Annotated in this window: 55 protein-coding genes and 1 pseudogene (2 of these 56 cut by a window edge); 25 read left to right on the forward strand and 31 right to left on the reverse strand. The window is 71.9% G+C overall.

Annotation, left to right across the window (positions count from 1 at the left end; genetic code table 11):
• On the forward strand, positions 1-504 hold the 3' portion of the coding sequence (locus tag MQE23_RS01910; RefSeq protein ID WP_243377982.1) for an aminoglycoside phosphotransferase family protein. 372 nt of this gene lie to the left of the window's left edge; the window shows 504 of its 876 coding nt (coding positions 373-876); its start codon lies beyond the left edge, outside the window; its stop codon occupies positions 502-504.
• A gap of 33 nt (positions 505-537) precedes the next feature.
• Here MQE23_RS01910 and MQE23_RS01915 read toward each other — a convergent pair whose 3' ends face one another.
• Complete coding sequence (locus MQE23_RS01915) at positions 538-1020, reverse strand: VOC family protein (protein WP_020269947.1); 483 nt, start codon at positions 1018-1020, stop codon at positions 538-540.
• Between the two features lie 318 nt (positions 1021-1338).
• On the opposite strand from MQE23_RS01915, the gene MQE23_RS01920 reads away from it, so the two are divergent.
• On the forward strand, positions 1339-1980 hold the full coding sequence (locus MQE23_RS01920; RefSeq protein ID WP_020269948.1) for an ATP-dependent Clp protease proteolytic subunit: 642 nt from the start codon (positions 1339-1341) through the stop codon (positions 1978-1980).
• Positions 1980-2582, forward strand: coding sequence for an ATP-dependent Clp protease proteolytic subunit (locus tag MQE23_RS01925; RefSeq protein WP_020269949.1), 603 nt, complete (start codon positions 1980-1982; stop codon positions 2580-2582). The genes MQE23_RS01920 and MQE23_RS01925 overlap by 1 nt, the downstream gene beginning before the upstream one ends.
• 22 nt (positions 2583-2604) lie before the next feature.
• On the opposite strand, the gene MQE23_RS01930 is transcribed toward MQE23_RS01925, so the two are convergent.
• Complete coding sequence (locus tag MQE23_RS01930; RefSeq protein ID WP_020269950.1) at positions 2605-3033, reverse strand: helix-turn-helix transcriptional regulator; 429 nt, start codon at positions 3031-3033, stop codon at positions 2605-2607.
• Positions 3034-3317: 284 nt separating this feature from the next.
• Between MQE23_RS01930 and MQE23_RS01935 the strand changes: the two genes are divergently transcribed.
• Positions 3318-4205, forward strand: a complete 888-nt coding sequence (locus tag MQE23_RS01935) for an RNA polymerase sigma factor SigF (RefSeq protein WP_059415587.1) — start codon at positions 3318-3320, stop codon at positions 4203-4205.
• A gap of 112 nt (positions 4206-4317) precedes the next feature.
• On the opposite strand, the gene MQE23_RS01940 is transcribed toward MQE23_RS01935, so the two are convergent.
• A complete protein-coding gene (locus MQE23_RS01940) occupies positions 4318-4782 on the reverse strand; it encodes an ATP-binding protein (protein WP_243377983.1) in 465 nt (154 codons plus the stop codon).
• 209 nt (positions 4783-4991) lie between these two features.
• Here MQE23_RS01940 and MQE23_RS01945 point away from each other — a divergent pair, with 209 nt between their 5' ends.
• Both MQE23_RS01945 and MQE23_RS01950 read left to right on the forward strand, forming a co-directional pair.
• Complete coding sequence (locus MQE23_RS01945) at positions 4992-5576, forward strand: PRC-barrel domain-containing protein (RefSeq protein ID WP_243377985.1); 585 nt, start codon at positions 4992-4994, stop codon at positions 5574-5576.
• Positions 5573-5986: a PRC-barrel domain-containing protein gene (locus MQE23_RS01950; protein ID WP_243377987.1), complete on the forward strand. Its 414-nt coding sequence runs from the start codon at positions 5573-5575 to the stop codon at positions 5984-5986. The genes MQE23_RS01945 and MQE23_RS01950 overlap by 4 nt, the downstream gene beginning before the upstream one ends.
• An 11-nt stretch (positions 5987-5997) precedes the next feature.
• Here the strand turns inward: MQE23_RS01950 and MQE23_RS01955 are convergent, their stop codons facing one another.
• Positions 5998-7131, reverse strand: coding sequence for a DUF6777 domain-containing protein (locus MQE23_RS01955; RefSeq protein WP_243377988.1), 1134 nt, complete (start codon positions 7129-7131; stop codon positions 5998-6000).
• 249 nt (positions 7132-7380) lie between these two features.
• Between MQE23_RS01955 and MQE23_RS01960 the strand changes: the two genes are divergently transcribed.
• Positions 7381-8610 carry a streptophobe family protein gene (locus tag MQE23_RS01960; protein WP_243382443.1) on the forward strand — a complete coding sequence of 410 codons (1230 nt, stop codon included), beginning with the start codon at positions 7381-7383 and terminating at the stop codon, positions 8608-8610.
• 33 nt (positions 8611-8643) lie between these two features.
• Here the strand turns inward: MQE23_RS01960 and MQE23_RS01965 are convergent, their stop codons facing one another.
• The 4 genes and pseudogenes from MQE23_RS01965 to MQE23_RS01980 form a co-directional block, all read right to left on the reverse strand.
• Positions 8644-9630, reverse strand: coding sequence for a serine/threonine-protein kinase (locus tag MQE23_RS01965; protein WP_243377989.1), 987 nt, complete (start codon positions 9628-9630; stop codon positions 8644-8646).
• 461 nt (positions 9631-10091) lie between these two features.
• Positions 10092-10589 (reverse strand): annotated as a pseudogene (locus MQE23_RS01970) (hypothetical protein); the annotation flags it as partial.
• A 9-nt stretch (positions 10590-10598) separates the two neighbouring features.
• Positions 10599-12929 carry an FHA domain-containing protein gene (locus MQE23_RS01975; RefSeq protein ID WP_243377991.1) on the reverse strand — a complete coding sequence of 777 codons (2331 nt, stop codon included), beginning with the start codon at positions 12927-12929 and terminating at the stop codon, positions 10599-10601.
• A gap of 46 nt (positions 12930-12975) precedes the next feature.
• The gene (locus tag MQE23_RS01980) at positions 12976-13386 is read right to left on the reverse strand and encodes a hypothetical protein (protein ID WP_020269962.1); all 411 of its coding nucleotides are present in this window, start codon (positions 13384-13386) and stop codon (positions 12976-12978) included.
• Between the two features lie 341 nt (positions 13387-13727).
• On the opposite strand from MQE23_RS01980, the gene MQE23_RS01985 reads away from it, so the two are divergent.
• Complete coding sequence (locus tag MQE23_RS01985) at positions 13728-14111, forward strand: nuclear transport factor 2 family protein (protein ID WP_243377993.1); 384 nt, start codon at positions 13728-13730, stop codon at positions 14109-14111.
• A 76-nt stretch (positions 14112-14187) separates the two neighbouring features.
• The gene (locus MQE23_RS01990) at positions 14188-14475 is read left to right on the forward strand and encodes a DUF1905 domain-containing protein (protein ID WP_020269964.1); all 288 of its coding nucleotides are present in this window, start codon (positions 14188-14190) and stop codon (positions 14473-14475) included.
• Between the two features lie 43 nt (positions 14476-14518).
• On the opposite strand, the gene mgrA is transcribed toward MQE23_RS01990, so the two are convergent.
• Entirely contained in the window at positions 14519-15511 is a 993-nt protein-coding gene (gene mgrA / locus MQE23_RS01995) for an L-glyceraldehyde 3-phosphate reductase (RefSeq protein WP_279345113.1), read from the reverse strand.
• Between the two features lie 117 nt (positions 15512-15628).
• On the opposite strand from mgrA, the gene MQE23_RS02000 reads away from it, so the two are divergent.
• Together MQE23_RS02000 and MQE23_RS02005 are read left to right on the forward strand one after the other, a co-directional pair.
• A complete protein-coding gene (locus MQE23_RS02000; RefSeq protein WP_243377994.1) occupies positions 15629-16597 on the forward strand; it encodes a LysR substrate-binding domain-containing protein in 969 nt (322 codons plus the stop codon).
• Positions 16598-16881: 284 nt separating this feature from the next.
• Positions 16882-17397 (forward strand): DUF664 domain-containing protein, encoded by a 516-nt coding sequence (locus MQE23_RS02005; protein WP_243377995.1) that lies wholly within the window; start codon positions 16882-16884, stop codon positions 17395-17397.
• On the opposite strand, the gene MQE23_RS02010 is transcribed toward MQE23_RS02005, so the two are convergent.
• Positions 17379-18458 carry an adenosine deaminase gene (locus MQE23_RS02010; RefSeq protein WP_243377997.1) on the reverse strand — a complete coding sequence of 360 codons (1080 nt, stop codon included), beginning with the start codon at positions 18456-18458 and terminating at the stop codon, positions 17379-17381. The genes MQE23_RS02005 and MQE23_RS02010 overlap by 19 nt on opposite strands.
• Before the next feature lie 46 nt (positions 18459-18504).
• On the reverse strand, positions 18505-18897 hold the full coding sequence (locus tag MQE23_RS02015; protein ID WP_243377998.1) for a VOC family protein: 393 nt from the start codon (positions 18895-18897) through the stop codon (positions 18505-18507).
• Positions 18898-19032: 135 nt separating this feature from the next.
• On the opposite strand from MQE23_RS02015, the gene MQE23_RS02020 reads away from it, so the two are divergent.
• Together MQE23_RS02020 and MQE23_RS02025 are read left to right on the forward strand one after the other, a co-directional pair.
• The gene (locus tag MQE23_RS02020) at positions 19033-19428 is read left to right on the forward strand and encodes a tautomerase family protein (protein ID WP_243378000.1); all 396 of its coding nucleotides are present in this window, start codon (positions 19033-19035) and stop codon (positions 19426-19428) included.
• Positions 19429-19488: 60 nt separating this feature from the next.
• Positions 19489-19947 carry a pyridoxamine 5'-phosphate oxidase family protein gene (locus tag MQE23_RS02025; protein ID WP_243378001.1) on the forward strand — a complete coding sequence of 153 codons (459 nt, stop codon included), beginning with the start codon at positions 19489-19491 and terminating at the stop codon, positions 19945-19947.
• Positions 19948-19951: 4 nt separating this feature from the next.
• On the opposite strand, the gene MQE23_RS02030 is transcribed toward MQE23_RS02025, so the two are convergent.
• The 3 genes from MQE23_RS02030 to MQE23_RS02040 form a co-directional block, all read right to left on the reverse strand.
• Positions 19952-20860 carry an oxidoreductase gene (locus MQE23_RS02030; RefSeq protein ID WP_020269973.1) on the reverse strand — a complete coding sequence of 303 codons (909 nt, stop codon included), beginning with the start codon at positions 20858-20860 and terminating at the stop codon, positions 19952-19954.
• A 27-nt stretch (positions 20861-20887) separates the two neighbouring features.
• Positions 20888-21778, reverse strand: coding sequence for a glycoside hydrolase family 19 protein (locus MQE23_RS02035; RefSeq protein ID WP_020269974.1), 891 nt, complete (start codon positions 21776-21778; stop codon positions 20888-20890).
• A 203-nt stretch (positions 21779-21981) separates the two neighbouring features.
• Positions 21982-22419 carry a MarR family transcriptional regulator gene (locus MQE23_RS02040; RefSeq protein ID WP_020269320.1) on the reverse strand — a complete coding sequence of 146 codons (438 nt, stop codon included), beginning with the start codon at positions 22417-22419 and terminating at the stop codon, positions 21982-21984.
• An 81-nt stretch (positions 22420-22500) separates the two neighbouring features.
• Here MQE23_RS02040 and MQE23_RS02045 point away from each other — a divergent pair, with 81 nt between their 5' ends.
• Positions 22501-23613: a substrate-binding domain-containing protein gene (locus MQE23_RS02045; RefSeq protein WP_020269321.1), complete on the forward strand. Its 1113-nt coding sequence runs from the start codon at positions 22501-22503 to the stop codon at positions 23611-23613.
• Between the two features lie 68 nt (positions 23614-23681).
• Positions 23682-24746 (forward strand): acyl-CoA dehydrogenase family protein, encoded by a 1065-nt coding sequence (locus MQE23_RS02050; protein WP_243378003.1) that lies wholly within the window; start codon positions 23682-23684, stop codon positions 24744-24746.
• Here MQE23_RS02050 and MQE23_RS02055 read toward each other — a convergent pair.
• From MQE23_RS02055 to MQE23_RS02070, 4 genes are all read right to left on the reverse strand, one after another.
• On the reverse strand, positions 24743-25945 hold the full coding sequence (locus MQE23_RS02055; protein WP_037666271.1) for a serine hydrolase domain-containing protein: 1203 nt from the start codon (positions 25943-25945) through the stop codon (positions 24743-24745). The genes MQE23_RS02050 and MQE23_RS02055 overlap by 4 nt on opposite strands.
• A gap of 102 nt (positions 25946-26047) precedes the next feature.
• Positions 26048-27208, reverse strand: a complete 1161-nt coding sequence (locus MQE23_RS02060; RefSeq protein ID WP_243378004.1) for an LLM class flavin-dependent oxidoreductase — start codon at positions 27206-27208, stop codon at positions 26048-26050.
• 52 nt (positions 27209-27260) lie between these two features.
• Positions 27261-27815 (reverse strand): NADPH-dependent FMN reductase, encoded by a 555-nt coding sequence (ssuE, locus tag MQE23_RS02065; protein WP_243378005.1) that lies wholly within the window; start codon positions 27813-27815, stop codon positions 27261-27263.
• Positions 27816-28240: 425 nt separating this feature from the next.
• A complete protein-coding gene (locus MQE23_RS02070) occupies positions 28241-28417 on the reverse strand; it encodes a hypothetical protein (protein ID WP_010033064.1) in 177 nt (58 codons plus the stop codon).
• Between the two features lie 225 nt (positions 28418-28642).
• Here MQE23_RS02070 and MQE23_RS02075 point away from each other — a divergent pair, with 225 nt between their 5' ends.
• Together MQE23_RS02075 and MQE23_RS02080 are read left to right on the forward strand one after the other, a co-directional pair.
• Complete coding sequence (locus MQE23_RS02075; protein ID WP_037666279.1) at positions 28643-29083, forward strand: SPW repeat protein; 441 nt, start codon at positions 28643-28645, stop codon at positions 29081-29083.
• Positions 29084-29211: 128 nt separating this feature from the next.
• A complete protein-coding gene (locus MQE23_RS02080; RefSeq protein ID WP_020269328.1) occupies positions 29212-29475 on the forward strand; it encodes a GlsB/YeaQ/YmgE family stress response membrane protein in 264 nt (87 codons plus the stop codon).
• 62 nt (positions 29476-29537) lie between these two features.
• Here MQE23_RS02080 and MQE23_RS02085 read toward each other — a convergent pair whose 3' ends face one another.
• Both MQE23_RS02085 and MQE23_RS02090 read right to left on the reverse strand, forming a co-directional pair.
• Positions 29538-30461, reverse strand: a complete 924-nt coding sequence (locus tag MQE23_RS02085; protein WP_037666284.1) for an NAD(P)-dependent oxidoreductase — start codon at positions 30459-30461, stop codon at positions 29538-29540.
• 70 nt (positions 30462-30531) lie between these two features.
• Positions 30532-31308 carry a GNAT family N-acetyltransferase gene (locus MQE23_RS02090; RefSeq protein ID WP_037666280.1) on the reverse strand — a complete coding sequence of 259 codons (777 nt, stop codon included), beginning with the start codon at positions 31306-31308 and terminating at the stop codon, positions 30532-30534.
• 125 nt (positions 31309-31433) lie between these two features.
• On the opposite strand from MQE23_RS02090, the gene MQE23_RS02095 reads away from it, so the two are divergent.
• The 3 genes from MQE23_RS02095 (at position 31434) to MQE23_RS02105 (ending at position 37115) form a co-directional block, all read left to right on the forward strand.
• Positions 31434-31919 carry a nucleoside deaminase gene (locus tag MQE23_RS02095; protein ID WP_020269331.1) on the forward strand — a complete coding sequence of 162 codons (486 nt, stop codon included), beginning with the start codon at positions 31434-31436 and terminating at the stop codon, positions 31917-31919.
• Positions 31920-32096: 177 nt separating this feature from the next.
• Positions 32097-36374 carry an aminotransferase class I/II-fold pyridoxal phosphate-dependent enzyme gene (locus MQE23_RS02100; protein WP_037666282.1) on the forward strand — a complete coding sequence of 1426 codons (4278 nt, stop codon included), beginning with the start codon at positions 32097-32099 and terminating at the stop codon, positions 36372-36374.
• 6 nt (positions 36375-36380) lie between these two features.
• On the forward strand, positions 36381-37115 hold the full coding sequence (locus MQE23_RS02105; protein WP_243378007.1) for a class I SAM-dependent methyltransferase: 735 nt from the start codon (positions 36381-36383) through the stop codon (positions 37113-37115).
• 50 nt (positions 37116-37165) lie between these two features.
• Here MQE23_RS02105 and MQE23_RS02110 read toward each other — a convergent pair whose 3' ends face one another.
• Complete coding sequence (locus MQE23_RS02110; protein ID WP_279345116.1) at positions 37166-37828, reverse strand: chaplin; 663 nt, start codon at positions 37826-37828, stop codon at positions 37166-37168.
• 276 nt (positions 37829-38104) lie between these two features.
• Here MQE23_RS02110 and MQE23_RS02115 point away from each other — a divergent pair, with 276 nt between their 5' ends.
• Positions 38105-39673 carry an alpha/beta hydrolase gene (locus MQE23_RS02115; RefSeq protein ID WP_243378010.1) on the forward strand — a complete coding sequence of 523 codons (1569 nt, stop codon included), beginning with the start codon at positions 38105-38107 and terminating at the stop codon, positions 39671-39673.
• A gap of 25 nt (positions 39674-39698) precedes the next feature.
• On the opposite strand, the gene asnB is transcribed toward MQE23_RS02115, so the two are convergent.
• Complete coding sequence (gene asnB / locus MQE23_RS02120; RefSeq protein ID WP_243378011.1) at positions 39699-41540, reverse strand: asparagine synthase (glutamine-hydrolyzing); 1842 nt, start codon at positions 41538-41540, stop codon at positions 39699-39701.
• Between the two features lie 285 nt (positions 41541-41825).
• Here asnB and MQE23_RS02125 point away from each other — a divergent pair, with 285 nt between their 5' ends.
• Both MQE23_RS02125 and MQE23_RS02130 read left to right on the forward strand, forming a co-directional pair.
• On the forward strand, positions 41826-42920 hold the full coding sequence (locus MQE23_RS02125; protein WP_243378013.1) for a chemotaxis protein: 1095 nt from the start codon (positions 41826-41828) through the stop codon (positions 42918-42920).
• 271 nt (positions 42921-43191) lie between these two features.
• Positions 43192-44595 carry a SpoIIE family protein phosphatase gene (locus MQE23_RS02130; protein WP_243378015.1) on the forward strand — a complete coding sequence of 468 codons (1404 nt, stop codon included), beginning with the start codon at positions 43192-43194 and terminating at the stop codon, positions 44593-44595.
• 5 nt (positions 44596-44600) lie between these two features.
• On the opposite strand, the gene MQE23_RS02135 is transcribed toward MQE23_RS02130, so the two are convergent.
• The gene (locus MQE23_RS02135; RefSeq protein ID WP_020269335.1) at positions 44601-46094 is read right to left on the reverse strand and encodes a hypothetical protein; all 1494 of its coding nucleotides are present in this window, start codon (positions 46092-46094) and stop codon (positions 44601-44603) included.
• Between the two features lie 234 nt (positions 46095-46328).
• On the opposite strand from MQE23_RS02135, the gene MQE23_RS02140 reads away from it, so the two are divergent.
• On the forward strand, positions 46329-47468 hold the full coding sequence (locus MQE23_RS02140) for an aminoglycoside phosphotransferase family protein (protein WP_037666293.1): 1140 nt from the start codon (positions 46329-46331) through the stop codon (positions 47466-47468).
• 78 nt (positions 47469-47546) lie between these two features.
• Here the strand turns inward: MQE23_RS02140 and MQE23_RS02145 are convergent, their stop codons facing one another.
• From MQE23_RS02145 to MQE23_RS02180, 8 genes are all read right to left on the reverse strand, one after another.
• Positions 47547-48044: a hypothetical protein gene (locus MQE23_RS02145; protein ID WP_020269337.1), complete on the reverse strand. Its 498-nt coding sequence runs from the start codon at positions 48042-48044 to the stop codon at positions 47547-47549.
• Between the two features lie 70 nt (positions 48045-48114).
• Positions 48115-48714 carry an ABATE domain-containing protein gene (locus MQE23_RS02150; RefSeq protein WP_020269338.1) on the reverse strand — a complete coding sequence of 200 codons (600 nt, stop codon included), beginning with the start codon at positions 48712-48714 and terminating at the stop codon, positions 48115-48117.
• Between the two features lie 40 nt (positions 48715-48754).
• Positions 48755-49657, reverse strand: a complete 903-nt coding sequence (locus tag MQE23_RS02155; protein WP_243378016.1) for a universal stress protein — start codon at positions 49655-49657, stop codon at positions 48755-48757.
• Between the two features lie 185 nt (positions 49658-49842).
• The gene (locus MQE23_RS02160; RefSeq protein WP_010033039.1) at positions 49843-50085 is read right to left on the reverse strand and encodes a DUF397 domain-containing protein; all 243 of its coding nucleotides are present in this window, start codon (positions 50083-50085) and stop codon (positions 49843-49845) included.
• 82 nt (positions 50086-50167) lie between these two features.
• On the reverse strand, positions 50168-51334 hold the full coding sequence (locus tag MQE23_RS02165; protein WP_243378017.1) for a thiolase domain-containing protein: 1167 nt from the start codon (positions 51332-51334) through the stop codon (positions 50168-50170).
• Complete coding sequence (locus tag MQE23_RS02170) at positions 51331-52395, reverse strand: thiolase domain-containing protein (RefSeq protein ID WP_243378018.1); 1065 nt, start codon at positions 52393-52395, stop codon at positions 51331-51333. Before MQE23_RS02170 ends, MQE23_RS02165 begins: the two co-directional genes overlap by 4 nt.
• On the reverse strand, positions 52392-53342 hold the full coding sequence (locus tag MQE23_RS02175; RefSeq protein WP_243378019.1) for an OB-fold domain-containing protein: 951 nt from the start codon (positions 53340-53342) through the stop codon (positions 52392-52394). Before MQE23_RS02175 ends, MQE23_RS02170 begins: the two co-directional genes overlap by 4 nt.
• Positions 53343-53459: 117 nt before the next feature.
• Positions 53460-54260, reverse strand: coding sequence for a crotonase/enoyl-CoA hydratase family protein (locus MQE23_RS02180; RefSeq protein WP_243378021.1), 801 nt, complete (start codon positions 54258-54260; stop codon positions 53460-53462).
• 176 nt (positions 54261-54436) lie between these two features.
• On the opposite strand from MQE23_RS02180, the gene MQE23_RS02185 reads away from it, so the two are divergent.
• Positions 54437-54814 carry the 5' end (the start) of an acyl-CoA synthetase gene (locus tag MQE23_RS02185; protein ID WP_243378022.1) on the forward strand. Its footprint extends 1242 nt past the window's final position, so only the first 378 of its 1620 coding nucleotides appear in the window; it begins with the start codon at positions 54437-54439; the stop codon falls past the right edge of the window.

The following is a 54814-nucleotide window of genomic DNA, read 5'->3' on the forward strand; positions in this document are numbered from 1 at the left end:
GCGTACGTCGCCGCCCTGCGCCGGATCGACGCTGCGGAGGGCCCGATCGGGTACCGGGGTGTGCCTCTGGCGGCCCGGGACCGGTTCATGCGTGAGGCGCTCGCGCAGCTGGCGGGGCGGATCGACACCGCGGCGGTGACGGACCTGTGGGAGCAGGCCCTGCGCGCCCCGGAGTACACCGGGCCGCCGGTGTGGGCGCACGGTGATCTGATGGCCGGGAACCTGCTGGTCAGCGGCGGGCGGCTGACCGCCGTGATCGACTACGGCACGGTGGGCGTGGGCGATCCCGCCGTCGACCTCATCGGCGCCTGGTGTCTGCTGCCCGCCGAGGTCCGCGGCGTCTTCCGCGAGGCCGTGGGCGCTGACGATGCCGAGTGGGCGCGAGGCCGGGGCTGGGCCCTGTCGATCGCGGTCATCGCACTGCCGTACTACTGGGAGACCAACCCGCCGGTCGCGGAGAACTCGCGGCATGTGATCAGGGAGATCCTGGCCGAGTCCCGGTAGGGGCAGGGGTTCCCGCCCCTGTCCGGGAGCGCGTCACTCGCCGGCGTACGCCTTGTCCAGGGCCGCGATGTCGAACTTGCCCATCGCCATGAACGCCTGGGTCACCCGGGCCGCCTTCGCCGGGTCGGGGTCGGTGATCATGTCGTCGAGCCGGTCGGGGATGACTTGCCAGGACACGCCGTACCGGTCCTTGAGCCAGCCGCAGGGGCCGGGCTCGCCGCCGTTCTCGGTGAGCTTGGTCCAGTAGTAGTCGATCTCCTCCTGGTTCTCGCAGAAGATCATGAAGGAGACCGCCTCGGTGAACTTGAACTGGGGGCCGCCGTTGAGTGCGAGGAACCGCTGGCCGTTGGCCGTGAACTCGACGGTCATCACGCTGCCGGCGGGCTGGGGCGCTCCCTCGGGGTAGCGGGCGGTCTTTCCGATGCTGGAGTTCTTGAAGACCGAGACGTAGAAGTGGGCGGCCTCCTCGGCCTGGCCGTCGAACCAGAGACACGTGGTGAAACCGTCGGATGCCATGAGTACCTCCTGGGGCGTGGATCGCTGTCATCTGTGTCGACCGGTCCACACCGGGAAACTCATCGGCCGCGCGGGCGATATTTCTCCGGCCGCACGAGCTGCCCGGTACGGGACGGGCGTACGGCGGGGTGATGTGCCGGCGTTCTTCCGGAAGTTGGGCGAGAAGGGCTGAGTCCGGCGGTACGGGCGCGGGCTCTGCCGGGAGCGGATCTGCCGAGGGCAGAGAAACCGCCTGCGGGCGTCGTCCGAGGCCAAGAGTGGAGTCGACGGCACCTCCGCGGCATGTCCGCGGCCCTTCTGCCACGACGAGGAGAACCGATGACCCCACTCACGACACTCGCCCCGCGGGCGGAGGAGGGCGACACCCCTCCGACCCGGTTCGACGACCATCTGGCCGCCCAGCTGCTCGCGCAGCGCATCGTGCTGCTGGGCACGCAGGTCGACGAGGTCTCCGCGAACCGGGTCTGCGCGCAGCTGCTGGTCCTGTCCGCGGAGGACCCGCGCACCGACATCAGCCTGTACATCAACAGCCCCGGTGGGGCGGTGCACGCGGGGCTCGCCATCTACGACACGATGCGGCTCATCCCGAACGACGTCTCCACGCTGGCGATGGGCTTCGCCGCCAGCATGGGCCAGTTCCTGCTCAGCGTCGGCACGCCGGGCAAGCGCTACGCCCTGCCGAACGCGCGGATCATGATGCACCAGCCGTCGGCGGGCATCGGCGGCACCACCGCCGACATCGAGATCCAGGCGGAGAACCTGGAGTTCACCAAGCGGACCATCGAGCGGATCACCGCCGAGCACACCGGCCAGAGCCCGGAGACGATCTCCCGGGACGGCGACCGGGACCGCTGGTTCACGGCCGAGGAGGCCAGGGAGTACGGCATGGTGGACCGGGTCGTGGAATCCCTCGATGACGTCCGCCCGGCCACGACGCGACGCAGGATGGGGCTGCAGTGATGGGGAGCTACACGATTCCGAACGTCATCGAGCGCACCGCGCAGGGCGAGCGGTCCTTCGACGTCTTCAGCCGGCTGCTCAACGAGCGGATCATCTTCCTCGGCACCGAGATCGACGACGGGGTCGCCAATGTCGTCATCGCACAGCTCCTCCATCTGGAGTCGTCGGCGCCGGAGAGCGAGATCTCGGTCTACATCAACTCCCCCGGCGGCTCGTTCACCTCCCTGATGGCCATTTACGACACGATGTCGTACGTACGGGCCCCGATCTCGACGTGCTGCGTCGGGCAGGCGGCCTCCACCGCAGCGGTGCTGCTGGCCGGCGGTGACCCCGGGCGGCGGTTCGTCCTGGAGCACGCGCGCGTGCTGCTCGGCCAGCCGGCGACCGGCGGGCAGCGCGGCATGGTCTCCGACCTGGCGCTCCAGGCCAAGGAGATGGTGCGGATCCGCTCCCAGGTGGAGGAGGTGCTGGCCCGGCACACCCACCACGACGTGGCGGCCCTGCGGGCCGACATGGACCGCGACAAGGTGTTCACCGCGCAGGAGGCGGTGAGTTACGGGCTGGCCGACGAGGTGCTCAGCCGGCGTCTCGTGCGGGTCTGAGGCGCCGGCCGGCCCACCGGGCTCAGGCTGCCATGCACAGTCCATCGTGCGACGGGGTGGACGCCCCGCGGCGGCTGCCGCCCGGGTACCGCGCGGTGACGCGGGTCAGTTCGCCCTGCGCCCTCGACAGCAGGTCGCCGAGGCTCAGTCCGAGGGCGTGGGCGGCGGCCGCGAGGACCTCCGAGGAGGCCTCCTTGCGGCCGCGCTCCACCTCGGACAGGTACGGCATGGAGATCCGCGCCTCGTCGGCGACGTCCTTCAACGTGCGCTCCTGCGCAAGACGTTCGCGCCGCAGCACGTCACCGACCAGGTCGCGCCACAGGGGCTCCTTCGCGGCGGGAGGCGGCGGTCCGTGGCGTGGCGGAGCGGTGGCCGGACGGGCGGCCTGGGGGCGCGCGCCGGACGGGCGCAGGGGGATGACGCGGGCTTCGTTCGGCACGTGGTTGCTCACTTCTCCAGCCTAGGAGTCGTGGTCGCCGGCGGAAGGGGGCGGCGTTCCGCTCTCGGTGGAATCGCCGAACCGGCCGGTCACCGGGCGGCGTTGGGAGCCCTGGCTCCGCCCGGACCCGCCTGCTCGGTGCCGGTCACGCGGGTGGCGTGCGACGGCCCGGACCGTCGCACGGCACCTGTTTTCCGCCGCCCCGCCGATTGCCGGGCATGTGTAGCACGGAACCGGGTACCCGCAACCCGGAAGGACCTAGGCAGATGTCCGCCGTGACGCTCAGGGGAGAGGCAATGGAGACCGCCGTGATCCGGTCGCAGGCACAGGTCGTCGAAGAGAACGCGGAGGCCGGCACGGGTGACGGAGCACTGCCGGGAGTCGTGGACCCGCGGTCCGTGGCCCCACGGGACGCCCGGGAGCTGTCCCGTCAGTTCTTCCAGCGCCTGACGGAAGTCGAAGAGGGCACGCACGAGTACCAGTACGCGCGCAACACGCTGATCGAGATGAACATGTCGCTCGTGCGGTTCGCGGCCGGCCGGTTCCGGGGCCGCGGCGACGACATGGAGGACATCGTCCAGACCGGCATGATCGGTCTGATCAAGGCCATCGACCGGTTCGAGCTGTCGCGCGAGGTCGAGTTCACCTCCTTCGCGCTGCCGTACATCGTCGGTGAGATCAAGCGGTTCTTCCGGGACACGACGTGGGCGGTGCACGTGCCGCGGCGGCTTCAGGAACTGCGGGTGGAGCTGGCCAAGGCCCGCGAGGAACTCGCCAGCCGGCTGGACCGCGAACCCACGGTGACCGAGCTGGCCACCCTGATGAACATCTCCGAGAAGGAGGTCGTCGAGGGACAGATCGCCGCCAACGGGTACAACTCGTCGTCACTGGACGCCGCGCTCACCGGAGACGGCCCGGAGGGCGGCGAGGCGGTCCTGGCCGACTTCATCGGCGTGGAGGAGGACGGGCTGCGGCTCGTCGAGGACTTCCACTCGCTCGCCCCGCTGATGGCGGAGCTCAGCGAGCGCGACCGGCAGATCCTCCACATGCGGTTCGTGGAGGAGGCCACACAGGCGGAGATCGGTGAGCGGCTGGGCTGCTCGCAGATGCATGTCTCCCGCCTGATCAAGCGGATCATCACACGGCTGCGCGAGGGAATGCTGGGCGAGCTGGGCTGCGCCTGACGCGGCCGGCGACCAGCGGGTGCCGTCCCCCACGTGCGGGAGTGGGACGGCACCCGCCTCTGTGTCGGCTCCGGGGGCGTCTGTGTCGGCTCCGGAGGCGTCGCTGGACGGCTCAGTGATCGGTTTCGCCGACGAGCGGCAGCACGGCGCGTACCCGCTTGCCCACCGGCACCCGCTCGACGCTGACCTGCTCCGCGAGCGCGTGGACGATCTCCAGGCCGTGGCGCCCGACGCGCTCGGGGTTGCGGGGGAAGATGCGGGGCAGTGCGGAGCTGCTGTCGTAGACCGACACCGTCACCGCCGTGTCGGTGCCGACGAGCTCCAGGATGTACGGCCCGTTGCTGTGCCGGTCGGCGTTGGTGACCAGCTCGCTCACGACGAGCTGCACCGCTCCGCCGGCCCGGTCGTCGATGCGCGCGCACCACTCGGTCCTGAGCTGGTCGAGGAAGAGCGCGGCGAAGGACCGCGCCTCGGCGATGCAGCCCTGCTCGCCGGTGTAGTGTGCCGCCCGCCTCAGCGGTTCCACGGGCACGTCGAAACCAGTCGGTATCACTGCCCCGTCCAGGTGGTCGATCATTCGTTTCTCTCTGGGAAGCCGGACTGGCCGGACGCTCTGCACAGTGCTCGTACCCCGAGCCTGGCTTCGCAGTCCTGACAGGTGTTCGGCCCGTCCGGTGCCCCGGGCATTGTCCCCTGTCCGCGGGGCACCCGGTAGGAACCGGGTCCGGCGGCCGACGGCCGGGGACGGTCATCGCGGTACGGGCCCGCCCGCGGGGAGGTCGCGCGATGAACGAGCTGAGGGCGGCACGGAGCCTGACGACCCTGCCGGTGGTCACCCTGGGCGGCGACGCCGTCGCCCAGGTCAAGGACACCCTCTTCGACACCGCCGCCGGGCGGGTCGACGGCTTCACGCTCAGCGGCCGGGGACTGCTGTCGGGCCCGCTGAAGCAGAGCCTGCCGTGGACGGCCGTGCACTCGCTGGGCCATGACGCGGTCATGATCGTCGACGCCGGTGCCCTTGCGGACACACCCGTCGCGGTGGCACGCCGCGCTGTCCAGCAGGGCCGGGTGCTGCACGCGAGGGTGCTGACCGACGAGGGCGCCGAGGTGGGCACGGTGCTCGACGTGATCGTCGAGGGCGGCACCAGCGGCCGGGTCGTGGGCTTCCGGATCGCCGCGGGCAAGGCGCTGGCGCAGGGCTCCAGGGGGCGCCGGCACCGGGTGTACGTGCCGCGCGGCGAGACGCTCACGGTCTCCGGCCGGGCGCTGGTGATCCCGGCGGACGCCACCCGCTACGTGGCCGACGACCTGCCGGCCTTCGCCGCCCGGGTCGGTGCCTTCGACGAGGGGCACGAGGGGACATCGCCATGATGCTGTTCTCGCAGGCCCGGGGGCTGCCGGTGCTGACGACCGAGGCGGAAGAGATCGGAGTCCTGAAATCCCTGACGGTCGACGCCCCGGCCGGTGTGGTCACCCACGTCCGGGTGCGCCGCAGGCACTCCCGCAGGGAGTCCGTGCTGGCCTGGGGCGCCCTGCACGCCGTCGGCCCGGACGCCGTGCTCGTCCGCTCGGCCGCCGCCCCGTCCGAGGTGCCGCAGCACCACGAGCTGCCGGGGCTGAGGATCCTCACCGAGACGGGCGACGGGCTCGGCACGGTCCAGGACGTCGTGTTCGAACCGGAGACCGGCCGTCTCGAGGCGATCCGCACCGCCCACGGCGACCTGCCGGCCGATCGTCTGCTCGGTCTCGGCGATTACGCCCTGGTGGTCCGTGCCGGGTGAACCGGGCCGGGTCAGGAGGACGGGGCCTGGTCCGTCGTGTCGCTCCCGGTGCCGTCCCCGGGCGGCGGCGGCGGCTGGGACGACGTCCCCGGGTCCGAGGTGGGCGGCTCCGACGACGTCCCCGGGTCCGAGGTCGGCGGTTCGCTCGTGGGCGGCTCCGACGAGGCCGTGTCGGTGGTCCCCGTCGGCGTCGTGATGCTCACCGAGGGGGAGGGCTTGTCGGGCTTCTCGGTCTTGCGGTCCCTCGTGCCCGTGTCGCCCTTGTGGCGCTCGAACCACTCGCCGTCGGGCTCGCACATGACGAAGACGTCGACCGGCTCCGGGGCGGGCGTGACCGCGACGACGTTCGACTGCTTGAACCCCGGCCACGCGTCGCCGGTCGTCTTCGGCGCGCTCTGCTGGGCGACCGGCGCGGACAGCGGGTTGCCGCACGCGCAGCGCACCCGGGGCATGCCGCGGTCGTCGACCAGGACGGCCGTGCCGGCCTGGAGGACGGCCTGGTAGCCGGTCGCACGGCCGTTGCTGTAGCCGTGGTTGGTGACGCGCGTGTCGATGCGCAGCACGACGGGAGTGAGCGAGCGCAGGTAGGCGGGGACGTCGGGCGGGTCCACCCGGGCGACGGAGGCGAACGCCCGCTGCTTGTCCGGAGCCCCCTTGAAGAACGTGATCTGCTTCTCCACGTCACAGCTGGCGACGTTGCGCGTGCCGCCGTACAGACCGGGCGCTCCGCCCTGGACGCCCTGGACGGCGTTCCGCGTGGCCAGCTCGGTGGGCGAGGGCGAGACCGGTGAGGCCGAGCTCTCCTTCGCCGTGGACTCGGTGAACGGGTCCGGGCCGGAGTCGGCCGCGGGCTGGAGGAAGACCTCGCCCTCGGCCGTGCTGGTACCGCCGTCGGACGCGCCGGTGCCGCCGCCGTCGGGCCGGGTGAGCACCACGGCCAGGATCACGGCGGCCACGACGGCGGTGGCGATCAGCGCCACGCGAGGTACCGACCCCCACCAGGGGCGGCGGGGCTCCGGTGCCTGCCCTCCCCCGCTCGGCGGCTCGGAGGGCGGCCCGCCTCCCGACGGCGGCTGGGAGGGACCCGACAGCGGCCCCGAGGGAGGTCCTGTCGGGCGGCCGGACGACGGCGGTTCGACGCTCACGTGCTCTTCTTCCCGCGTGGGTTCCCTGCGGCCTGCTCACACCGGGAGGTGGTTAGTCCTGGTGTATACCGCTTTTTCCACTACGAGTTCATTGTGTGCCCCGGTCCCGTACGGCTCGCAAGCCGACGCGGACGGACCTCCCGGCGGGCGTCCGGCGCGGGTGCTGCTTAGCGTGGCAGCGTGAGTTCGCGCACCTCCTCCGGCCAGGCACGTACCTCCGGCGAGCGGGCCGTCGCCCGCCACGGGTGGATGCATGCCCTCGTCACGGTGGTCGGCGCGCTGCTCGCCATGGCGGCGGTGTCCGCGCTGGGCCTGTGGGCGGCCGGGGCGGCGGACCTTCCGGACGGCGCGTTCGCACCGGTCGTCGCGGCGACCGTGGTCACCGCCGTCGGGGGCACCGTGAAGCTCTCCGGAAGCGCCGGAGACCTCGCCGACACGCAGGCGGGCCTGACCGTCATCCCCCTGTCCGTCACGCTCACCGGGGCGCTGGTGATCGCCTGGGGATTCCTGCGGCCCCTGCGGCACCGCGCGGTCGCCGGTACGGCGGAGCTGGCCGGCTGGGCCGCCAGGATCGCGGTGCTGTGGCTGCTCGGGCTGATCGGTCTCGCCCTCGCCGCCCGCCACACGTTCGACATCTCCCTCGGGAACGACGCGCTGGGCGAACTGGGCGACCTGTTCGGCGCCTCGCCGAGGATCGGTTTCACCACCGACGTTCCGCTGTCCGTGTTCGTCGGCGTGGTGTGGCTGGCCGGTGTGCTGGTGCTGGCCCTGCTGGTGTCGCGCGGGGCCCCGTTGCCGGCCGGGCTGCTGCGCTTCCAGGCGCCGGTGCGGCCGGCCGCGTACGCGATGGTCGCGCTGCTGCTCGCGTGCGTCGTCATCGGCGTGGTCGTCGCCCTGGTCGTCGCGGCGACGCGGGGGCACGTGGCGGAGACGTTCGCCGTGATCCTGCTCGGCATGCCCAATCTGGTGTGGCTGGCGCTGACGATCGGACTCGGTGCCACCTGGAACGGCCGGGTGGAGGGGCCGTTCGGGCTGCCCATGCCGCATGTGCTCGACGAGGTGCTGCGCACCCCGGACATCTCCGAGCTGAACCTGCGGACACTCGCCGAGCACGACGGCAGGGTGTGGTGGCTGCTGGTCGTCGACGTGGTGCTGCTGCTCGCCGCCGCGTTCGTGATGGCGGCCCGGTCGCCGGCGCGGGTACGGGCCTGGCAGCACGCGGTGCACATGGCGTTGGCGCTCGCGCTCACGGTGTTCATGATCTGCCTGGTCGGGCGCGTCTCCGCGCACTACGGCCTGTCCGTGCTCGGCATCGGCGACCTGGGCGGCGGCCTCGCGGGTGAGCTGTTCCTCAGACCCCGGCTGTGGGGAGCCGTGGGCCTGGCCGTCCCGTGGGGGCTGCTGACCGGGTTCGCCGGCGCGCTGTCGGCGCGGCACGTGCGGCGGCGGGGTGAGGTGCGCGCCGAGCAGACGGGCTGACGCCGGGCACACCGGCTGCCCCGCAGCCGTGCTCTACGCCCGCTCCACGAAGACCGGTTCCGCCCAGCGCGGCGGCGGCTTCGGCCCCTCCTCCCCCGGCGGCCGGCCCATCCGGGCTGGCGCGGGCCCGGCGCCGGCTCCGCCACCGGTCGTCGCGGCGCGCAGGGCTGCGACGAAGGTGAGACAGGAGGGGTAGCGCTCGTCGGGGTTCTTGGCGAGGGCCTTGGCGAACACCGGGTCCACCTGGGGTGGAAGGCCGGGCTGGGACTCGGTCAATGGCGGCGGGTCGTCGTACTGGTGAGCCCACAGCAGGGCCATGTCGTCGTCCCGGAGGAAGGGCGGGTGGCCGGCGAGGACCTCGAAGACGACGCAGGCGAAGCCGTACACGTCACAGCGGGCGTCGACGGGTTTGCCGGAGATCTGCTCGGGCGCGACGTAGTCGAGGGTTCCGACGAACTGGCCGACCGTGGTGAAGCCGGTCAGCGACAGCGACTTCTTGGTCAGGCCGAAGTCGGTGAGGTAGACGTGCTCGGGGTGGTCGCTGTCGGTGCCGCGGGAGACCAGGATGTTGCCGGGCTTGACGTCCCGGTGCACCAGGCCGTGGTCGTGGGCGGCGTCGAGCGCGGAGGCGACCTGGGCGGCGACGCGTACGGCGGTGGCGGGCGGCAACGGGCCCTCCCGGTCCAGGAGATGACGCAGGTCGCTGCCGGCGACGAACCGCATCGCGATGTACAGCACGCCATCCGTCTCGCCTGCCTCGAAGACCGGCACGATGTGCGGGTGGTCGATCGCGGCGGCGGCCCGGGACTCGTGGGTGAAGCGGCGCCGGAAGGTGTCGTTGCGGGCGAGCTCCGGGGCGAGCAGCTTGAGCGCGACGGTGCGCTCCAGACGCAGGTCCCGGGCCCGGTAGACCACGGCCATGCCGCCGCGCCCGATCTCCTGCTCGATCCGGTACCCGGCGATCTGCTGCCCGACCAGCTCGGAGGGCCGCCCCGAGAACAGACTCGTCTCGCGGGTCAACGGACGTCACCCTCGGGCGACACGATCCGGGTGGGCTCGGACCCCACGACCCGCGTGGGCGACGCCTCGCCGGAACCGGCGGCCTCCTCGTCCGAGGCCGGCTCGCCGTCCCCCTCGGGGGACACGACCCGCGTGGGCGGCGCCTCGGGCGTTTGTGGTGACACCACCCGGGTGGGCTCGGGAGCCTCCGGAGGCACGAACCGCGTCGGCTCGCCGGCGTCGGCAGACCCGGCCCGAGAGGACTCGGCAGCCTCGGGCGACACCACCCGAGTCGGCTCCGGCGGCACACGAGGCGCGGCCCGAGGGGGTTCCGGTGGTACGACCCGGGTGGGTGGTGCCTCGGTCGGCGGGGTCGGCCGCACCGGCCGGCCCGGCTGCTCCGCCCCGGGTACCTCCTCGATGGCCTCCGCCGGTACGACCCGGGTCGGCGTGCGCGTCGGGACCGGGGGCTCGGCCGGCTGGGATTCCGGGTCGGACCGGGGTGTCTCGTCCGTCGCGTACGTGGTCGCCCGGGTGCCGTCGGCGTACACCCAGTGCCCGTGCGCGGCGTCGTAGAGCCACACGGACTCGCCGTCGACGACGACGCCGATCCGCAGCCCGTGGGTGCGGGCGTGGAAGGACTCCCGGTCCGAACCGGCCGCGAGGTCCTCGACCGCGGACCGGTAGCGCGCCAGGGCCTCCTGCGCCCGGCTCAGCAGCGGACGCGGATCGGCGCTGCGGGTGAGCGGCCCGTCCGCGGCGGGCGGATCCTGCGGTACGGCGACCAGGCGGCGGCCGTCGACCCAGGCCGACCAGCCGTTGAAGCACAGCACGTGCCCCCAGTCCCCCTGCCGCTCCAGCAGCTGCACCGGCAGCAGGGGGTCCAGGTCCACCGTGGACCGGGACGGGTCGGGGGCTTCCCAGGCGGGCATCCCGTTCTGCGGGACCACGTGCGTGGGCCGGAATCCAGGAGTCGTCACAGGCGCTGCCTACTTCCGCATCACGGCCGGTTCGTGGCGGCGCAGCAGCCGGGACACCAGGAAGCCGAAGAGCGCCGACAGCACGAGCAGCATCCCGACGTCGAGCAGCCACGTGCCCGCCGAGTGCTCGAAGAGCGGATCCTTGGTCAGCTCGTCGGGCACGATCCGCTCCAGCCCGACGGTGCCGGCCATCGCGGCGAGCGCCCAGCGCGCGGGCACCAGCCAGCCCAGTTGCTCGAGCCCGGGCACACCGTCCAGCTTCAGCAGGGCACCGCAGAAGACGACCTGGACGATGGCGATCAGCACGAGCAGCGGCATCGTCACCTCCTCCTTGCGCACCAGCGCGGAGATGAACAGGCCGAGCATCATCGCCGTGAACGCCAGCAGGGCGACGGCGACCGCGATCTCCACCAGGGGCGGCATCAGGACGCCTTCGCCACCGGGCGCGTTGAGGTCCACGCCGAGCAGGGCGACCAGGGTCAGCACCACCGCCTGGAGCACGGTGATGACGCCCAGGACGACGACCTTGGACATCAGGTACGCCGATCTGGACAGGCCCACCGCCCGCTCCCGCTGGTAGATCACCCGTTCCTTGACGAGTTCCCGCACGGCGTTGGCGGCCCCGGTGAGCACCGCGCCGACACACAGGATGAGCAGGGCGTTCATCGCCGTCTCCTGCGTCAGCTTGCCGCCCGCCAGGGCCCGCGCCATCACGCCCATCACGAACGGCAGGGCGATCATGATGATCAGGAACGTACGGTCGGCGCTGAGGGCGGCCGCGTACCGCCGTACGAGCGTGCCGAGCTGGGCGGCCCGGCTGCGCGGCCGGGGCGGCGGAGTGATGACGACGGGTCCGGACCGGGGCTGCCGGGGCTGGGCGGTGGCGTCGGCGACGTACCGGCCGTGGAAGGGCGAGGCGCTGTAGTCACCGGCCCAGTCCCGGTCCGCGTCCCGGTCGAAGGCCTCGAAGGCCTCCGGCCACTGCTCGAAACCGAAGTACGCCAGGGCGTCCTCGGGAGGCCCGTAGTAGGCGATCTTCCCGCCGGGCGCGAGCACGAGGAGCCGGTCGCACACGTCCAGGCTGAGCACGCTGTGGGTGACCACGATGACGGTCCGGCCGTCGTCGGCGAGGCCGCGCAGCATGTGCATCACCGAGCGGTCCATGCCGGGGTCGAGTCCGGACGTCGGTTCGTCGAGGAACAGCAGCGACGGCTTGGTCAGCAGCTCCAGAGCCACGCTGACGCGCTTGCGCTGGCCCCCGGACAGGCTGTGCACGGGCTGGCCGGCGCGCTGTTCCAGGCCCAGTTCGCGGATCACCTCGTCGACCCGGGCGCGTCGTTCGGCCTTGGCGGTGTCCTGCGGGAAGCGCAGCTCGGCGGCGTAGGACAGGGCTTTGCGGACGGTCAGCTGGGCGTGCAGGATGTCGTCCTGCGGGACGAGGCCGATGCGCTGGCGCAGCTCGGCGTAGTCGCGGTAGAGGTCGCGGCCGTCGTAGAGGACGGTGCCGTGGCCGGCGGGCCGCTGGCCGGTGAGGGCGTTGAGGAGCGTGGACTTCCCGGCGCCGCTCGGGCCGACGACGGCGAGCAGGCACTTCTCCCCCACCGGGAACGACACGTGGTCGAGCAGCGTCTTGCGGCCCCGGTCGACGGTGACCGCGAGGTCCTGCACGTCGAGGGAGATCTCACCGGTGTCGACGTACTCCTGGAGCTGGTCGCCGACGAGGCAGAACGCCGAGTGGCCGATGCCGACGATGTCGCCCTGGCCGACCGGGGCGCTGGTGACGCGGCTGCCGTTGAGGTACGTGCCGTTGTGGCTGCCGAGGTCGGTGATCTCGTACGTCCCGTCGGGCAGGGCGCGCAGTTCGGCGTGCCGGCGGGAGACCACCAGGTCGTCGATGACCAGGTCGTTGTCGGCGGCGCGGCCGATGCGGACGGTGCGGGAAGGCAGCGGCCGTACGGTCGTGGGCCGCCGGTAGGTGCCCGTCATGGCCGGCATCGAGACGGCGGAGGGGCGTTCCGGGGCCGGAGGGGGGCGGCCCGTCAGGACCACGCGCGGTCCGTCGGCCGGATCGCCGAGGCGGATGACGCTGCCGGGTCCGACGTCCCAGTCGTGGATGCGGCGGCCGTCGGCGTAGGTGCCGTTGGTGCTGTTCTCGTCCTCGATGGTCCAGTGCCCGTCGTCGGGTCTCAGTACCGCGTGGTGCCAGGAGACCCGGTCGTCGTCGATGACGATGTCGCTCAACGGGTCGCGCCCGACGTGGTAATCGCGCCCCGGAATCATCACTGTCGAGCCCGTCTCGGTCTCCAGGACGAGTTCTGGTGTCACCGACGACTGCGCCATGACCAAGATTCTACCGATTTGCCTGATGTATGACTCGGCGAGCCGCTCAGGCCACGGGTACGCCCAGGGAGGGAGCCGCACGCTGCATCCGCAGGGCGTCCACGGACTCGGCGAGCAGTTCGTACTCGGTGGTGTCGTCGCTGGTGGCGATGCGTACCAGCCGTCCGGCCGCCAACTCCTCGGCGACCCTCTCCTGCTGACCGGGGTCGGCGCACCAGGCGCGCAGCAGGGTGGGCACGTCGGGCACGGTCTCGGCGACCGGCACGAGCGCACCCGGCGGTAAGTGCTCGGCGTCGGGCTGGGGGTCGAGGCGCTGGGCGATCCAGGAGGCGCGGTCGCGCAGCCACCACAGGGCGAGGGCGAGGGTCGGCGCCCGGTAGGTGCCCAGCGGGACCCCGATGCGGCGGCCGTCGCAGACTCCGTAGGCCGTGACATGGCACAGAAACTCGTCGTGCACGTGACCCTCCCCCGTTGCCCTGCCCGCCTGCCTGCCTGCCCGGCCTTGCCTGTCCTGCGGCTCGCGTGCTGTGCGTGAGGGCGCCGTCGCTGGATGTGAAAGCGCTCTCGCTGGTCAGTATGTTCACTACTGAAACACTGTCACCATGTCTTTCCGGCCAGTCTCCTGGCATATTCACACCCCGAGTTGGCCGAAACGCTGCGGGCGGTCGCCAGGGGGTGATGACTCCGGAGGTAATCGACGGTCCCGCCGGACGCGGGCAGGGTGGTCCGTGCCGGTTCGCCGCGAGCGGTGATCCGGGGTCTGACCAGCACACACGACCTTTCGGAGGCTGATCGCCCATGTCCGCACCCGCCCACCGTTACGGGGACGCCGTCGCCCGCTACTTCGAGGCCTGGAACGCCGAGGACCCGGCGGCCCGGGCGAAGGCGGTCGCCGCCGCGTGGACCGAGGACGGCGGCTACACCGACCCTCTGGCCGACGTCCACGGCCACGAGCAGATCGCCGCGTTGATCGCCGCGGCCCGCGAGCAGTTCCCGGGGCTGGAGTTCCGGCTCGCCGGCGCCGTCGACGGGCACCACCACATCGCGCGCTTCTCGTGGGAGCTGGTCAGCGAGACCGACGGCTCGGCGCCGGTGGCCGGGTCGGATGTGATCACGCTGGACGGGCAGGGCCGGATCAGGGCCGTCCTCGGATTCCTCGACCGGGTGCCCGCCGGGGCGTGAGACCGGCTCCGGCGATGAGTTCTCCGGTGTCCGGCGGTCTGTGTGGGTGAGAGGCCGCCGAACATCGGAGGACATCATGGCCACGACCGGAAAACTGGACACGGAATTCACCGCGGTCCTGCGCAAGAGCCCCGCCGAGGGCGGCTGGACCTACCTGGTCTGGCCAGGGTCGGCCGAGTTCTTCGGTACCCGCGGCCTGGTCAAGGTCCGCGGGACGATCGACGGGCACCCGTTCCGCAGCTCGTTCATGGCACTGGGCGACGGCACGCACAAGCTGCCCGTGAAGGCCGACGTCCGCAAGTCCATCGGCAAGGAGGAGGGCGACACGGTGACGGTGCGCCTGGAGGAGCGGATCGGTTCCTGATCCGCTCGACCGGGGGCGGCCGCCCCCGGTCGAGCAGACCCGGTTACTGCTTGACGACCGCGTCGATGCGGGCCAGCTCGTCCGCGTCGAAGTCCAGGTTGGCGATGGCTCCGACGCTGTCCTCCAGCTGCTGCGGGCTGCTCGCGCCGACCAGCGCGGAGGTCACCCGGCCGCCGCGCAGCACCCAGGCCAGCGCCATCTGGGCCAGCGTCTGTCCGCGCGACTTGGCGATGTCGTTCAGGTCGCGCAGCCGGCCCACCAGCTCCTCGGTGACCGCGTCGGAGTTCAGGAACGGGCTGTCGCTCGCGGCCCGGGAGCCCTCCGGGATGCCGTCGAGGTAGCGGGCGGAGAGCAGGCCCTGCTCCAGCGGGGAGAAGACGATGGAGCCGACCTGGAGCTCGTCGAGGGCGTCCAGCAGGCCCTCGTCCTCGGGGCGGCGGTCCAGCATCGAGTAGCGCGGCTGGTGAATCAGGAGCGGGGTGCCCAGCTCGCCCAGGATGCGGGCGGCCTCGCGGGTCTGCTCCGCGGAGTAGTTGGAGATACCGACGTACAGCGCCTTGCCCTGCTGCACCGCCGAGTGCAGGGCGCCCATCGTCTCCTCCAGCGGAGTCTCCGGGTCGGGGCGGTGCGAGTAGAAGATGTCGACATAGTCCAGGCCCATCCGCGCAAGGCTCTGGTCCAGGGACGACAGCACGTACTTGCGCGAGCCCCACTCGCCGTACGGCCCCGGCCACATCAGATAGCCGGCCTTGGTGGAGATGACCAGCTCGTCGCGGTAGGTGGCGAAGTCCGACTTCAGGAACTCGCCCAGCGCGGACTCGGCGGCACCGGGCGGCGGGCCGTAGTTGTTGGCGAGGTCGAAGTGGGTGACGCCGAGGTCGAAGGCGCGGCGCAGGATGGCTCGCTGGGTCTCGACCGGCCGGTCCGGGCCGAAGTTGTGCCACAGGCCGAGCGAGAGCGCGGGGAGCTTCAGGCCGCTGCGTCCGGTGCGCCGGTAGGGCATGTCCGCGTAGCGGTCGGGGTGTGCGGTGTACAACGCGACTCCAGAGGGGTTGGCTCGGTCGGGAAGAAACCGGTGTCCACTCTGTCGTGACCTGCTCCCATGCGTCCAACAGAAGAATCCGATGGAATTCAGCGGCTACGCTTCTCAGTCATGGAACTGCGCCACTTGCAGCACTTCGTCGCGGTCGCCGAGGACCAGCACTTCACCCGGGCGGCGGAGCGGCTCCTGGTGTCCCAGTCCGGCCTGTCGGCCTCGATCCGGGCGCTGGAGCGGGAGCTGCAGACGCCGCTGTTCGTGCGCACGACCCGCCGGGTGACGCTCACCCCGGCCGGGCGGGCGCTGCTCGGCGAGGCGGAGCGGATCCTGGCGCAGGTGCGCGCGGCCCACGAGGCGGTGGCGGCGGTGCAGGGCGTCCTGCGCGGCATGCTCGCGCTCGGCAGTGAGCAGTGCATCGCCGGGGTGCATGTCGCGGGGCTGCTCGCCACCTTCCGGCACCAGCATCCGGACGTGGAGATCTGTCTGCGGCAGGCGGGGTCGGGCGCGCTCGCGGAGGAGGTCGCGGCCGGGCGGCTCGACCTGGCGTTCGCCGTCCGGACGCAGGCGGACAGCGACCAGCTGCGGTCGGTGCCGTTGAGCAGCGAGCCGATGACGCTGCTGTGCCATTCCAGCCACCGGCTCGCCGCCGCCGGTGCGGCCGTCACGCCGGAGGAACTGGGCGGGGAGGTGTTCGTCGACTTCCACCCGGACTGGGGTCCGCGCCGGACCACCGACACGGTGTTCGCCGCCGCGGGCGTACGGCGGACCGTGGCCCTGGAGGTGAACGACGTGCACACCCTGCTCGACCTGGTCGACGAGAACCTCGGCGTCGCCGTCGTGCCGCGGCACTTCGCGCACAAACGCGCCTCCCTGACCGCGCTGCCCGTGAAGGGAACGGGCGAGGCGGTCTACGAGACGGTGGCCCTGCTGCCGCCCCGGCAGGCCACGAGCCCGGCGGCCCGGGCGCTGATGGCGCTGCTGGAGGCCACGGGCACATCGACGGGGAGCACGGGCACATCGCTGGGGGCCAGGGGCGGGTCGCCCGGGGCCACAGGCGCGACACCGGAGACCATGGGCGCGTAAGGCGCAGACCACAGGCCGCCGCACCGGAGATCACGAGCGCGCAAGCGCAGACCACAGGCGCGACACCGGAGACGGTGGGCGCGCCACGCGACACGGCGAGCGCATCAAGGGATCAAGGGATACAGCGAGCCCGCCACAGGACACGGCGAGCGCGTCACGAGACACGGCGGGCGCGCACCACGGGAGACCACAGGCGCGCAAGCGTGGGCCACCGGCGCAACACCGGATGCCACCGGCGTGTGAACCGGGGCGCACGGGGCGCGGCGATGCGCGATGGTGGAGGCATGCATGCGAAGGACATCCTCATCGACGGCTACAACCGCATCCGGGAAGAAGTCCACGCCACCGTCGAGGGCCTCGCGCCCGACGAACTGAGCGCCCGCCCCTCCCCCGACACCAACTCCATCGCCTGGCTGGTCTGGCACCTCACCCGCGTCCAGGACGACCACGTCGCCGACGCGTTCGACCTCGACCAGGTGTGGCTGTCCCAGGACTGGGAGAAGCGCTTCGGCCTCGGTCTGCCCCGGCACGACACGGGCTACGGCCACAGTCCCGCCAAGGTCGCCAAGGTCCGGGTCGACTCGGGCGAGATGCTGACCGGCTACTACGACGCCGTGCACGACCAGACCCTCGAAGCCCTGCGCGGTCTGGCGGCCAAGGACCTGGAGCGCGTCGTCGACGAGCGCTGGGACCCGCCGGTCACCCTGGGCGTCCGGCTGGTCAGCGTCCTGTCCGACGATCTCCAGCACATCGGACAGGCCGCCTACCTGCGGGGGCTCCTTCAGAGCGCGGCCTCGTAGCCGGGCAGGACCACGTCCCGGATCAGCGCGTTCCGCTCGTCGAACGGGAGGAACGCGCTCTTCAGGGCGTTCACCGTGACCGTGCGCAGGTCCTCGACGGTCCAGCCCGCCTGCTCGACCAGCAGGGACATCTCGCGGGTCATCGTGGTACCCGACACGAGCCGGTTGTCGGTGTTCAGGGTGACGCGGAAGCCGAGGTCCTTCAGCGCGGTGATCGGGTGCTCGGCGATGGAGGTCGCGGCGCCGGTCTGGAGGTTGGAGGTCGGGCACATCTCCAGGGCGACACGCCGGTCGCGCACCCAGCCCGCGAGACGGCCGAGCTTGCCCGACGCGAGGTCGGGGATGTCGTCGGTGATGCGCACGCCGTGTCCGATGCGCTGGGCGCCGCACACCTGAAGGGCCTGGTGGATGCTGGGCAGGCCGTGCGCCTCCCCGGCGTGGATGGTGAACGGCACGTTCTCGCGGCGCAGGTGCTCGAAGGCAGCGAGGTGGTCGGCGGGCGGGAAGCCGTCCTCGGCGCCGGCGATGTCGAAGCCGACGACACCGGCGTCCCGGAACGCCACGACCAGATCGGCGATCTCCCGGCTCCGGTCGAACATCCGCATCCCGCACAGCAGCGTCCCGACCCGCACGGGCGTCCCGGCGGCCGCCGCCTTCGCCATACCGGCCGCGAGTCCCTCCTGCACGGTCTCGACGACCTCGGGCAGGGTCAGCCCGCCCCGGACCATCAGCTCCGGGGCGTAGCGCACCTCACCGTAGACGACACCGTCCGCGGCGAGGTCGAGCACGTACTCCTCGGCCGTGCGCAGCAGGCCCTCGCGGGTCTGCATGACGGCCAGGGTGTGCTCGAAGGTGGCTATGTAGCGCACCAGGTCGCCGGAGTTGGCGGCCTCGTAGTACCAGGCGGCGAGTCCGGCGGGGTCGGTGGTGGGCAGGGTGTGGCCGACCGCGTCCGCGAGCTCCACCACGGTCGCGGGGCGCAGGCCGCCGTCGAGGTGGTCGTGCAGCACGGCCTTGGGGAGGCGACGGATCACATCGGCGTCTACGCGCGTAGCAGTCATGGCGAGTCTTTCCTTGAGCGAGTGGTTCACAGGGGTGGGGACAGGGTCAGCCGGCGGGCTGGAGCAGGTCCCAGCGGTTGCCGTACAGGTCCTGGAAGACGGCGACGGTTCCGTACGGCTCGTGCCGCGGCTCCTCCAGGAACGTGACGCCCGCGGCGGCCATGCGGGCGTGGTCCCGGGCGAAGTCGTCGGTGTGCAGAAAGAACCCGACCCGCCCGCCGGTCTGATCCCCGACCCGGCCGGCCTGCGCCGCCCCTTCGGCACGGGCGAGCAGCAGACCGCCGCCCGTTCCGGGACTCCCGGGTTCGACGACGACCCAGCGCGACCCGTCGGGCCGGGGAGCGTCCTCGGCGATCCGGAATCCGAGAGCCTCGGTGTAGAAGCGGATCGCCTCGTCGTAGTCGTCGACGACGAGGGTGACCAGGGCGATACGTCGCATCAGAGCCTCTCGGAGCGCGTGGTTGACGAGAGAGGTTATACGTAACACCCATGGGATGCAAAACAGCCGTGCAAACTCTGTACCTACTAGTATGTACGATCAAGGCAACGCCCCTACGGCTCCGAGGAGACCTCCGTGCCCTTCGTCCGCATAGACACGCTCCGGGCCGGCCCCGAGCGACTCGCCGCACTCGGTCGCGCCGTTCACGACGCCCTCGTCGAAACGATCGACATTCCACCCGACGACCGCTTCCAGGTCCTGGTGGACCACGACGGCGCGAGCAGCACCCTCCGGTACGACGACTACCTCGGAGTGCACCGCGACGACGGCATCGTCTACGTCGCGATCACGCTGCGCTCGGGTCGCCCGCCCGCGCGGAAGCAGGCGCTGTACGGGAGGATCGCCGAGCTCGCGCATGCCTACGCGGGGACGGAACCGAGGAACGTGTTCGTCGTCCTGACGGAGAACGGACCGGCCGACTGGTCGCTCGGAGAGGGACGGGCGCAGTACCTCGACCTCCCGAGGACCTAGGTCTCGGCCTACGCCGCCGGCCCGAGGCGGTATGCCCGGCCACCCACTAGCGTCCCGGCCATGAAGATCACCGAACCGCCCCGCACCCCCGAGCAGCGCAAGGCCGACCTCCTGAACCGTATGGAGCGGGAGATCGACATCTGGGTCGCCACGGCGGACACCGAAGGCGTGCCGTGTCTGGTGCCACTCTGGTTCGTGTGGCACGACGAGGCCGTGTGGCTGTGCACACGGCTGACCAATCCCACGGGCCGCAATCTGCGGGACGGCCGGCGGGCCCGGCTGGCCTTCGGGGACACCCGGGACGTCGTGCTCGTCGACGGTGAGGCGGAGACCTTCACGATCCCCGAGGTGCCGCCGGCGGCGGCCGAGGCGTTCCGCGCGAAGACCGGCTGGGATCCTCGCGAGGACCATGCGTCGTACGCGTTCTTCCGGGTGCGGCCGCGCGCGGTGCAAGCCTGGTGCGAGGTGCACGAGCTGCCGCGCCGGCATCTCATGCGGGACGGGGCATGGGTGGTCTGACCGGTCAACCAGCCGCTGGGCGCAGCGAGTTCAGCCGGTCCAGTTCCCCGTCCGTGAGACGGATCGCGCCGGCCGCCACATTTTCCACGAGGTGGTCGGGGTTGCCCGTGCCGGGGATGGCGAGCACATGTGCGCCTTGGTGCAGGGTCCAGGCGATGCGGATCTGCGCGGGGCTCGCGCCGTGGGCGCGGGCCACGGCTCGTAGTTCCTCGTCGTGTGGGGTGGCGGCGCCACGCTCGCCGCCCTCGCCGGCGACCGCGTAGAACGGCACGAAGGCGACGCCCTGTTCGCCGCAGATCTCCAGCAGTTCGTCGGTGGCGGGGTCGGGACGGTCGAGGGCGTACCGGTTCTGCACGCAGACCACGGGGGCGATGGCCTGTGCCTCGGCGAGGTGGCGCGGCGTGACGTTGGAGATGCCGAGGTGCCGGATCAGACCTGCCTCGCGCAGTTCCGCGAGGGCGCCGAAGTGCTCGGCGATCGAGTCGTACTTCGGCATCCGGCGCAGATTGACCACGTCGAGGTGGTCGCGGCCGAGCTGGCGCAGGTTCTCCTCGACGTGCCCGCGCAGGTCCTCGGGGCGGGCCGAGGTGCCCCACTCCCCGTCGTAGGTCCGGTGAGGGCCCACTTTGGTGACGATGACCAGGTCGTCGGGATACGGCGCCAGCGCGCTGTTGATGAGCTCGTTGGCGGAGCGCAGCGACGAGAAGTAGAAGGCGGCCGTGTCGATGTGGTTGACGCCGAGGTCGATCGCGTTGCGCAGGACGGCGATCGACCGGTCGCGGTCACTCGGAGTGCCGAGGTGGAAGGCGGCACTGCCCGTCAGCCGCATCGCGCCGAAGCCGATGCGGTGGACGGGCAGGTCGCCGAGTTTCCAGGTGCCCGAGGCGTCCGCTGTGATCGTCTGTGAGGTCATCGACGGAGTCTCACACACGGCCCGCCGTCAGCAGTAGAGATTGCCGCCCGGTGACGTCCCGAGGATCTGCGTGAACCGCTGGTAGTTGGTCACGCGGCTCTGCACCTGCGCCGGGTTCTTGCCGTCGCACTCCAGGGAGCCGTTGATGCTGCGGATCGTCTGGCCGAAGCCGGCGCCGTTCACCATGGCGTTGTGCGGGGTCATGGTGCCGGGGCCGGTCTGGGTGTTCCAGTACCACAGGGCGGTCTTCCAGGCGACGGCCGCGTCGTTCTGCACCAGCCACGGGTTGTTGAGCAGGTCGATGCCGAGCGCGTCGCCCGCGGCCTTGTAGTTGAAGTTCCAGCTCAGCTGGATCGGGCCACGCCCGTAGTAGGCGGCCTGGCCGGCCGGGCAGCCGTAGGGGCGGCTCCAGTCGCAGTAGTGCGGGTAGTTGGCGGTGTTCTGCTCCACCACGTGCACCAGGCCGCCGGTCTCGTGGCTGACGTTGGCGAGGAAGGCGGCGGCCTCCTGCTTCTTCACCGTGTCGCTGCCGGTGTTGGCGAAGCCGGGGTAGGCGCTCAGGGCCGCCGTCAGCCCGCTGTAGGTGTAGAAGGGGTTCCGGTTCGGGAACATCTGGTTGAACTGCGCCTCGCTCACGACGAAGCGCGCGTCGGGCGTGCCCGGACCGCTGTCGCAGGCGTAGGGCTCCCAGTACCAGGTGCTGATGGTCGGGTCGTAGCCCGGGTTGGCGTGCTCGGCTCTGTACGCCTTGCCGTCGGTGTAGCGGACGATGTCGCCGGCGGCGTACGGCTTGCCCGCCACCCAGTTGGGATAGCTGGAGCACGCGGCGGCGGAGGCGCTGGTGGCCGGCAGGAGTACCGGCGCGGTGCCCGCGAGGGCGAGGGCGGCCAGGACGGCGGAGACACGGCGTCTCGACACGGGATCAACTCCTTTGCGGGGCACGGCCGCACACGGCAGGGCAGGGTGAAGCACAGCCCTGGCGCGGCCGTGGTGGGGGGTGTCGGAGGCACACTCAACCGCGTTGGTCTGTACCAGTCAAGGGTGTAGACCAGTCATCGTGCGCAGGGGCGCCGCTCGGCGGCTCGAAGGTGTCCGCGGGGGCCTGCATACGCCCCGGACGCTCACACGCGTGCCGACTCCGCCAGCGTCGCGGCCAGCCGGTCCAGCAGGGACCGCAGCAGTTCGTCCTCGCCCTCGCCGAGCGGCTGCCAGCCGGCGCGCACCGCGCGGTCGAGCCGCTGCCAGTACTCCCGGCCGCGAGGAGTGAGGTGGGCGAGGACGCGACGGCGATCGAACGGGTCAACCCGGCGGTGCACGAGGTTCTGGTCGACGAGTTGGTCGACCAGCTTGGTCAGCGTCGGAGGCGGCAGAAAGGCGGCCTCCGCGATCGCCGTCATGTGGTGCCCCTCGCCGTCGGACAGCAGCGCCAGCACCCGCCACGCGTCGAGCGAGCAGCCCTCCTTCTCCAGCACGGCCTGCAACCGCCGCGCCGCCAGCCGCTCGGCCCGCGTCAGCAGTTGCACGAGGTCGTCGGGCCGGCGCGGGGTTGGGGTGGGCATCCTGCTCCTAGTTCGACCAGAGGTGCGTCCATCCTAGGAGACGCACTGGAGTTCGTCCGGCGCAGCCGGAATCATGACGCCATGGTCCGGCACGATCTCCCCGCGCCCGAGTGGTTCACGGCCGACGACTCCGTCCTCGGCGTGGCGCTCGTCTTCCCCATGCAGGGGCCGGCCGGGATCTTCGGACCCACCTGTGAGCTGTGCGCGCGGCTGGCGGCCGAGGAGGTCAACCGGGACGGCGGCGTGCTCGGCAGGGAGCTCCGGCTGGTGCCGGTCGACGGCTCGGGCGCGCCCCGCGAGGTCGCCGGCCATGTCGAGGCGCTGGTGGACCTGGGTGTCGTGCAGGGCGTCACGGGCTGGCACATCTCCTCGGTGCGCCGGGCGCTGGCGCCGCGGATCGCGCACCGGGTCCCGTACGTGTACACGGCGCTGTACGAGGGCGGTGAGGACACGGCCGGGGTGTTCCTGACGAGCGAGACGCCGCGGGACCAACTGCGGCCCGCGATGGACCTGCTGGCGCACGAGCGCGGGGTGCGGCGGTGGTTCGTCGTCGGCAACGACTACGTGTGGCCGCGGCGGACGGCACGGGCGGCCCGCGGGTACGCGCACGCCTCCGGCGGGACCGTCGCCGACGAGGTCTATCTCCCGCTCGGCACCCACGACTTCGAACCGGTGCTGCGCGGCATCGAGCGCTCGGACGCCGACGGGGTGCTGATGCTGCTCGTCGGCAGCGACGCGGTGCGCTTCAACCGGGCGTTCGCGGCGCACGGCCTGCACGCGCGCTGTCTGCGGCTGAGCACGCTGATGGACGAGAACATGCTGGTGGCGAGCGGCCCGGCGGCCACCGAGGACCTGTACAGCACGGCCGGGTTCTTCGCCTCGCTGGCCAACCGGGACACCCTCGACTTCCACGGGCAGTACGCGGCCCGCTACGGCGTCGAGGCACCCGCCCTGGGCAGCCTCGGCGAGTCCTGCTACGAGGGCGTGCTGTTGCTGTCCGCGCTGCTGAGGCGGGCCGGGACGCTTGACGTCTCGGCGATCGGGGCCGCGGCGGGCGCGGTGTCGTACGAGGGGCCGCGCGGACTGCTGCACCTGCGGGACAGCCATGTGCGCCAGCGCATCTACCTGGCCCGCGCCGACGGGCTCGACTTCGATGTGCTGACGGAACTGGATCTGCGCGGCGCCCATCCCTGACGTGCTGGGGCGAACGACACACCCCGGAGGTGGCACCCCTGGGCCGCCCGACCGCGAGAATCAGTCCCATGAGCTCCACGCCCCTCGCCTCTCCGCCCCACCCCCTCGTCACCCGCGCACAGCGACTCGCGCGCGATCTCCTCCTCCCGCACGCCGAGCGCGTCGACCAGGAGGGGGTGCCGGCGAGCCACATCGAGGCGGTGAGGCGGTCGGGGCTGCCCGGGCTGGGCGCGCCGAAGGAGTACGGCGGGGCGGACGCGCCCGTCGCCGTGGCGCGGGAGATCGCGGAGATCCTGGCCGGGGCGTGCTGCTCCACATGGTTCGTGCAGACACAGCACCACACACCGGTGAAGCTGCTCGCCACATACGACTCTCCGGTCCGGGAGAGGCTGCTGCGCCCGCTGGCGACCGGCGAGTCGCTGGCCGGCATCGCGTTCGCGCACGTCCGTGCCTTCCCCCGCGTGCCCGTGCGGGCGATTCCCGAGCGGGGCGGCTGGCGCTTCGAGGGCACGGTGCCCTGGTACACGGGCTGGGGTCTGAACGACGTGATGCTGCTGGCGGGTGTGACGGACACGGCCGAAGTGGTGTTCGTCGTCGCCGAGGCCCGCGAACAGCCGGGGATGCGTCCGTCGGCGCCGATGCGGCTCGCGGCCCTCACCGCGGCCCGTACGGTCTCCCTGGAGCTGGACGGCCTGTGGGTGCCGGAGGACGCCGTTGTGCTGCGTATCTCACAGGAGCGGTTCGCCCTGGTCGACCTGCCCAGGGCCGCCAACACCAGTCCGGCCGTGTTCGGGGTGGCGAGCGCGGCCCTGGACCTGGTGGCGGACGCCCCGGACGGCCGGGAGCCGGCCCGGGCGCTGCGGGCCCGGCTCGACGAGGTCCGGCAAGAGGCCTATGCACTGGCCGACCACCCCGTCCCGCACGAGTGCGTCCCGGAACGGCTGGCGCTGAAGACACGGGCGTACGACGTGCTGCGGGCGGCCACGACCGCGGCGATCGTGGCCGGGGGCGGCCGGTCCATGACCCTGGACAGCCGGGCTCAGCGGCTGGCACGCGAGGGGATGTTCCTGCTGGTGCAGGCCCAGACGGCCGAGGCACGCCGGACGCACCTCGGCGCACTGGCGTCCGGCTAGCCGAGGCCGGGCAGCGCGGACGGCTTTTCCGTGCGGGACGGGGCCCTGCCGCAGAACTCCGCTTCGATGACGTCGATGTAGAGCGACGGGTCCGGGAGCCAGTCACCGTTGATGTTGAACGTCAGCTGGTGCTTCCCGTCCTGCGTGCCGAACATCGCGGACAGGGAGCCGTTCGTCCGGCCGCTCTTGCCCACGACCTTCACGCCGCAGGACAGCTGCGCGAACTCGACTCCGAGTCCGTACCCGAGCCCGCCCCCCGCCGGCACCTCGTCGAGCATCTTCTCCATCTGCTTCCGGGGCAGCAAATCGCCCCTGATCAGAGCCCGTTGGAAGCGATTGAGGTCGCCGCTGGTGGAGATGACGTCACCGGCCGCGCCCAGCCAGGTCATGTTCTGTTCGGTGGCGTCGTGGACCGGGGCGTCCGGGGCCTCCTGGTGCAGCCGGGAGTAGCCGACGGGGTGGGGCTTCGGCATGTGGGGTGACGTGCCGGGGAACGACGTGCCGCGCAGCTTCAGCGGCCGGATGATGCGGCGGGTGATCTCCTGCGCGTAGGAGCGGCCCGTCACCTTCTCGACGACCATCCCGGCGATGACGAAGTTGGTGTTCGAGTACACCGGCTTCGTCTCCGGGTCGGGCAGCGGCGGGTGCTTCAGTGCGATCGCCACGAGTTCCTCGGGCGTGTACGTGTCGTACCGGTGCTCCGGAAAGCCGGGACCGGCGGCGTCGTGGACGAACGCGGGGTCGTCGGTGTAGTTGGCGATGCCGCTGGTGTGGTCGAGGAGCCGGCGCAGAGTGATCTGGTCGCCGTCGTAGCCGTTGCCCTGCACCAGGCCAGGCAGCCATCGCTCGACGGTGTCGTCGAGGCTCAGTCGGCCTTCCGCCTCCAGCTGGAGCAGGACGGTCGCGACGAAGGTCTTGGTGATGCTGGCCCCGCGGAAGTGGTCGCCGGGGGAACGCTCACGGCCCGTTGCGGTGTCGGCGTGGCCGGCCGCCGCGAACCAACCTCCCTTGCCGTCCTGGACCTTGGCAACCGCTCCGGGCAGGCCGCCCTTCTCCACGAGATCACGCAATGCGGTCCGGGTCGCCTCGTGGTCGCGCGTCGGCTGTGCCGCGTGTGCGGACGGGGCGAGAGCCGCCGTTCCGGCGGATAACGCCACGGCCAGGGCGAATGAGACGGTGCGTGAAGCCCGCTGCTTCATGGTGTGTGCCTCCCGTTCACCGAGGGGCTGGGCTGCCCCTCGGTGCGGATGACGCCCAACGCCGGTCCCAGGGTTGATCGTTGGGGCGGGAGCCGACGGGGCCTAGCTCGCGAAGGGCGCGAGCACAGCCGGCGTGGCGGGTGCGGCGGGCACGGCCTCGTTGTCCGCGGGATGCCGCCACAGCCCTTGCGCGGCGAGCCTCGGCAGCACGCCCTCGCCGAACCAGTACGCCTCCTCCAGGTGCGGATAACCGGAGAGGATGAACTCGTCGATGCCGAGGGCGTGGTACTCCTTGATCCGTTCGGCGACCTCCTCGTGGCTGCCGACCAGGGCGGTGCCCGCGCCGCCGCGCACCAGGCCGATGCCGGCCCACAGGTTGGGGTGGATCTCCAGACGGTCGCGCCGGCCGCCGTGCAGGGCGAGCATCCGCCGCTGCCCCTCGGACTCGCTGCGGGCGAGCCCGGCCTGCACCGACGCCACGGTCTCCGGGTCGAAGCCGTCCAGCAGCCGGTTCGCCTCGGCCCAGGCCTGCTCGGCGGTGTCGCGGGTGATGACGTGCAGCCGGATGCCGAAGCGGAGGGTGCGCCCCTCGGCGGCGGCCAGCGACCGGAGCCGGTCGAGCTTCCCGGCGACCTGGGCGGGCGGTTCGCCCCAGGTGAGATAGACATCGGCGTGCCGGGCGGCGATCTCACCGGCGATGGGCGAGGAGCCGCCGAAGTACACCTGGGGAACGGGGTCGGGCACACGGGCGAGCTTCGCGTCCTGCACGCGGAGGTGCTCACCGTGCAGGTCGACGGTACGGCCCTGCCACAACTCCCTCACGGTGTGCAGGAATTCACCGGTCCGGCGATACCGGCTGTCCTTGTCGAGGAAGTCGCCGAAGGCCCGCTGTTCCCGGTTGTCGCCGCCGGTGACGACGTTGAGCAGCAGCCGTCCTCCGGTCTGCCGCTGGAACGTGGACGCCATCTGCGCGGCGAGGGTGGGCGAGATCAGCCCGGGCCGGAAGGCGACGAGGAACTTCAGGCGTTCGGTGTTCTGGCTGACCATCGCGGTGGTGAGCCACGCGTCCTCGCACCAGGTGCCGGTGGGGGTGAGGGCACCGGCGAAGCCCACCTCCTCGGCGGCGCGGGCGATCTGGCTCAGGTAGGCGACCGTCGGCGGCCGGTCGCGCCCGGACGCCGTGGCGGGAGTGCCTTGGCCGCCCCCGACGACATGGCGGCTGTCGCCGTTGGTGGGCAGGAACCAGTGGAAGGTGAGGGACACGGGAAGTCTCCGATCGAGGTGGAACGTCCGGCGGCGCGGCGGTGAGTGGGTGTCAGCCCGCCACGGCCAGCAACGGGGTGCGGCCGAGCGCCGTGGAGAACTGGTCGACCACCTGGGTGAGCGCCTCGTTGGCGCCCGGTGCGACGGCCAGGGACCCGTCGTCGTGCACGGTGATGTCCTTGTCGAGGGTGAACCAGCCCTGCACGATGTGCGCCGCACCCATGGAGGTCAGCACCGGACGCAGGGCGTAGTCGATGGCCAGGACATGGGCGATGCTGCCGCCGGTGGCGAGCGGCAGCACGGTCTTGCCGGTGAGTGCGTACTGCGGGAGCAGATCCAGCAGTGCCTTGAGGACACCGGAGTAGGACGCCTTGTAGACGGGCGTGCCGACGACGACGCCGTCGGCTCGTGCGAACAGGTCGGTGGCCTCGACGATCGCGGGGTGCCGGAAGTCCGCGCCGAGCAGGGCCTCGGCGGGAATGGTGCGGACGTCGAGCGGGATCACGTCATGGCCCTGTGCGGTCAGCCGCTCGTCCAGGTGGCGCAGCAGTCGGCTGGTGCGGGAGGAGGCGGAGGGGCTGCCGGAGACGGAGAGGACGGTGGCCATGGGGTCTCTTTCCGGGAGAGGGCGCGAACGCGCGTGGCAGGCCGGATTCGGGGACGCCGCGTTCAACGGGCGTGGCTGAGCGCCGAATTCAGGCGTGAGGGGAATGCACCGCGCATGACGTACCGTCGGCGCGAAGATGTTCGGCCGGCGGCGAATACGGCGGTGGGGAGAAGCGGCGAGCCGGGAGACTCAGGCTGCGGCGCGACAGGAAGCGCTGGAGACGCGTGCGAGGTCGACGTGGCGTCGCCGCGTGAGGTCCAGTCGCATGGTCATGCCATGGATCGTGGCAGCGGGAGACGACGGCCGTCAAGGAAACCGCGGCTCATCTCGTATCCCGGACCGTGGATTCCGGGACTGTGGATTTCGGACCGCGGGTTCGGGACTGTGGATTCAGGGATTTCAGGGATTTCGGACTTCGATGCCGTTCAGTCCTCGTCCGACGGAACCACCACGAGGAAGGCGTCCGACTCCAGGTCCATCACGACGGTGGCCGGTTCCCCCTCGGCCCGGCGGCGTGCCGCGTACTCCTCCGCCGGCCATGATCCGCGCGGAGCTCCCGCCGGGAACCGCTCCAACACCTTCGCGCCGATGGCCGCAGACACGTCCGCTGCCCTCCCTGTCCCGCGCCGCCCGCCGGCGACGTCGATCGGTCACTGTCGTACACATCCGCTTGCCCCCGATCCCCCCGGACATGTACCGCCCAGTAGAAGTTCACACCTCCACCAACCTCTACACATAAAGGAAAAATAAGCGCAGAATGTGCTTACGCGGCGCTTACCGCACACCCCACCAGACGCGGTCGCCCTGCAAGACGAAGGAGACGAGTCATGGCCAACGTCTCGCCCGCCAGAGGTGACATAACCAGCCACCCTGATGCATCCGAGATGCGGGATCGGTACGCCCGTGTGCTCGGCGGTCGCGATGTGGCGCTCGTGGACGGACCGGTGTTCCTGCTCGGTCTGTACTGCGCGGCCTCCCCGTGGATAGTCCACTACACGACCAGCCAGCCGCCGCTCGTGACACACAACCTGATCATGGGTATCGCGATCGGTCTGCTGGCGCTCGGGTTCACTCGCGCTCCGGAGCGTATGTACGGCCTGAGCTGGGCCATGTGCGCACTCGGGGTGTGGATGATCATCTCGCCGTGGGTCGTCGGCGACAGCCCGGACGCCGGCGTCGTGTGGAACAACATCATCATCGGCGCCTTGGCCCTGATCCTGGGTCTGGCGTGCGCCGGCACCGCGGCGAAGGCCTCCACGAGGCCCTAGACCCACCGGAAGGGAATCCGAAGGCCGGTCCGCGCCCCGGACCGGCCTCTTCATGTCCGCACCCGGAGTGTCCCGGCCGTCGGGGGGCACAAGCACTTCAGCGGGGGACCGGAAGAAAAGGGGCGGAGATGGAGATCGACGGCATCATCAGTGCCATCGTGATCGGCATCGTCATCGGCGTCCTGGGCCGGCTCGTGGTCCCGGGCCGTCAGCGGATCGGAATCCTGTGGACGATCCTCGTCGGCATCCTCGCCGCGTTGGTCGGCTCCGCGATCGCCGCCGCGTTCGACGTCGCCGACACCAAGGGCGTCGACTGGGTCGAGTGGCTCATCCAGATCGGCCTCGCCGCACTCGGCGTCGCCGCACTGGACCGCTCGAAGGCACGCCGCTGAGAGCGGCACCCCGGCGTGCCGCGGCCCGCGCCCGGCACGCCGGAGCCGTGTGTCGACCGGGATCAGCGGCCCGCCGACCGCATCGCGGCGAGCCCCGCACGGCTGGACGGGTACAGCGGCGCCCAGCCCAGCTCCCGTTCCGCCTTGGCGCAGGACACCACCAGCCGCGACGACATCACCGTGTGCGCGTACGACATGGGTTTCATCAGCCACAGCGGTACGGTCATCGGCTTCGGCAGTCCGAACGTCACGGCCACGGTCTCGGCGTGGGCGCGGAAGCCGAGCGGGGTGCGGTCGGCGATGTTGTACGCCTGCCCGGGCCGGCCGCGTTCCACGGCGGCGACCACCGCGCGGGCCGCGTCGGTGAGCTCCACCCACGGCAGCACCCGGCCGCGGTCGGCGGGCAGGGGCAGTTGCCGCCTGCGCAGCAGGGGGAGCAGCGCGTCGGTGCCGCCGGGGCCGTAGAACAGGCCGAACCGGAGGGCGATACCCTCCAGCACCTCCGTCTCGAAGGCGAGTCGCTCCTTGGTCCGCATGGCCGCGATGTGCCGCTCCAGTTGCGGTGTCCGGCCGCGTGGGCCGAAGGGGTCGTCCTCGGTGACCGGGCGGTCGCCGTGGTCCCCGTAGCCGTAGCCGAAGACCATCGACTCCACGACGAAGCGGCGGGCCCCGGTGACGCGGGCGGCTTCGACGAGGTGGGCCGTGCCCTCGGTGCGCAGCGCGTCGGTGGCGAACATGTCGCGGTCGCGCATGGGGGGCTTGCGCAGGGCGGTCGCGGCGTGGATCACGGTGTCGAAGTGGTGTCCGTCGACGGCGCGCAGCAGCGCGTCGCGGTCCATGAGGTCGGCGCGGACGCCGTTGTCCGGGCTCCGCCCGAGTCCGGTGACCTTGTGGCCCGCCTCGGTCAGGGCGCGGGTGACGTGCCGGCCGAGGACGCCGCTCGCGCCGGCGAGGAGGATGCTCTGGTTCTTCTGGATCGTCGTCATGACCATGCGACGGATCGGACGGGCACGGATGTGACATCCAGGCGGATGTGACATCGAGAGGGACGGCCGGCTAGGCGGTGTACACGTAGGGCGTCGTCGTGGTCAGCGGTGTGAAGCCCAGGCGTTCCAGGATGGGGCGGCTCTGGCTGGAGGCGTCGACCTGGAGGTAGTGGTAGCCGCGTGCCGCGGCATGGTGGGCGCGGTGGGCCACCAGGGCACGGTAGATGCCGCGGCCTCGCCAGGCCGCGACGGTGCCGCCGCCCCACAGGCCGGCGAACCGCGTGCCGGGCACGAGTTCCATGCGGGCCGCGCTCACCGGCTCGTCGCCGGCCATCGCCACGACGGCGACGACGGTGTCCGGGTCGGCCGAGAGCCGGGTGAGGAGCTGGTCGCGCAGCCAGGCGCTGTCCGCGCCGAACGCCTTCTCGTGGACGTCGGCGACGAGATCCACGCCCCGCGGATCGGTGACCGGCACGATGCGGACGCCCTCCGGAGGTTCGGCGTCCAGGGACAGGGTCGCGATTTCGCCGATCATCAGCGTCTCCTCGGGTTCGGGCCTGAACCCGGCCGCACGCAGCCGCTGCCCGAGGTCCGCCGGCCGGTCGTGCCCGTACAGCTTCCACTCGAAGTCGAGGCCGAGCCCGGTGAAGTGGGCGATCTGCCCGGCGATCGCCGCGTCCGCCGCCGCCTCGCCGAGGGCGGCCCACAGGACGCCGTTCCACCCCTGCGGACCGCCGACCTGGCGCACCACGTCGCCGGTCCGTTCGACGCGGACGCCGGGGCCGTCCGGCCGCGCCTCCTCGCGCAGCTCACGGTCGAACAGGGTGAGCAGCGCGCTGTGATCCACATGAGTCATGAGCACACCCCAGCATGGGCCGGGCGGCCGGGCAACGCATTTACGGACGTGGCCGTACGCCCCGGCAGCCGTAGAGTCCTGTTGATCACGTCGTCACCAGGAAGGGGTCCGGCACCATGGTCGTGAAGGACACGGAACTGCCGTACCTGCGCCGCTGCGTGGAACTCGCGGCCGAGGCGCTCGAGGCCGGGGACGAGCCGTTCGGTTCGGTCCTGGTCGGCGGGGACGGCACGGTCCTCGGCGAGGACCACAACCGGGTGGCCTCGGGCGATCGCACGCGGCATCCCGAGTTCGAACTGGCACGCTGGTCGGCGGCCCGGCTCACGCCCGAGGAGCGGGCGGCGGCCACGGTCTACACCTCCGGCGAGCACTGCCCGATGTGTGCGGCCGCGCACGCCTGGGTCGGTCTGGGACGCATCGTCTACGTCGCCTCGTCCGAACAACTCGCATCCTGGCTGAGCGAGTTGGGGGTCGCCGCGCCGCCGGTGCGGACACTCCCCGTCCACGAGGTCGCACCGGGTGTGGTCGTGGACGGTCCGGTGCCCGAGCTGACGGAACGAGTGCGGGAGCTGCACGTGCGGTTCCATCGGGGACGGGGCTGAGACACCCGGGCGGCCCCGGCCCGTCGGGCAAGCCCGTCGGCCGGGGCCTGGCGAGGCGGGCCGCCCGAGATGCAGGGCCACGCTGGCGAACGTACGATCGAATTCAACAGGCCAGGCGTACGCCTCGGTCTCCCCGACGGGGGGAGGCGCATGTCCTTGCTGTCAGCACGTCGGCTGATGGCCGCCCAGATCGCCCTCGTCACGGTTGCCACAATCGTGTACATGACCGTCCCGACGGCGGCTCCCGTCCTGTGGGCCGTCATCGGGCTCGCCGGCGTCGCCGCCGTGGTGATCGGCATTCGTGTCCACCGGCCCGCCCATCAGTGGCCCTGGTGGTTCCTGGCCGGCGGACTGCTCACCTTCATCGCGGGCGACACGTACTACAACGTGATGGAGGAGTACTTCGACGCCTCCAACCCGTTCCCCTCCCCCGCCGACGCCTGCTACCTCGCCACCTACCCGCTCTTCGCGATCGGACTGTCGGGGCTCGTCCGGCACCGGTGGGCCGACCGCGACCTGCCGAGCCTGCTCGACGCGCTGATCATCACCGCGGGCCTCGCGCTGCCCGTGTGGGTGTACCTGGTGCAGCCGCTGACGGTGGTGGAAGGGCTGACCTGGCAGCAGCGCGCCATCAGCATCGCCTATCCCCTCGGCGACGTCCTCGTACTGGCCCTGCTGGCCCGGCTGCTGACCCCGAGTCCGCTCGACGGGCCCAACCGTGCCGTGCAGCTGCTGGTCGTGGGCACCGTGACACTGCTCGGCTTCGACATCGCGTACGGGATCCTGCAGCTGAAAGACCTGTGGCAGACCGGCACCCTGCTGGACCTCGGCTGGATCGCCTTCTACACCGCCTGGGGCCTGGCCGCCCTGCACCCCTCGATGGTCGCGCTGACCGCGTCCGTGCCGCAGCGGGAGTCCCTGCTGCCGCCGCCGCGCCGGCTGGTCTTGCTCGCCGTGGCCACCCTCATCGCGCCGGGGATCCTGCTGTACGAGGGGCTGAGCAATCAGACACGGGACGCCGCCGTGATCGCGGCCTTCTCGGGCGTGCTGTTCCTGCTGGTGATACTTCGGCTGGCGGGGATGGTCGTGGCCCATCGCCATGCGGTGACGCGGGAACTCGCGCTGCGCGGGGCCGCCGCCTCGCTGGTCTCGGCCTTCCGGCAGGAGGAGATCGACCGGTCCTGCTGTACCGCGGTGGACCGGCTGCTGGGTCCGGACGTACCGCACCGGACCCTGCTGCTGCCGACGGAGCGCGCGGGGGACCTCGGCGCGCACGGCACCCACATGGTGGGCCCGGCCGCCCTCGAACCCGGCATCGCCGCCGGACTGGACGGCCTGCCCTGCGTCCTGGTCTGCCCCATGACCCAGCCCGACCGCCCGGCCGGGGCCGTCCCGGGTGTCCTGCTGGTCGCCGCCCCCGAGCGGCAGCTCACCGAGACCTGGGGCTCGCTGGAGATCCTGGCGTCGCACGCGGGCCTGGCCATGGAGCGGGTCGCGTTGCGCAAGGAGGTCGTCCGGCGGGAGAACGAGGCGTACTTCCGCACCCTGGTCCGCAACGCCTCCGACGTCATCCTGATCCTGGAGGACGACGACGCGATCCGGTACGCCAGCCCGTCCGCGCGGTCCGTGTTCGGCACCGACGACCTCCTCGGGGTCCCGCTGCCGGAACTGGTGGATCCCGGGGACCGGGAGCGGGCCGCGCGGGAGCTGGCCGCCGTACGGGAGAGGGGCGCGCGGGCCGGACACGACCACTGGTGGGTGCGGCGCCGGGACGGGCGTGTCGAGGTGGAGGTGCGGTGCAGCGACTTCCGGGACGAGCGGACCGTGTCCGGCCTGGTCGTGACGCTGCGGGACGTGACCGAGCAGCGGCGGCTGGAGCAGGAGCTGACACAGCGGGCCTTCCACGACTCGCTGACCGGTCTGCCCAACCGGACGCTGCTGCTGGAGCGGATCGAACGGGCCTTGCTGCGCGGCCGCCGCGAGTCGTCCCTGACCTGTCTGCTCTACATCGACCTGGACGACTTCAAGCTGGTCAACGACACGATGGGGCACCGGGTCGGCGACCATCTGCTGGTCGCCGTCGGCAACCGGCTGTCCCGGGCGCTGCGGCGGACCGACACCGCGGCCCGGCTGGGCGGGGACGAGTTCGCCGTGCTGATGGAGGACGCCCGGCAGCCGCTCGACGCCGAGCTGCTGGCGGCCCAGGTGATCCAGACGCTGGGGCGGCCGTTCGATCTGGCCGACGAGTCGGTGACGGTGTCCGCCAGCGTGGGCGTGGCCACCGCGCGCGACAGCACGGACGCCGAGGAACTGCTGGGCCACGCCGACCTCGCGCTGTACGCCGCGAAGGCGGCGGGCAAGCGGCAGTGGCGCCGCTTCAGGCCACTGCTGCGCAGCCGCATGGTCGAGCGGCACGACCTCCAGTCCCAGCTGGCCCGGGCGGTCGCCGACAAGGCGTTCGCGCTGCGCTACCAGCCCGTCGTGGACATCACCGGAGGCGAGGTCGTGGGGTTCGAGGCCCTGGTCCGCTGGCCGCACGAGCACCGGCCGCCCGTCGCGCCGGACCAGTTCATCAGCCTGGCCGAGGAGACCGGGCAGATCGCCCCGCTGGGCTCGTGGGTGCTGAAGAACGCGGTCAACGACATCGCGGACCTGCAACGGCAGCCGGGTCCCGCCCGTCCGCCGTACGTCAGCGTGAACGTCTCCGCGCGCCAGTTCCGCGACGCCGGTTTCGTCGAGCAGGTCGGCCAGGCGCTGAGCACGCCCGGGCTGGAGCCCGGGTCCTTGCAGCTGGAGCTGACGGAGACAGTGCTGCTGCACCGCGACGACCGCCTCCAGACGGTGCTGCACACGCTGAAGGAACTCGGGGTGCACATCGCGGTCGACGACTTCGGCACCGGCTTCTCCTCGCTGCGCTATCTGCGGGACTTCCCCATCGACGTCCTGAAGATCGACAAGTCCTTCATCGACGACATCGCCCGCGACGCCCAGCAGGTCGCCCTCGTCGAGGGCATCGTGCGGATCGCCGACACCCTGGGCCTCCAGGTCATCGCGGAGGGCATCGAGGACACCGCGCAGCGGGACCTGCTGGCCCAGATGGGCTGCCGGTTCGGGCAGGGCTACCTCTTCGCCCGGCCCATGACGGTGGAACAGAGCGCGCACGTGCTGCGGGAGCCGAGCGCCCACCCCTTCGCGCCGCCCCGCGCGCGGCGGCCGCGTCTCGACGCCGCCCCGGGACGCCGGGAGGCACGCTGGGCGGACCTGGAGCATCTGCGGCGCACCAGCCCGATGAGCGACGCGGTCCTCGACGAGGTGCGGGGCCGGCACATCCGCAGCGGCGACCACTGGCTGATCGACTTCGCATCCTGCAACTACCTGGGTTTCGACTGGGACCCGGAGATCATGGAGGCCATCGATCCGGCAGTGCGCGAGTGGGGTACGCACCCCAGCTGGTCGCGACTGCTGGGCAGTCCGCGGCTGTACCCCGACATCGAGGAGCGGCTCGCCGCGCTGCTGGGCGCGCCGGACACGCTGCTGCTGCCGACGCTGACGCTGGTGCACGCCTCGGTGATCCCGGCGCTGGCCGAGGACGGGCACGTCTTCGTGGAGGCGACCGCGCACCGGACCGTCTACGACGGCTGCGTGGTGGCCCGTGGCCAGGGCGCCACCCTGCACCGCTTCCACGCCGGGCGGCTCGACGAGCTGCGTGCCCTGCTGTCCGGGGTGCCGCCGGGCAGGCCGCGGCTGGTGTGCCTGGACGGCGTCAACAGCATGAGCGGCAACATCCCCGACCTGCCCGCGCTGGCCGCGGTGTGCCGGGCGGAAGGAGCGACGCTGTACGTCGACGACGCGCACGGCTTCGGCGTGATCGGGGAACGCGGGCCGGGCGAGACCTGCCCGTACGGCATGCGCGGCAACTGCCTGGTGCGGCACACCGGGGAGTCGTACGACGGGATCGTGCTCGTGGCCGGTTTCTCGAAGGCGTACTCGTCGCTGCTCGCGTTCCTGGCGCTGCCCTCGGAGCTCAAGAACCGCCTCAAGACCGACGCGGCCCCCTATCTCTACTCGGGGCCGTCCCCGACGGCGTCGCTGGCCACCGCGCTGGCCGGACTGGACGTCAACGAGCGGCGGGGCGATGTCATCCGGGCCGACCTGTACCGCAAGACGGTCCGGGTGCTCGATCACCTGGACAGCCTGGGGGTGAGCACCCTCAACACGGACCGGCTGCCCATCGTGGAGGTCCCGCTGGCGAACCCCGCGGACCTGGACGCGGTCTCCGCGTATCTGTGGGAGGAGGGCATCTACGTGACGCTCGCCGCCTATCCGCTCGTGCCCCGCGACCGGGTCGGCTTCCGCATCCAGCTCACGGCGCTCAACTCGGACGACGACATCGACCGCCTGACGGGGACCCTGACCCGGCTGGCCGGGCGTTTCCCCCTGCGGCTGAAGGGCTAGAGAGCCATGACGACGCACAACGACGACGTGGACTGGGACAGCTGGCCGGTCGCCGACTACCTCCGCGAGAACTACCGCGAGGTGCATCCCTCGGACGCGGCGATCATCGCGCACCACAGCGCCTTCTACCGTCGCTTCCGTCCCGGCGCCATCGCCCGCTCGGTGGAGTTCGGGGCGGGGCCCAACCTCTACCCGCTGATCCTCGCGTCCGCCGTGAGCCGCAGGATCGACGCCGTGGAGGCGGGCGCGAGCAACGTCGCCTACCTACGGGACCAGATCTGTCACCGCCTCGACGCCAGCTGGCTCCCCTTCCACGAGCTGTGCCGGCGGCTCAACCCGGACGTGCCGGCGACCCTGGCCGGGGCGCTGGCGCCGGTGAACGTCGTGCACGCCGACGTGCGGACCCTGCCGGCCGGCTCGTACGAACTCGCCTCCATGCACTTCGTCGCCGAGGGCGCGACGGAGGACTTCGCCGAGTTCGCCGACTTCTGCCGCACGTTCGTCCGCACGGTCGAGCCGGGCGGCCACCTGGTCGCCGCCCTCATGGAGAACATGCCGACCTACCGCATCGGCCCGGCGTCCCGCTGGCCCGGCTGCCCGGTCGATCCGGCGACCGTGACCGAGGTCTTCACCCCTCTGACCCGCGATCTGGACGTCACCCACATCGACACGGACCCGACCCTGCCGGACTACGGCGATTCCGGGATGGTGCTGCTGACGGCGGTGGCGGAGGCGGTTTGAGGGCACCGCCTCCGTGACGGCTCCGGCAGGGCGCGGGGCAGGCCGTCCCTTCAGTCTTCGGTCCCCGGGCGGAACCGCCGCCGCAGTACGACTCCCCCCAGCACCAGTGCCGCGCTCGCCGCGACGGCCTGGAGGGTGTGGTCCGTGCCCGTGTGGGCCAGGGCGCCGGCGGCATGCGGGACCGTGTGCGGGGCCGGTTCGGGGGCGGGGTGCGGCCGGGGCGGGGTGGGCGGCTTCGGAACCGGCTTCGGCGAATGGTGGGGGCGGACCGGGCGGTCACCGGGGGTGTTGGAGGACTCGTTGCCGGCCGACGCGTTGCCGATGCCGACCACGTTCACGGAGTTGCCGGTGACGTTGACCGGCACGTCGACGGGCAGGTGGACGCCGTTGCCGGAGACCACGCCCGGTGAATCCTTTCCGCTGCCGTCCGCGACCGCGCCGCCGGGCTTGCCGGGCCGGCCGGCCCGCCCGTCGTCCTTGTTCGCGCAGCTGTTGCCCGCGGCCGGATTGAGGAGCCCCACCACGTTCACGGTGTTCCCGCACACGTTCACCGGAACGTGCACCGGCAGCTGGACGGTGTTGCCGGAGACCACCCCGGGCGAACCGGCAGCCGAGCCCTCCGCTCCGGAACCGGCGTACGCGGGGACGGTCAGGGCCATCGCGCCCGAGGCGGCGGCGACGGCGATCACACCGTTTCGGGTAACCCGATTCATAGGTTCCCTGCCTTCCAGACATCATCGCGGGCACTCACCCGCACGAGATAAAACGCGGACGGCCGATCCGAGTTATGGCTTATCGGCCTTTCACTCCATCGAGCGGCCCTGTTGTCGAACTAGCGGTAAAGCCCTTCGTATGCGCGACGCAGCCGCGCAGGTCAAGGCACTCCGCCCCCGCCCGCTCGTCCGGAGGCGCGGCTTCCGGAGCCCGCTTATGGTGAGCGAGGGCGCCGGTCCCCGGTCCGCTGTGGGGCGCGCCCCCTGGAGGCATCGATGCTGGCCAAGCTGTCCACGCGCCCCTCGCTGAGGCGCTGCGCGGTCCCCTGTGCGGCCGGGCTGGCCCTGCTGGGTGCGGGGCTGCCGGCCGCGGACGACCCCGCGCCGGGCCTGGCGCGCTTCTACGACCAGAAGGTCACATGGTCGGCGTGCGAGGGCGAGGACATGCCGAAGGACCTCCAGTGCGGCAAGGTAACCGTCCCCCTCGACTACGCCGACCCCAAGAAGGGGACCCTCGATCTCGCCCTGGCCCGCTACCGCGCCACGGGCAGGTCCCGGGGCTCGGTGCTGCTGAACTTCGGCGGCCCGGGCGGCCAGGGCGTGGGACAACTCGCCATGGCCGGCAAGGACTTCATGGGCCTGACGAACGGCTACGACGTGGTCGGCTTCGATCCCCGGGGCGTCGGCCGCTCCTCGCCGGTCAGCTGCGGCAACGCCCCGGACGACCCACTGGCCGCTGACGGCGACGCGGCCGTGGCCGACCCGCAGGCCCTGCTGGAAAAGCTGCGCGACGCGGCGGCCGAGTGCACCGAACACTCCGGCCCCGTCCTGCGCCACATCGGCACGGTGAACGCCGCCCGTGACCTGGACGTCATGCGCGACGCACTCGGCGACGGCAAGCTCAACTACCTGGGCTTCTCCTACGGCAGCCGGCTCGGCGCGGTGTACGCGGCCCAGTTCCCCGACAAGGTCGGCAGGATGGTGCTGGACGGCGTCGACACGCTCACCGAGCCGCTGTCGGAGCAGGGTGTGGTGAGCGCGCAGGGGCAGCAGACAGCGCTGGAGAACTTCCTCGCCTGGTGCACGGAGGACATCGCCTGCCCGTTCGGACAGAACCCGCGGGAGGCCAGGGAGCACGTCGTCGAGGTGGTCGAGTCGCTCGACCGGGACCCGGTGCCGACCGACTTCGGCGAGGCGTTCTCCGGCCAGGACTTCGCGGGCGCCCTCGCGCAGGGGCTGTTCAGCAGGGAGCTGTGGCCCTCGCTGCAGCGGGCCGTCGCGCAGCTGCTCGAGGACGGCGACACCAGCCGCCTGGAGGCTTTCGCGTCTGGGGGTGTCGCTCACCCGCCGTGGCGGGCGGCGCACCGCGGGCTCACCGACCCGCAGGACGTCCCCATGGACAACCTGCCGGCCGCCCTGATGGCGGTGAACTGCGCGGACGATCCCGACCGCCCCGCCGCCGAGCAGGTCGGCAGGGACCTCGGCCGGCTGCGCGCCCGGTACGAGCGGGCGTCGCCGGTCTTCGGCCGGTACCGGCTCACCCAGGTGCTGATGTGCTACGGCCGCCCCAAGGGCACCGACTTCATCCGTGACGAGGTCAAGGACCTCGACACCCCGAGGATGCTGCTCGTCGGCACCCGGGGCGACCCGGCCACGCCGTACCGCTGGACGGTGGAGACGGCCGAGCGGCTCGGGTCGTCGGCCGTGGTGCTCGACAACCGGGGCGAGGGCCACACCGGCTACGGCTCCTCCAAGTGCGTGCACCGCAAGGTCGACGCGTTCCTGCTGTACGGCACGCTCCCGCCGGACGGCAGCTCCTGCGGCTCCGACCACGACACCGAGTGAGCCGGTGCGGCCGCGGATCCCCCGGTCAGCCGAGTGAGACCTCGGGTGCGTAGAGGTCCAGCCACATCGCCAGGTCGAGGGTTCGTTCCAGGCCCCGGCGTGCGGCCTGGCTGCTCACGGGCGTGTCGCGGTGCGCGGCCTGCCGGAGCCGTTCGGGGTCGACGAGGTCGAAGACCGGGTGGTCCGGCTGTGCCAGGAGGTCCTTCGCCTGGTTCCGGAGGGCCACCGCGTACTTCGGGTCCTGCGTGGACGGGTAGGGGCTCTTGACCCGGTCGTACACGGACCGCGGGATCAGATCCGCGGTCGCCTCCCTGAGCAGGCTCTTCTCCCGGCCGTCGAAGGACTTAAGCGCCCAGGGCGCGTTGTACACGTACTCGACGAGCCGGTGGTCGCAGAACGGCACCCGGACCTCCAGGCCGACGGCCATGCTGGCGCGGTCCTTGCGGTCGAGCAGGATCCGTACGAACCGGGTCAGGTGCAGGTTGCTGATCCGCCGCATCCGGAACTCGAAGTCGCTCTCGCCGTCGAGGCGCTGCACACGGGCGACGGCGGAGCGGTAGCTGTCGGCGACGTAGGACTCCAGGTCCAGGGCCTTGACCAGCTCCGGGCGCAGGAGGTCGGCGTCGTCGCCGAAGTGCCGGCCGAGGCGCACCAGCCAGGGGAAGGTGTCGGCCTGGCGGGCCTCCTCGTCGAAGAACTGCTGGTAGCCGCCGAAGACCTCGTCGGCGGACTCGCCGGACAGGGCCACCGTGGACCGTTCGCGGATGGCCCGGAAGAGCAGGTAGAGCGAGGCGTCCATGTCGCCGAGGCCGGCGGGCAGGTCGCGGGCCCTGATCACCTTCTCCCGTACGCCGGGGTCGGCGAGGGCCTGCGCGTCCAGCACGATGTCCTGGTGATCGGTGCCGGCGTCCCGGGCCACGTCGTGCACGAAGGGGGTGTCGGGGGTGGCGCGCAGGTCGTCGGCGACGAAGTTGTCGGCCTGGCCCGCGAAGTCGACGGCGAAGCTGCGGACCCGCTCGCCGTGCGCGGCGAGCTGCCGGGCGGCGAGCGCCGTCATGGCGGAGGAGTCGAGGCCGCCGGAGAGCAGGGTGCAGCGGGGTACGTCGGCGACGAGCTGGCGGCGCACGATGTCGTCGAGGAGCGAGCGGACGGTGGCGACGGTGGTGTCGCGGTCGTCGGTGTGGGGCCGTGTGCGCAGCTCCCAGTAGACGCGCTGGCGCACGCCGGTGCGGTCGACGGTGACGACGGTGCCGGGCTCGACCTCGCGCATGCCCTCCCACACGGCGTGTCCGGGGGTCTTGACCATGGTGAACAGCTCGCGCAGGCCGTCGAGGCCGACGCGTCGGCGGGCCAGCGGGTTGGCGAGGATCGCCTTGGGCTCGGAGCCGAACAGGACGCCGTCGGGAGTGGGGTGGTAGTAGAGGGGCTTGATGCCCATGCGGTCGCGGATCAGCAGGAGCCGGTCGGTGCGGCCGTCCCAGACGGCGAAGGCGTACATGCCGTTCAGGCGCTCGGCGACGGCGTCGCCCCATTCGAGGTAGCCGCGCAGGACGACCTCGGTGTCGGAGTCGGTGGTGAAACGGTGGCCGCGGGCGGTGAGCTCACCGCGCAGTTCGGTGAAGTTGTAGGCCTCGCCCGAGTAGACGAGGGCGACGGTGCCGTGCGGGGTGGCGGCGGTCATGGGCTGGCGGCCGCCGGGCAGGTCGATGATCGCGAGCCTGCGGTGTCCGAGGCCGACGGGCCCCTCGGTCCAGACGCCGCGGTCGTCCGGGCCGCGGCAGGCCATCGTCTCGGTCATCGCGTCCAGGGTCGCCGCCTCGGCACTCAGGTCGCGGTCGAAGGAGACCCAGCCGGTGATGCCGCACATGCGCATACCTCCCGCAAATCAGTTGTATGAGCCATCTATATTTCGAGCGTGTTACGCCCACGGCCACAGGTCAACTCGCCCGGGCCGCGAGCGACCCCGGCCACCCCTCAAATCCAGCCGCACTTTGCACGCGCAATATCCGCGGATCCGCCGCACCACGGGGGACCCCCCGTCGAAAACCGGCCAGCGGCAAAAACTTCCCCAACTCCCGGACGGCGAAGCCTCGACAGGAGGGTGCAGATTGCCCCGAATGCCCTCATGCTGAATTCGCTCTATCGTTCTGTCATGGAGCACGTTCTGAGTCCCGCGACCCTTGCCGAGCTGCGGCGCCCGCGCCCCTACCCCGCGGTCTCCGTGCTGACGCCGACCCACCGGCGCGATCCCTACAACGCCCAGGACCAGGTCCGGCTGCGCAATCTGGTGGCCGAGGCCAAGCGGCAGCTGGAGGCCGATCCGGCGGTCAGCCGCGAACGACGGGCCGAGGTCGCCCACCACCTCGACGAGGCCCTGTCCGAGGTCGATCTGACACACGCCGAGGACGGCCTGGTGATCTTCGCCGCCTCCGGTGAGCACCAGGTGTGGTCGCTCGCCCGGTCCGTGCCCGAACGCGTGGTGCTCTCGGACACCTTCCTCACCCGCAACCTCGTCTCCGCCCAGACGGCGGAGCGGCCGTTCTGGGTGCTGTCGCTCTCCGCCGACCGCGCGACCCTGTGGAACGGCGGCGTCGACCGCGTCGTCGAGCAGCGCGCCGACGGCTTCCCGCTGACCCGCCGTGTGGAGAACTTCGACCCGGAACGACAGGAGCGGATCGGCGACCTGCCGAGCGCCTTCCGGGAGGAGCGCACCCGCCAGTTCCTGCGCGAGACCGACACCGCGATGAGCACCGTCCTGCGTGAGCACCCGCGACCGCTGTACGTCACCGGTCCGCCGGCCGCCCTCGCCCTGCTGGACGAGGTCGGCAGCGCCACCAAGAAAGCGGTGCACGTCCCGCACGGCGGTCTCGCACACGGGACGCCCGAGTCCGTGTGGCAGGCCATCCGGCCGGCGATCGAGACGGAGGCCCGCAAGGACACGGACGCCGTGGCCCGCGCCCTCGAAACGGCCCGCGGACGACGGGAGTTCGCCGCCGGTGTCGACGAGCTCTGGCAGAGCGCCCGGGACGGGCGTGTCCGGCTGCTGGCGGTCGAGGAGAACTACCGCGTGACGGTCAGCGACGCCGGGGACCATCTGATCCTCGCCGAGAGCGCCGGCCTCGAGTCCCGTGAGGACATCGTGGACGAGATCGTCGAGCAGTGCCTGGAGACGGGAGCCGACGTCCGCTTCGTACCGGACGGCACACTCGCCGAGGCGGACGGTATCGCCGGCGTCCTGCGGTACTGAAACCTTCGAACACAGGACCGTCGAACACGCGCGGCAATCGCGTGGCGCCCTTCCGACGGATCGTCAAACTCCCTGTGTAATCTACGACTTGACCCTCTGGAGGACCTGCTCCACACCTACCTCGGAGTAACTCCGTGAGACTGTGGCATATGCCAGAAGCACCACCGTATCGTGTGTTGCCGAATCCCTTACAGGGCGTCGCGGGCTGTGCAACAGTCGTAACGGTCCCTCCGTCCGCCTTGGTCGAACCGTCCCCGCATCGGAGTGCGTCATGCCGTCCCACCTCTCCGCGGACCGCCCAGCCGCCCAGCCGCCCGGACGCGGCTCGGTCGACGCGCTGATATCGCAGACGCGGCGGCTCAAGGGCGACGTGGACGCCGTGCGGCGCGACGCCGAGGAGAAAGCGGACCACCCTCGAGGACGCTGGCAGCGCGCCCTGTACGACCTGGCCCTGCACCAGCTCAACGACCTCGACGAACACCTGGCCCAGCTGCGGGACGGACCCCTGCCCACGGCAGCCCCGGAGCTCGCCGTGCCCGCACCCGGCTCACTGCTCAGCCGGGTCGGCAGCGCCGAGTGGAACCTGCTGACGGACGAGGCCAGTTGGTCCGGGGAGCTCTACCGGATCCTGGGCCGCGACCCCGCCGCTCCCCCGCTCACCCTCGACGAGCTGCCGTCCCTGGTGCTCGACGAGGACCGGCCGAAGCTGACGACGATGGTCACGAACTGCCTCGTCGACGCCCGGCCCATCGACGGCGAGTTCCGCATCGCACGCCAGGGCGGCGACGTACGCACCGTGCACATGATGGGCGAACCGGTACTCGACACTGACGGCAGCACCGCCTCGATGTGGGCCGTGCTGCGGGACGTCAGCGAACTGCGCCGCAGCCAGCGGGTGGTGAGCGAGACCCGTGACTCGCTCCCCGACCAGCGGCAGGACGCGCGGACCGAGCACCGGCTCGCGGTCGAGTTGCAGGAGGCCGTGCTGCCGCCGTGGCTCGGCTCCCTGCGGCTCCCGCACCGGGGTCCCAGGACCCTCGACCTCGCGGCCCGGCGCCTGTCGGCGTCCACGCACACACTGATCGGCGGCGACTGGTACGACGCGCTCGAACTGACCGACGGCGAGACCCTCCTCAGCGTCGGCGACCTCACCGGACACGGCGTCGGTGTCACGTCGAACATGACGATGCTGCTCGGCGCCGTACGCGGCATGGCGATGGCCGGCGCCCCTCCCGGGCAGCTGATGGCCTGGCTGAACCAGTTACTCGACGCCACCGTGCAACCCGCCCTCGGCAGCGCCGTCTGCTGCCGCTACCGCCCCGGGACCCGCACACTGGTGTGGGCGCAGGCCGGGCACCCCGCCCCGCTGCTGTTCCGCGACGGGACGGGGCGGGTCCTGGGCGCACCGGACGGCGTCCTCCTCGGCGCGACCTCGGGCGCCGTGTACGGGCAGGCCGAAGAGACCCTCGAGGTCGGCGATCTGCTGCTCCTGCACACCGACGGGCTGGTACCCGGGCACACCGGAACGGCCGCCGCGAACCTCCTCCTCGACCTGGCGCCGCGGCTGACCGGGACCGCCACCGCGCAGGACTGCCTGCGGACGGTGGTCCAGGAGTTCGGCGAGTGCGAGCGCGCGGACAACGCCTGCGTGCTGGTCGCCAAGATCACGTCATAGGAAACTCAGGCCTGTGCGTGGTTGCCGCTCCTGCCCTTCGTCTTCGGCAGGGCGAGCTTGATCTCCTCCCGCAGCTCCTGGATCTTCGGGTAGCCGGAATACTGGGCGGTGAGCCGGTACATCTGGCGCAGCCGGTCCCAGGTGCGGTGGGAGGAGTTGGAGCCCATCGACACCAGCGCCAGTCGCGCATACCGGTCGGCCTGTTCGGGGTCGTCCGCGATGAAGCACGCCGAGGCCATCGACAGATAGTCGAAGATCTTCGAGCGCTGCCGGCCGTCGACCCGCAGGGCGAGCGCCTTCTCCGCGTAGTGCTGGGCATGCGCGGCTGCACCCGGCTCGAACTCGGCGAGCGTGCGGTAGGCCAGGGCCTGCATGCCGTAGAGGTCCTCCTCCTTGAAGGTCTGCATCCAGTCCGGCGGCGGCACGTCGGCCTTGTCGGAGACGAACAGGTCCTCGGCCTGCCCGAGCGTGCGGCGCATGGCCTGGCCCTTGCCCATGGAGGCCTGTGCCCAGGCCTCGATGGTGCAGAGCATCGCCCGGGTGCGGGGCAGCACCTCGTCGCCGGAGCCGGACGTGGCGAGCTTCATCAGGTCCAGGGCCTCGTCCGGCTTGCCCAGGTGCACCATCTGGCGGGCCGCACGGGAGAGCGCCTCGCCCGCGCGGGGCCGGTCCCCGCCCTCTCTGGCCGCGTGCGCGGCGATGACGAAGTACTTCTGGGCCGTGGGCTCCAGGCCGACGTCGTGCGACATCCAGCCCGCGAGGACGGCCAGGTTGGCGGCGACGCCCCACAGGCGCCGCTGGAGATGGGGTGGGTGACGGTAGGCGAGCATCCCGCCCACCTCGTTGAGCTGGCCCACCACGGCCTTGCGCTGGAGCCCGCCGCCGCGGGCCGCGTCCCAGGCACGGAACACCTCGACCGAGCGCTCCAGTTCCTCGATCTCCTGCGACCCGATGGGGGCGGCCTCGTAGCGGTCGAACCCGGCGGGGTCGGCGTGCAGGGGATGGTCGAGGTCGGGTGCGTCGGCAGCCAGGGCAGGGTCGGTGTGCAGCCAGTCGTACATGGCGCTGCTGAGTGCGGATCCCGCGGCGAGCGCGGCGCCCGCGCCCACCAAGCCGCGTCGGTTGAGCATGAGGTCCATTCCCGTGAATTCGGTGAGGACCGCGGCGGTCCGCTCGGGCGCCCACGGCACTCCGTCGGGAGACTCCGCACTCCCGCCGCCCTGCCGCTTCCCCGCACGCCCGTGCCGGACCAGACCGAGGTCCTCGATGGTCACGACACGGCCGAGACGCTCGGTGAACAGAGCCGCCAGCACCCGCGGCACCGGATCGCGCGGGATCTCTCCCATGTCGATCCACCGCCGCACCCGGGAGGTGTCGGTCGCCAGCTGGGGATGGCCCATGGCCGCCGCCTGCCGGTTGACCAGCCTCGCGAGTTCGCCCTTGGACCAGCCGGCCAGGCCGAACAGGTCCGAGAGCCGGGTGTTGGGTTGTCCGCTCACGTCAAGCCCCCAGGTTCTCGGCTGAGTTGACAGTAGCCCGGGGAGACTTGCCGGGCGACTATTCGCCAGGGTTCGCCAGGGTGCGCCAGATGGTGTGCCACTGGTCATCGGGTGTCAGGTAGGAACGCGCCACCCCGACCCGGTCGCCGCAGGGACATTCCCCAGGGTGCTCCCGGGAGTCCGGGCCGGGTGGTGCGCTGTCGTCGCAGGCACACGAAGGGATCTGTTTCGCCCATGTACGCAGCATCGTCCTCCGTGTCCGCACCGCCCCGGTCGCTGCACCCCCGTCCCACGGACAGCGGCCCCTACCTCGCCCCCGCGCGGCCGGCGGCCCCCGTGCTCGGTGCGGGCAGGGCACGGCGCGGCGCGGTACTCGGCACCCAACCGCTCAGCGGGAGACTCGACTTGTCCGGCCCCCAGGGCGCGCAGCTGCGCACGGCGATCGCGTCGGTGCACCGCATCTGCCCGGAGTTCGCCCCGGTGCAGGTCCTGCGCCGCAACGGGCGGTCCGTGCTCCTGGTCGGCACCACCGGTCGCAGCTCGGCCGTCGCCAAGTGTTTACTGGACCACTCCCCCGCCTGGTCCGAGCGGATCCGCCACGAGATAGCGGCGTACCGCTCGTTCGTCCGGCACCGCCCTCCGGTGCGGGTGCCGAGACTGATCGCGGCGGACCCGGACAACTGCACACTGGTGATCGAGCGGATGCCGGGGCGGGTGGCCGCGCTCCAGCGGCACCCGGCCGAGGCACCGCCGCGGGCGGACATCAGGGCGGCACTCGGCGCGATCTGCCGGCTGAACGCCTGGCGGCCGCCGGCGGGCACGTTCGACGCCCCGCTGGACTACGCGGCCCGGATCTCGCGGTACCACGAGCTGGGCCTGCTCACCGACCGGGACCTGGGTGATCTCCAGAAGCTGCTGCACGGCATCGCGCAGGCGGCCGGGCGGCAGGGCATGGGCCAGTTCTGCCACGGCGACGCACTGTTGTCGAACATCCTCCTGTCACCGGCCGGTCCAGTGCTGGTGGACTGGGAGCACGCGGGCTGGTATCTGCCGGGGTACGACCTGGCGACGCTGTGGTCGGTGCTCGGGGACGCACCGGTCGCCCGTCGCCAGATCAGCCAGATCGCCCAGTCGGCGGGCCCGGCGTCCAGGGACGCCTTCCTGGTGAACCTGATGCTGGTGCTGACCCGGGAGATCCGTAGGTACGAGACGGCCGTGCAGCGTTCGATGCACGACGCGACCCCGGCGGCACCGGGTACGGCCCACCCTGGTGCTGCGCCGTCCGGCGAGGAGCAGCGGCTGCTGCTGCGGCGGCTGCACGACGACTGCCAGATGGCCCGGCGGGCCGTGCGCGCGGCGGTCGGCACTCGCTGACGGGGACGAAGGGGCCGCTGTGTGCCTGGCCAGGCGCACAGCGGCCCTTTTCGTGTCTGCGGCGTACCGCCCGTCGGCTCAGCCCTGCTGGAACAGCTCCGCGGGCAGCGGTTTGAGGAGGGCGTACAGGTCGTCCGTGATGGGGCGGTCCCAGGCGGCGATGGTCACCAGGACGTTGTCGCTGCGGTCGAACTGCACGCAGGAGATGCGGCCCTCGGAGAGCTTGACGCGGCGCACGATCAGGAGGTTGTCGCCCTGCATCACCGGCACGTCCTCTGTGCCGACGACGGTGATCTCCTCGTCGTTCTCCAGTGCCAGCAGCAGCTGTCCCACCTCGAAGGGGACCTGTCCCTCGGGGACCTCGCGGGCCGGGGAGCCCTCCGGCAGGTTACCGATGATCATCGCGGGGCCGCGGCCGCCGAACAGGTCGTAACGCAGGAAGACGCCCTGGCAGGTGCCGTCGGGAGCGGGCAGCAGTCCCGCACCGAGGTTGCCGGGCCAGTCGCCCGGGTCCATGGCCAGTACGTCGAAGTCGGGCCCGGCGGGCGTGGCGCTGCGGCGGCGGAGGAACGACATGTCGCCATGGTACGTGGCCCGGCCTGCGAAGTGCCGCCCGGGCGACGACCCGATCGGGCCCAGCAGTGCCTCAGGCCGTCGTCCGGTGCCGTTGGTGGTGGCGGGCCACCCGGGCGCGGTTGCCGCAGGAGGGTTTGCACCACTCCTGGCGCGGATGGTCCTTGAGGAAGTACCGCACACAGCGGGGCGCGTGGCAGGCCCGCAGCCGGTCGCGGTCGGGGCTCGCGAGGAACGCGATCACAGCCTGGGCGAGGGCGGACGTCAGGTCGTCGCCGCCGCGTACGGGCTGGTGACGGACGTCGGGTCCGGTGCCCTCGGGCCAGTCCAGGACGGGCACGGTGGGGGTGCGGGCGGCAGCCTCGTTGAGGCGCCGTACGGCTTCGGGTACGGGCAGGAGACGGGCCGCGTCGGCGGGGCTCGGCTCGCCGGGGCGCACGGCGCGGGCGAAGAGGGCGCGGACGGCGGCCCGCAGGTCAAGGACGGCGGCGAACTGCGCGGCGTCGGCGGTGAAACGGCCGGCGTCCGGCAGGACCTCGGGGTGTGCCCGGACCCAGGCCGTCAGGCCCGCCGGGTCGGTCAAGTCGTCGGCGACACCGCCGTTGCCGTCGTGCCGGAGGGTGAGGGCCAGGTCCAGGGCGAGCCGGGCGTCCCTGCTGATCGGTTCCCGCATGGGGCTAATGATAGGCCTGCCGGTATCCATTACCGCGGGGTCAGTCCTCCGGCGGTGCCGGCGGGACCACCGCGACGGGGCTCGCGGCGTGCAGCAGGACGGCGTGGGTGACCGAGCCCATCATGCGGGCGGGTGCCAGCAGGTGCCGCCGGTGACGGCCCACGACGACGAGGTCGGCGCCCGGGGAGGCCGCCACGAGGTGTCCGGCGGCGTCGCCCGCCGCCGGAACGGTCTCGGCCGTGACGTCGGGGTGCCGTTCGCGGTAGGGGGCGAGGAATCCCTCGGCGAGGACCCGGGTCTCGTCCTGGATGACGTCCTGGTCGACGATCGGCGGGGGCAGTTCGCCGGGCATCATCCAGGGCTGCGCGGGCCACGGGTAGGCGGCGACCGCCTGGAGCCGGGCGCCGCGCCGCGCTGCCTCGGCGAAGGCGAACTCGAGCGTGGCCTCGTCGGGGCCGTCCACCTTCAGACCGACCACCACGCGCGAGCCGGGACCGGTCCCCGCCTCGCCGTGGACCTCGCGTCCGGGCCGGGGCACCACCACGACGGGGCACTCGGCATCGCGGGCGGCGGCCATGCCGTTGGAGCCGAGCAGCAGACTGGCGAAGCCGCCGCGCCCCCGGGAGCCGAGAACCAGCAGCTGGGCGGAAGAGCCCAGTTCGGGCAGGACGGCGCCGGGGGCGCCCTCCAGAGCGAGGTACTCCGTGTCGGGCCGGGCGGGGAGGCTCTCCACGTGGGCGCGGACCCGGTCGAGCACCGGGTCGTCCTGCGGGTCCGCGGGTTCGGCGGCGAGCACCTCGGGCTGCGCCCAGTGGGCGTACTGGCGTACATGCACCGCACGCAGGGGTGCCGAACGCCGGCGGGCCGCGTCGAGGGCCCACTCCAGGGCGCGCAGGCTGTCGTCCGAGCCGTCGACCGCCGCGATGACCGGCAGGGTGCTCATGGGATCCTCGCCTTCCGGGATACGACCGTCCCTCCGGGGCCAGCCTGGCTCAGGCGCGGGCCCGGGGAGGAAGTCTCAGGTCGCGTGTCCGGAAACGCGGGCGGAACACCCCCGGATCGGCCGTGGGGTCACGGCCGGTCCGGGACCGTTTCCGGGGTGCCGCGGCGAGGGCGCGCGGCCTCGCCTCAGGTGAGGTCGAACTCCCCTTCCCGCGCTCCCGACACGAAGGCGCCCCACTCGGCGGGCGTGAAGATCAGGGAGGGGCTCTCCGGGCGGGCACTGTTCCGCATGGCGATGAAGCCCTCGACGAAGGCGATCTGGACATCCCCCCGCCCCCGGCTGCTGGACTGCCACTGTGCGTTGGTGAGGTCCAGCTCCGGCTTGTCCCAGCCCGTGAGCGGGCGCTGCTGGGTGGTGGTCTCGGCCACGTCCGTGCTCCTCCCGATTCGTCGTCCGCGGCCAGCCTAGCGATCGTGTCCCATGGCCGACAGGGCACGTGAGGGGGACCTTTCAGGAGTCCGGGGGCTCGGCTCCCACGAGCCACATGGAGAAGAACTGCGAGCCGCCGCCGTAGGCGTGCCCGAGGACCCTGCGGGCGCCGTCCACCTGGTGTTCCCCGGCCTGTCCGCGCACCTGGAGCGCCGCCTCCGCGAAGCGGATCATGCCGGAGGCGCCGATGGGGTTGGTGGACAGCACGCCGCCCGACATGTTGACGGGCAGGTCACCGTCCAGTTCGGTCACGCCCGCCTCGGTGAGCTTCCACCCTTCGCCCTCACCGGCGAAGCCCAGGTTCTCCAGCCACATCGGCTCGTACCAGGAGAACGGGACGTAGACCTCGGCGCCGTCGATCTCGCGGCGGGGGTCGGTGATCCCGGCCTGCCGGTAGACGTCGGCCGCGCAGTCCCGGCCGGCCTGCGGGGAGACGAAGTCCTTGCCGGCGAAGAGCGTCGGCTCGCTGCGCATCGCGCCGCCCAGCATCCAGGCGGGCGGTCGCGGTGCCCGGGCGGCTCCGGCGCGGTCGGTGAGGATCATGGCGCAGGCGCCGTCGGAGGAGGGGCAGGTCTCCGAGTAGCGGACCGGGTCCCACAGCATGGGCGAGGCCATGACCTTGTCGAGGGTGATGTCGTGCTCGTGCAGGTGGGCATAAGGGTTCTTCAGGGCGTTGCGGCGGTCCTTGTAGGCGACCAGGGCGCCGATCGTCTCGGGGGCGCCGCTGCGCCGCATGTAGGCGCGGATGTGCGGGGCGAAGAACCCGCCGGCTCCCGCGAGGAGGGGCTGTTGGAAGGGGATGGGCAGGGACAGGCCCCACATGGCGTTCGACTCGGACTGCTTTTCGAAGGCGAGGGTGAGGACGGTGCCGTGGACGCGGGCCGCGACGAGGTTCGCGGCGACGAGCGCGGTGGATCCGCCGACCGAGCCCGCGGTGTGCACCCGGAGCATGGGTTTGCCGACGGCGCCGAGCGCGTCGGCGAGGTACAGCTCCGGCATCATGACGCCCTCGAAGAAGTCGGGCGCCTTGCCGATCACGACCGCGTCGACGTCGGCCCACGTCAGCTCGGCGTCGTCCAGGGCCCGGCGGGCCGCCTCCCGGACGAGTCCCGCGAGGGACACGTCCCGGCGTGCCGCGACGTGCTTGGTCTGGCCGACGCCGACGACGGCCACGGGCTCCTTGCTCATCGGGGCTCCCCTTCGAGTACGGCGACCAGGTTCTGCTGGAGGCAGGGGCCGGAGGTGGCGTGGGCGAGGGCGCGGTCGGACGCGCCGCGGTGGATGCGGGCGGCGGCTTCTCCGATGCGGATGAGACCGGCGGCCATGATCGGGTTGGCGGCGAGGGCGCCGCCGGAGGGGTTGACGACGACGCCGTCGTCGAGGCGGAGGGCCTTGCGCAGGACGATCTCCTGGGCGGTGAAGGGCGCGTGCAGCTCGGCGGTGTCGACGGGCCGTTCGAAGGCGCCGGCCCGTTCGGCGGCCAGGCGGGTGGAGGGCGAGTCGGTCAGGTCGCGCACGCCGAGGCCGTGTGCCTCGATGCGGTGGTCGATGCCGCGGATCCAGGCGGGGCGTGCGCACAGGTCGCGGGCCCGGTCGCCCGCCGCGAGGATCACGGCGGCGGCGCCGTCGCCGATGGGCGGGCAGTCGCCGGTGCGCAGGGGCCGCACGAGGTGGTCGCCCTGCGGCACACTGTGGCGCAGCTGGGCGTGGGGGTTGGCCGCCGCGTTCTCCCGGTTGCGGGCGGCTACGGCCGCGAGCGCCGGTTCGTCGGTGTCGCCGGTGTCGATGAGGGCCTGTGCCTGGAGGGCGGCGAGCGCCACGGAGTCGGGCCACAGGGGTGCGACGTAGTACGGGTCGAGCTGGCGGGTGAGGACGTCGCGGACCGAGCCGGGCGAGGACTTGCCGTACGCGTAGACCAGGGCGGTGTCGGCGTCACCGGTGAGGAGTTTGGTCCAGGCCTCGTACAGGGCCCAGGCGCCGTCCATCTCGACGTGCGACTCGGAGATGGGCGGCCAGGCGCCGACGCCGTCGAGGGCGAGGGTGAAGGAGAAGGCGCGGCCGGCGAGGTAGTCGCTGGAGCCGGAGCAGGTGAAGTCGATGTCGGCGGTCTTCAGGCCGGTCCGGTCGAGGACCTCGTGCAGCACCGGCATGAGCATCTCCACCTCGGAGAGCTCGTCGCTGGTGCGCCGGTGGACGGTCTGGGCGAAGGCGACGACGGCGATCTCGCGGTCCCCCGGTGCGCTCGTCACAGCAGCTCCTTGTAGGTGTCGTAGTCCGCGTCCGGTTCGCCGGTGGGCCGGTAGTGGTCGGGATAGCGGCCGCCCTCGGTCCACACGGGCTCGACGCGCAGCCCCATGCGGACCTCGTCGTACGGGATGCCGCCGATACGGCCGTGCAGGGCGAGGTCCGCGCCGTCGAGAGCGATGTGGGCGTAGACGTAGGGCACCTCGATGTCGAGATTCGCCGTATGCGCAGCCTTGATGTTGACGATGCAGAACGTGGTCACTGTGCCGCGCGGCCCCACCTCGACCTGTTCGGATGTGGCCACCCCACATGTGGGACACGCACCCCTCGGAGGGACGTACACCTTCCGGCAGGACGGGCAGCGCTCACCGACGGTCCGCCGGCCGCCGAGGGCGTTGATGTAGGCGGTCTGGGCGCGCCCTGGCGAGTAGGTGTAGTCGAGGCGGGCGGCGGCGACGATGCCGGTGACAGGGTCCTCGAACTCGCCCGCGTGGACGGTGAGGGTGGAGACCTCTCCGTCGTACGGCTCGAAGCAGGCGATGTCCGTGATGGCACCGGTGCGTTCCTCGGCCCAGCGGACGCGGACGCGCATGCCGGTGTGGACGACGTCGGGGCCGGGGGCGTCGAGGGCGTGCAGGAGGGCAGTGTCGGCGCCATCGAGTTGCACCAGGACCCAGGCGAAGGGCGTGTCCAGGGGCTGGCCTCGGCGAGGTTCGTGATTCCAGGCCCAGGTGGTGACGGTGCCCGTGGGACCGACGTGGACGAGGTCGCGGATCTCCTCGGCGGTGACGGGGTCGTATTCGACGGGCGGGACCAGGATACGGCCGTCGCGGGTCTTGACCCCGAGGATCACACGTTCCCGCAGACCGGTCAGGAAGGCACCCTGGACGGGCCCGAGGGAGCGGGTGAAGGGAAATTCGACGACAAGCGGCGCCTTGAGAACTGCGGACATTGAGGGCCTGCCTCCTTCGAATCGGCGTGCACGGGGCGCGCCCCTCAGGGGCGCGGGGAACTGCGCGCTCAGCCACCGACGACCCGCAGCTCTGAACCGGCCAAAGCCGGCGCAGCGCTACGCGCGCTTGTAGAGGGGCGGTCGCTTCTCCGCGAAGGCGCGGGCGCCCTCCTTGGCGTCGGCGGTGTCGAAGACCGGCCAGCCGCGGGTGAGTTCGGCCGCGAGACCGTCGGACTCGGTCATCTCGGCGGTCTCGTAGACGGAGGCCTTGACGGCCTCGACGGCCAGGGGGCCGCAGGAGTTGATCAGCTCAGCGATCTCCAGTGCCTTGGCGAACGCCGTGCCGTCGGGGACGACATGGCCGACCAGGCCGATGGCTGCGGCCTCGCGGGCGCTGTAGGGGCGGCCGGTGAGGAGCATCTCCAGGGCGTGGGTGCGCGGGATCTGGCGTGGCAGCCGGACCGTGGATCCGCCGATGGGAAACAGGCCGCGCCGCACCTCGAACAGGCCGAAGGTCGCGGACTCGCCTGCGACGCGGATGTCGGTGCCCTGGAGCATCTCGGTGCCGCCCGCGACGCAGTAGCCCTCGACGGCCGCGATCACCGGCTTGCGCGGGCGGTGGTGACGCAGCATCGCCTTCCAGTGCAGGTCGGGGTCGGCCTTGAGCCGGTCGCGGTACTCCTCGCCCGCCATGCCGTCGCCGGCGAGGGCCTTGAGGTCCATGCCCGAGCAGAACGTGCCGCCCGCGCCGGTGAACACGATCGAGCGCACCGAGTCGTCCGCGTCGGCCTCCAGCCAGCCGTCGTAGAGGCCGACGAGCATCGGCAGCGAGAGCGCGTTCCTGGCTTCGGGCCTGTTGAGCGTGAGCACCAGTGTGGCGCCTTCGCGCTGCACGGTGAGGTGTTCCGTCCCACCCATGGCCAACTCCCCTCTCGTGGAACGAGAACAGGTTGCAGTAGTGCGGGAGGCACTTCAAGGGTTTTCTGACAGACAGTCAGATTTCTTCGCGCGAGCCCTTCACAGTTGGACCGCCCTTTGCTCTGATGACCGGCGAACCGTCCGATGCCAGGCACGTCCCGGGGTCAGGAGGAGCGGTGGAGTACAACCTTGCCGACCTGTTCGAGTCGGTCGTCGACGTCGTTCCCGACCGTGAGGCGCTGGTGTACGTCGACCATCCGGGCACGGGCGCGGAGCGCCGTCTGACGTTCGCGGAGCTGGACGCTGCGGCCAACCGGGTCGGCCACCATCTGCTCGACAGCGGGATACGGCCCGGTGAGCACCTCGGGCTGCACCTTTACAACGGCGTGGAGTACCTCCAGACGGTGCTGGGCTGCCTGAAGGCGCGGATCGTCCCGGTCAACGTCAACTACCGGTACGTCGAAGAGGAATTGGTGTACCTCTACCGGGACGCGGACCTGGTGGCGCTCGTCTTCGACGCGGAGTTCACGGACCGGGTGGCGGCGGCGCGGCCC

Source organism: Streptomyces sp. HP-A2021 (assembly GCF_022807935.1).
GTDB lineage: Bacteria > Actinomycetota > Actinomycetes > Streptomycetales > Streptomycetaceae > Streptomyces > Streptomyces afghaniensis.

Excerpts from the sequence above, each read along its gene's own strand:
- MQE23_RS01915 (WP_020269947.1), bottom strand. The coding sequence starts at position 1,020 with ATGGCATCCGACGGTTTCACCACGTGTCTCTGGTTCGACGGCCAGGCC.
- MQE23_RS01920 (WP_020269948.1), top strand. The coding sequence starts at position 1,339 with ATGACCCCACTCACGACACTCGCCCCGCGGGCGGAGGAGGGCGACACC.
- MQE23_RS01925 (WP_020269949.1), top strand. The coding sequence starts at position 1,980 with ATGGGGAGCTACACGATTCCGAACGTCATCGAGCGCACCGCGCAGGGC.
- MQE23_RS01935 (WP_059415587.1), top strand. The coding sequence starts at position 3,318 with ATGGAGACCGCCGTGATCCGGTCGCAGGCACAGGTCGTCGAAGAGAAC.
- MQE23_RS01940 (WP_243377983.1), bottom strand. The coding sequence starts at position 4,782 with ATGATCGACCACCTGGACGGGGCAGTGATACCGACTGGTTTCGACGTG.
- MQE23_RS01945 (WP_243377985.1), top strand. The coding sequence starts at position 4,992 with ATGAACGAGCTGAGGGCGGCACGGAGCCTGACGACCCTGCCGGTGGTC.
- MQE23_RS01950 (WP_243377987.1), top strand. The coding sequence starts at position 5,573 with ATGATGCTGTTCTCGCAGGCCCGGGGGCTGCCGGTGCTGACGACCGAG.
- MQE23_RS01960 (WP_243382443.1), top strand. The coding sequence starts at position 7,381 with ATGCATGCCCTCGTCACGGTGGTCGGCGCGCTGCTCGCCATGGCGGCG.
- MQE23_RS01975 (WP_243377991.1), bottom strand. The coding sequence starts at position 12,929 with ATGGCGCAGTCGTCGGTGACACCAGAACTCGTCCTGGAGACCGAGACG.
- MQE23_RS01985 (WP_243377993.1), top strand. The coding sequence starts at position 13,728 with ATGTCCGCACCCGCCCACCGTTACGGGGACGCCGTCGCCCGCTACTTC.
- MQE23_RS01990 (WP_020269964.1), top strand. The coding sequence starts at position 14,188 with ATGGCCACGACCGGAAAACTGGACACGGAATTCACCGCGGTCCTGCGC.
- MQE23_RS02000 (WP_243377994.1), top strand. The coding sequence starts at position 15,629 with ATGGAACTGCGCCACTTGCAGCACTTCGTCGCGGTCGCCGAGGACCAG.
- MQE23_RS02005 (WP_243377995.1), top strand. The coding sequence starts at position 16,882 with ATGCATGCGAAGGACATCCTCATCGACGGCTACAACCGCATCCGGGAA.
- MQE23_RS02010 (WP_243377997.1), bottom strand. The coding sequence starts at position 18,458 with ATGACTGCTACGCGCGTAGACGCCGATGTGATCCGTCGCCTCCCCAAG.
- MQE23_RS02015 (WP_243377998.1), bottom strand. The coding sequence starts at position 18,897 with ATGCGACGTATCGCCCTGGTCACCCTCGTCGTCGACGACTACGACGAG.
- MQE23_RS02025 (WP_243378001.1), top strand. The coding sequence starts at position 19,489 with ATGAAGATCACCGAACCGCCCCGCACCCCCGAGCAGCGCAAGGCCGAC.
- MQE23_RS02030 (WP_020269973.1), bottom strand. The coding sequence starts at position 20,860 with ATGACCTCACAGACGATCACAGCGGACGCCTCGGGCACCTGGAAACTC.
- MQE23_RS02040 (WP_020269320.1), bottom strand. The coding sequence starts at position 22,419 with ATGCCCACCCCAACCCCGCGCCGGCCCGACGACCTCGTGCAACTGCTG.
- MQE23_RS02045 (WP_020269321.1), top strand. The coding sequence starts at position 22,501 with ATGGTCCGGCACGATCTCCCCGCGCCCGAGTGGTTCACGGCCGACGAC.
- MQE23_RS02050 (WP_243378003.1), top strand. The coding sequence starts at position 23,682 with ATGAGCTCCACGCCCCTCGCCTCTCCGCCCCACCCCCTCGTCACCCGC.
- MQE23_RS02055 (WP_037666271.1), bottom strand. The coding sequence starts at position 25,945 with ATGAAGCAGCGGGCTTCACGCACCGTCTCATTCGCCCTGGCCGTGGCG.
- ssuE (WP_243378005.1), bottom strand. The coding sequence starts at position 27,815 with ATGGCCACCGTCCTCTCCGTCTCCGGCAGCCCCTCCGCCTCCTCCCGC.
- MQE23_RS02075 (WP_037666279.1), top strand. The coding sequence starts at position 28,643 with ATGGCCAACGTCTCGCCCGCCAGAGGTGACATAACCAGCCACCCTGAT.
- MQE23_RS02080 (WP_020269328.1), top strand. The coding sequence starts at position 29,212 with ATGGAGATCGACGGCATCATCAGTGCCATCGTGATCGGCATCGTCATC.
- MQE23_RS02085 (WP_037666284.1), bottom strand. The coding sequence starts at position 30,461 with ATGACGACGATCCAGAAGAACCAGAGCATCCTCCTCGCCGGCGCGAGC.
- MQE23_RS02095 (WP_020269331.1), top strand. The coding sequence starts at position 31,434 with ATGGTCGTGAAGGACACGGAACTGCCGTACCTGCGCCGCTGCGTGGAA.
- MQE23_RS02100 (WP_037666282.1), top strand. The coding sequence starts at position 32,097 with ATGGCCGCCCAGATCGCCCTCGTCACGGTTGCCACAATCGTGTACATG.
- MQE23_RS02105 (WP_243378007.1), top strand. The coding sequence starts at position 36,381 with ATGACGACGCACAACGACGACGTGGACTGGGACAGCTGGCCGGTCGCC.
- MQE23_RS02110 (WP_279345116.1), bottom strand. The coding sequence starts at position 37,828 with ATGAATCGGGTTACCCGAAACGGTGTGATCGCCGTCGCCGCCGCCTCG.
- MQE23_RS02115 (WP_243378010.1), top strand. The coding sequence starts at position 38,105 with ATGCTGGCCAAGCTGTCCACGCGCCCCTCGCTGAGGCGCTGCGCGGTC.
- asnB (WP_243378011.1), bottom strand. The coding sequence starts at position 41,540 with ATGTGCGGCATCACCGGCTGGGTCTCCTTCGACCGCGACCTGAGTGCC.
- MQE23_RS02125 (WP_243378013.1), top strand. The coding sequence starts at position 41,826 with ATGGAGCACGTTCTGAGTCCCGCGACCCTTGCCGAGCTGCGGCGCCCG.
- MQE23_RS02130 (WP_243378015.1), top strand. The coding sequence starts at position 43,192 with ATGCCGTCCCACCTCTCCGCGGACCGCCCAGCCGCCCAGCCGCCCGGA.
- MQE23_RS02140 (WP_037666293.1), top strand. The coding sequence starts at position 46,329 with ATGTACGCAGCATCGTCCTCCGTGTCCGCACCGCCCCGGTCGCTGCAC.
- MQE23_RS02145 (WP_020269337.1), bottom strand. The coding sequence starts at position 48,044 with ATGTCGTTCCTCCGCCGCCGCAGCGCCACGCCCGCCGGGCCCGACTTC.
- MQE23_RS02150 (WP_020269338.1), bottom strand. The coding sequence starts at position 48,714 with ATGCGGGAACCGATCAGCAGGGACGCCCGGCTCGCCCTGGACCTGGCC.
- MQE23_RS02155 (WP_243378016.1), bottom strand. The coding sequence starts at position 49,657 with ATGAGCACCCTGCCGGTCATCGCGGCGGTCGACGGCTCGGACGACAGC.
- MQE23_RS02165 (WP_243378017.1), bottom strand. The coding sequence starts at position 51,334 with ATGAGCAAGGAGCCCGTGGCCGTCGTCGGCGTCGGCCAGACCAAGCAC.
- MQE23_RS02175 (WP_243378019.1), bottom strand. The coding sequence starts at position 53,342 with ATGTCCGCAGTTCTCAAGGCGCCGCTTGTCGTCGAATTTCCCTTCACC.
- MQE23_RS02180 (WP_243378021.1), bottom strand. The coding sequence starts at position 54,260 with ATGGGTGGGACGGAACACCTCACCGTGCAGCGCGAAGGCGCCACACTG.